53 protein-coding genes and 2 pseudogenes (1 of these 55 cut by a window edge) are annotated in these 57,250 nt (G+C 59.3%); 14 read left to right on the forward strand and 41 right to left on the reverse strand.

What is annotated here, in order from left to right; all coding sequences use genetic code 11:
- Positions 1–195 precede the first annotated feature (195 nt).
- From ACESLM_RS13140 to ACESLM_RS13150, 3 genes are read right to left on the reverse strand one after another with little or no spacing between them, the layout of a single operon-like run.
- On the reverse strand, positions 196–1,380 hold the full coding sequence (locus ACESLM_RS13140; RefSeq protein ID WP_372632017.1) for an acetyl-CoA C-acetyltransferase: 1,185 nt from the start codon (positions 1,378–1,380) through the stop codon (positions 196–198).
- Positions 1,381–1,404: 24 nt separating this feature from the next.
- On the reverse strand, positions 1,405–3,804 hold the full coding sequence (locus tag ACESLM_RS13145; RefSeq protein ID WP_372632018.1) for a 3-hydroxyacyl-CoA dehydrogenase/enoyl-CoA hydratase family protein: 2,400 nt from the start codon (positions 3,802–3,804) through the stop codon (positions 1,405–1,407).
- A gap of 5 nt (positions 3,805–3,809) precedes the next feature.
- On the reverse strand, positions 3,810–6,020 hold the full coding sequence (locus tag ACESLM_RS13150; RefSeq protein ID WP_372632020.1) for a (Fe-S)-binding protein: 2,211 nt from the start codon (positions 6,018–6,020) through the stop codon (positions 3,810–3,812).
- Positions 6,021–6,093: 73 nt separating this feature from the next.
- Between ACESLM_RS13150 and ACESLM_RS13155 the strand changes: the two genes are divergently transcribed.
- The 3 genes from ACESLM_RS13155 to ACESLM_RS13165 all read left to right on the forward strand — a co-directional run bounded on the left by ACESLM_RS13155 (position 6,094) and on the right by ACESLM_RS13165 (position 8,551).
- The gene (locus tag ACESLM_RS13155; RefSeq protein ID WP_372632021.1) at positions 6,094–6,678 is read left to right on the forward strand and encodes a fatty acid metabolism transcriptional regulator FadR; all 585 of its coding nucleotides are present in this window, start codon (positions 6,094–6,096) and stop codon (positions 6,676–6,678) included.
- Between the two features lie 77 nt (positions 6,679–6,755).
- A complete protein-coding gene (locus tag ACESLM_RS13160) occupies positions 6,756–7,532 on the forward strand; it encodes an electron transfer flavoprotein subunit beta/FixA family protein (protein WP_372632022.1) in 777 nt (258 codons plus the stop codon).
- Positions 7,533–7,567: 35 nt separating this feature from the next.
- Complete coding sequence (locus tag ACESLM_RS13165; RefSeq protein WP_372632023.1) at positions 7,568–8,551, forward strand: electron transfer flavoprotein subunit alpha/FixB family protein; 984 nt, start codon at positions 7,568–7,570, stop codon at positions 8,549–8,551.
- Between the two features lie 102 nt (positions 8,552–8,653).
- On the opposite strand, the gene ACESLM_RS13170 is transcribed toward ACESLM_RS13165, so the two are convergent.
- Together ACESLM_RS13170 and ACESLM_RS13175 are read right to left on the reverse strand one after the other, a co-directional pair.
- Positions 8,654–9,217 (reverse strand): winged helix-turn-helix transcriptional regulator, encoded by a 564-nt coding sequence (locus ACESLM_RS13170; RefSeq protein ID WP_372632024.1) that lies wholly within the window; start codon positions 9,215–9,217, stop codon positions 8,654–8,656.
- The gene (locus ACESLM_RS13175; RefSeq protein ID WP_372632025.1) at positions 9,214–9,576 is read right to left on the reverse strand and encodes a VOC family protein; all 363 of its coding nucleotides are present in this window, start codon (positions 9,574–9,576) and stop codon (positions 9,214–9,216) included. Before ACESLM_RS13175 ends, ACESLM_RS13170 begins: the two co-directional genes overlap by 4 nt.
- A 181-nt stretch (positions 9,577–9,757) precedes the next feature.
- On the opposite strand from ACESLM_RS13175, the gene ACESLM_RS13180 reads away from it, so the two are divergent.
- A complete protein-coding gene (locus ACESLM_RS13180) occupies positions 9,758–10,396 on the forward strand; it encodes a hypothetical protein (RefSeq protein WP_372632026.1) in 639 nt (212 codons plus the stop codon).
- Between the two features lie 9 nt (positions 10,397–10,405).
- On the opposite strand, the gene ACESLM_RS13185 is transcribed toward ACESLM_RS13180, so the two are convergent.
- The 5 genes from ACESLM_RS13185 to ACESLM_RS13205 all read right to left on the reverse strand — a co-directional run bounded on the left by ACESLM_RS13185 (position 10,406) and on the right by ACESLM_RS13205 (position 18,093).
- Complete coding sequence (locus tag ACESLM_RS13185) at positions 10,406–12,058, reverse strand: thiamine pyrophosphate-binding protein (protein ID WP_372632027.1); 1,653 nt, start codon at positions 12,056–12,058, stop codon at positions 10,406–10,408.
- A complete protein-coding gene (locus ACESLM_RS13190; protein WP_372632028.1) occupies positions 12,059–14,866 on the reverse strand; it encodes a bifunctional diguanylate cyclase/phosphodiesterase in 2,808 nt (935 codons plus the stop codon).
- A gap of 293 nt (positions 14,867–15,159) precedes the next feature.
- Positions 15,160–15,477: a nucleotidyltransferase domain-containing protein gene (locus tag ACESLM_RS13195; protein ID WP_372632029.1), complete on the reverse strand. Its 318-nt coding sequence runs from the start codon at positions 15,475–15,477 to the stop codon at positions 15,160–15,162.
- Positions 15,478–15,500: 23 nt separating this feature from the next.
- Positions 15,501–15,707: a nucleotidyltransferase substrate binding protein gene (locus ACESLM_RS13200; RefSeq protein WP_372632030.1), complete on the reverse strand. Its 207-nt coding sequence runs from the start codon at positions 15,705–15,707 to the stop codon at positions 15,501–15,503.
- Between the two features lie 88 nt (positions 15,708–15,795).
- Entirely contained in the window at positions 15,796–18,093 is a 2,298-nt protein-coding gene (locus tag ACESLM_RS13205; protein ID WP_372632077.1) for a type IA DNA topoisomerase, read from the reverse strand.
- A gap of 159 nt (positions 18,094–18,252) precedes the next feature.
- On the opposite strand from ACESLM_RS13205, the gene ACESLM_RS13210 reads away from it, so the two are divergent.
- Positions 18,253–19,497, forward strand: coding sequence for a hypothetical protein (locus ACESLM_RS13210; RefSeq protein ID WP_372632031.1), 1,245 nt, complete (start codon positions 18,253–18,255; stop codon positions 19,495–19,497).
- A gap of 208 nt (positions 19,498–19,705) precedes the next feature.
- Here the strand turns inward: ACESLM_RS13210 and ACESLM_RS13215 are convergent, their stop codons facing one another.
- The 15 genes from ACESLM_RS13215 to ACESLM_RS13285 form a co-directional block, all read right to left on the reverse strand.
- The gene (locus ACESLM_RS13215) at positions 19,706–20,068 is read right to left on the reverse strand and encodes a DUF1304 domain-containing protein (protein ID WP_372632032.1); all 363 of its coding nucleotides are present in this window, start codon (positions 20,066–20,068) and stop codon (positions 19,706–19,708) included.
- 85 nt (positions 20,069–20,153) lie between these two features.
- A complete protein-coding gene (locus tag ACESLM_RS13220) occupies positions 20,154–22,388 on the reverse strand; it encodes an MMPL family transporter (protein WP_372632033.1) in 2,235 nt (744 codons plus the stop codon).
- A 70-nt stretch (positions 22,389–22,458) separates the two neighbouring features.
- Complete coding sequence (locus tag ACESLM_RS13225) at positions 22,459–23,853, reverse strand: sensor histidine kinase (protein WP_372632034.1); 1,395 nt, start codon at positions 23,851–23,853, stop codon at positions 22,459–22,461.
- Entirely contained in the window at positions 23,850–24,530 is a 681-nt protein-coding gene (locus tag ACESLM_RS13230) for a response regulator transcription factor (protein ID WP_372632035.1), read from the reverse strand. Before ACESLM_RS13230 ends, ACESLM_RS13225 begins: the two co-directional genes overlap by 4 nt.
- A 223-nt stretch (positions 24,531–24,753) precedes the next feature.
- The gene (locus ACESLM_RS13235) at positions 24,754–26,175 is read right to left on the reverse strand and encodes a hypothetical protein (RefSeq protein WP_372632036.1); all 1,422 of its coding nucleotides are present in this window, start codon (positions 26,173–26,175) and stop codon (positions 24,754–24,756) included.
- A gap of 12 nt (positions 26,176–26,187) precedes the next feature.
- Positions 26,188–27,039: an alpha/beta hydrolase gene (locus tag ACESLM_RS13240; protein ID WP_372632037.1), complete on the reverse strand. Its 852-nt coding sequence runs from the start codon at positions 27,037–27,039 to the stop codon at positions 26,188–26,190.
- A 139-nt stretch (positions 27,040–27,178) separates the two neighbouring features.
- Complete coding sequence (locus ACESLM_RS13245; protein ID WP_372632039.1) at positions 27,179–27,994, reverse strand: metallophosphoesterase; 816 nt, start codon at positions 27,992–27,994, stop codon at positions 27,179–27,181.
- On the reverse strand, positions 27,991–28,971 hold the full coding sequence (locus ACESLM_RS13250) for an ABC transporter ATP-binding protein (RefSeq protein ID WP_372632040.1): 981 nt from the start codon (positions 28,969–28,971) through the stop codon (positions 27,991–27,993). The genes ACESLM_RS13245 and ACESLM_RS13250 overlap by 4 nt, the downstream gene beginning before the upstream one ends.
- Positions 28,968–29,951: an ABC transporter ATP-binding protein gene (locus tag ACESLM_RS13255; protein ID WP_372632041.1), complete on the reverse strand. Its 984-nt coding sequence runs from the start codon at positions 29,949–29,951 to the stop codon at positions 28,968–28,970. Before ACESLM_RS13255 ends, ACESLM_RS13250 begins: the two co-directional genes overlap by 4 nt.
- Before the next feature lie 12 nt (positions 29,952–29,963).
- Positions 29,964–30,782 (reverse strand): ABC transporter permease, encoded by an 819-nt coding sequence (locus ACESLM_RS13260; RefSeq protein ID WP_372632042.1) that lies wholly within the window; start codon positions 30,780–30,782, stop codon positions 29,964–29,966.
- A 5-nt stretch (positions 30,783–30,787) separates the two neighbouring features.
- Positions 30,788–31,732, reverse strand: coding sequence for an ABC transporter permease (locus tag ACESLM_RS13265; RefSeq protein WP_372632043.1), 945 nt, complete (start codon positions 31,730–31,732; stop codon positions 30,788–30,790).
- Between the two features lie 14 nt (positions 31,733–31,746).
- Positions 31,747–33,348, reverse strand: coding sequence for an ABC transporter substrate-binding protein (locus ACESLM_RS13270; protein WP_372632044.1), 1,602 nt, complete (start codon positions 33,346–33,348; stop codon positions 31,747–31,749).
- 19 nt (positions 33,349–33,367) lie between these two features.
- Entirely contained in the window at positions 33,368–34,102 is a 735-nt protein-coding gene (locus ACESLM_RS13275; protein ID WP_372632045.1) for an MBL fold metallo-hydrolase, read from the reverse strand.
- A gap of 22 nt (positions 34,103–34,124) precedes the next feature.
- Positions 34,125–34,985, reverse strand: coding sequence for a MurR/RpiR family transcriptional regulator (locus tag ACESLM_RS13280; RefSeq protein ID WP_372632046.1), 861 nt, complete (start codon positions 34,983–34,985; stop codon positions 34,125–34,127).
- A gap of 11 nt (positions 34,986–34,996) precedes the next feature.
- Complete coding sequence (locus tag ACESLM_RS13285) at positions 34,997–35,713, reverse strand: HAD family hydrolase (RefSeq protein ID WP_372632047.1); 717 nt, start codon at positions 35,711–35,713, stop codon at positions 34,997–34,999.
- 196 nt (positions 35,714–35,909) lie between these two features.
- On the opposite strand from ACESLM_RS13285, the gene ACESLM_RS13290 reads away from it, so the two are divergent.
- Positions 35,910–36,590 carry an SOS response-associated peptidase gene (locus ACESLM_RS13290; protein WP_372632048.1) on the forward strand — a complete coding sequence of 227 codons (681 nt, stop codon included), beginning with the start codon at positions 35,910–35,912 and terminating at the stop codon, positions 36,588–36,590.
- Between the two features lie 7 nt (positions 36,591–36,597).
- Here the strand turns inward: ACESLM_RS13290 and ACESLM_RS13295 are convergent, their stop codons facing one another.
- Together ACESLM_RS13295 and ACESLM_RS13300 are read right to left on the reverse strand one after the other, a co-directional pair.
- Positions 36,598–37,386 (reverse strand): SDR family oxidoreductase, encoded by a 789-nt coding sequence (locus ACESLM_RS13295; RefSeq protein ID WP_372632049.1) that lies wholly within the window; start codon positions 37,384–37,386, stop codon positions 36,598–36,600.
- A gap of 39 nt (positions 37,387–37,425) precedes the next feature.
- Positions 37,426–38,199: a DODA-type extradiol aromatic ring-opening family dioxygenase gene (locus tag ACESLM_RS13300; RefSeq protein WP_372632050.1), complete on the reverse strand. Its 774-nt coding sequence runs from the start codon at positions 38,197–38,199 to the stop codon at positions 37,426–37,428.
- 67 nt (positions 38,200–38,266) lie between these two features.
- Here ACESLM_RS13300 and ACESLM_RS13305 point away from each other — a divergent pair.
- The 3 genes and pseudogenes from ACESLM_RS13305 to ACESLM_RS13315 form a co-directional block, all read left to right on the forward strand.
- Positions 38,267–38,620 (forward strand): annotated as a pseudogene (locus tag ACESLM_RS13305) (helix-turn-helix domain-containing protein); the annotation flags it as partial.
- Between the two features lie 212 nt (positions 38,621–38,832).
- Positions 38,833–39,654 carry a hypothetical protein gene (locus ACESLM_RS13310; protein WP_372632051.1) on the forward strand — a complete coding sequence of 274 codons (822 nt, stop codon included), beginning with the start codon at positions 38,833–38,835 and terminating at the stop codon, positions 39,652–39,654.
- 87 nt (positions 39,655–39,741) lie between these two features.
- On the forward strand, positions 39,742–39,957 hold the full coding sequence (locus ACESLM_RS13315) for a hypothetical protein (RefSeq protein WP_372632052.1): 216 nt from the start codon (positions 39,742–39,744) through the stop codon (positions 39,955–39,957).
- 43 nt (positions 39,958–40,000) lie between these two features.
- On the opposite strand, the gene ACESLM_RS13320 is transcribed toward ACESLM_RS13315, so the two are convergent.
- A complete protein-coding gene (locus ACESLM_RS13320; protein WP_372632053.1) occupies positions 40,001–40,135 on the reverse strand; it encodes a collagen-binding domain-containing protein in 135 nt (44 codons plus the stop codon).
- Between the two features lie 138 nt (positions 40,136–40,273).
- On the opposite strand from ACESLM_RS13320, the gene ACESLM_RS13325 reads away from it, so the two are divergent.
- Positions 40,274–40,789, forward strand: a complete 516-nt coding sequence (locus tag ACESLM_RS13325; protein ID WP_372632054.1) for a L,D-transpeptidase — start codon at positions 40,274–40,276, stop codon at positions 40,787–40,789.
- A 1-nt stretch (position 40,790) separates the two neighbouring features.
- Here ACESLM_RS13325 and ACESLM_RS13330 read toward each other — a convergent pair whose 3' ends face one another.
- From ACESLM_RS13330 to ACESLM_RS13340, 3 genes are read right to left on the reverse strand one after another with little or no spacing between them, the layout of a single operon-like run.
- A complete protein-coding gene (locus ACESLM_RS13330; protein ID WP_372632055.1) occupies positions 40,791–41,042 on the reverse strand; it encodes a DUF6953 family protein in 252 nt (83 codons plus the stop codon).
- 14 nt (positions 41,043–41,056) lie between these two features.
- On the reverse strand, positions 41,057–42,889 hold the full coding sequence (locus ACESLM_RS13335) for an ABC transporter ATP-binding protein (RefSeq protein ID WP_372632056.1): 1,833 nt from the start codon (positions 42,887–42,889) through the stop codon (positions 41,057–41,059).
- A complete protein-coding gene (locus tag ACESLM_RS13340) occupies positions 42,870–44,624 on the reverse strand; it encodes an ABC transporter ATP-binding protein (RefSeq protein WP_372632057.1) in 1,755 nt (584 codons plus the stop codon). Before ACESLM_RS13340 ends, ACESLM_RS13335 begins: the two co-directional genes overlap by 20 nt.
- 201 nt (positions 44,625–44,825) lie before the next feature.
- Between ACESLM_RS13340 and ACESLM_RS13345 the strand changes: the two genes are divergently transcribed.
- Positions 44,826–45,476 (forward strand): peptidylprolyl isomerase, encoded by a 651-nt coding sequence (locus tag ACESLM_RS13345; RefSeq protein ID WP_372632058.1) that lies wholly within the window; start codon positions 44,826–44,828, stop codon positions 45,474–45,476.
- An 81-nt stretch (positions 45,477–45,557) separates the two neighbouring features.
- On the opposite strand, the gene ACESLM_RS13350 is transcribed toward ACESLM_RS13345, so the two are convergent.
- Positions 45,558–46,208, reverse strand: a complete 651-nt coding sequence (locus ACESLM_RS13350) for a GntR family transcriptional regulator (RefSeq protein WP_372632059.1) — start codon at positions 46,206–46,208, stop codon at positions 45,558–45,560.
- Between the two features lie 69 nt (positions 46,209–46,277).
- Positions 46,278–47,342: a stalk domain-containing protein gene (locus ACESLM_RS13355; protein WP_372632060.1), complete on the reverse strand. Its 1,065-nt coding sequence runs from the start codon at positions 47,340–47,342 to the stop codon at positions 46,278–46,280.
- 166 nt (positions 47,343–47,508) lie between these two features.
- On the opposite strand from ACESLM_RS13355, the gene ACESLM_RS13360 reads away from it, so the two are divergent.
- Entirely contained in the window at positions 47,509–48,468 is a 960-nt protein-coding gene (locus ACESLM_RS13360; RefSeq protein WP_372632061.1) for a DNA-methyltransferase, read from the forward strand.
- Between the two features lie 112 nt (positions 48,469–48,580).
- Here the strand turns inward: ACESLM_RS13360 and ACESLM_RS13365 are convergent, their stop codons facing one another.
- The 8 genes and pseudogenes from ACESLM_RS13365 to ACESLM_RS13400 form a co-directional block, all read right to left on the reverse strand.
- Positions 48,581–49,369: a DeoR/GlpR family DNA-binding transcription regulator gene (locus ACESLM_RS13365; protein WP_372632062.1), complete on the reverse strand. Its 789-nt coding sequence runs from the start codon at positions 49,367–49,369 to the stop codon at positions 48,581–48,583.
- 5 nt (positions 49,370–49,374) lie between these two features.
- On the reverse strand, positions 49,375–50,415 hold the full coding sequence (locus tag ACESLM_RS13370) for an ABC transporter ATP-binding protein (protein ID WP_372632063.1): 1,041 nt from the start codon (positions 50,413–50,415) through the stop codon (positions 49,375–49,377).
- Positions 50,412–51,215, reverse strand: coding sequence for an ABC transporter permease (locus ACESLM_RS13375; protein WP_372632064.1), 804 nt, complete (start codon positions 51,213–51,215; stop codon positions 50,412–50,414). Before ACESLM_RS13375 ends, ACESLM_RS13370 begins: the two co-directional genes overlap by 4 nt.
- The gene (locus ACESLM_RS13380; protein WP_372632065.1) at positions 51,212–52,144 is read right to left on the reverse strand and encodes an ABC transporter permease; all 933 of its coding nucleotides are present in this window, start codon (positions 52,142–52,144) and stop codon (positions 51,212–51,214) included. The genes ACESLM_RS13375 and ACESLM_RS13380 overlap by 4 nt, the downstream gene beginning before the upstream one ends.
- 74 nt (positions 52,145–52,218) lie before the next feature.
- Positions 52,219–53,325, reverse strand: a complete 1,107-nt coding sequence (locus ACESLM_RS13385; RefSeq protein WP_372632066.1) for an ABC transporter substrate-binding protein — start codon at positions 53,323–53,325, stop codon at positions 52,219–52,221.
- A 227-nt stretch (positions 53,326–53,552) separates the two neighbouring features.
- Positions 53,553–54,182, reverse strand: coding sequence for a ribonuclease H (gene rnhA / locus ACESLM_RS13390; protein ID WP_372632067.1), 630 nt, complete (start codon positions 54,180–54,182; stop codon positions 53,553–53,555).
- A gap of 34 nt (positions 54,183–54,216) precedes the next feature.
- Positions 54,217–54,963 (reverse strand): type I methionyl aminopeptidase, encoded by a 747-nt coding sequence (map, locus tag ACESLM_RS13395; protein WP_372632068.1) that lies wholly within the window; start codon positions 54,961–54,963, stop codon positions 54,217–54,219.
- Between the two features lie 53 nt (positions 54,964–55,016).
- Positions 55,017–55,241 (reverse strand): annotated as a pseudogene (locus tag ACESLM_RS13400) (MFS transporter); the annotation flags it as partial.
- A gap of 203 nt (positions 55,242–55,444) precedes the next feature.
- Between ACESLM_RS13400 and ACESLM_RS13405 the strand changes: the two are divergent.
- Entirely contained in the window at positions 55,445–56,620 is a 1,176-nt protein-coding gene (locus ACESLM_RS13405) for a ParB/RepB/Spo0J family partition protein (RefSeq protein WP_372632069.1), read from the forward strand.
- A gap of 84 nt (positions 56,621–56,704) precedes the next feature.
- A protein-coding gene (locus ACESLM_RS13410) for an AraC family transcriptional regulator (protein ID WP_372632070.1) crosses the window boundary here: on the forward strand, positions 56,705–57,250 show its 5' portion. 261 nt of this gene lie beyond the right edge of the window; the window shows 546 of its 807 coding nt (coding positions 1–546); it begins with the start codon at positions 56,705–56,707; its stop codon lies beyond the right edge, outside the window.

Here is a 57,250-nt window from a genome sequence, read left to right on the forward strand (position 1 = left end):
GACCGCAGCTCCGAGGCACTTTTTTGGCCTTGGCAGTCCCTGCTCTCTCCCGACCACCCACCGGCAAGGCACTTTTTTGGCCTTCGCAGAGCCGGGGCCGCTGCTCCAAGGCACCTTCTTGGCCTTAGCAGAGCCGGGACCGCAGCTCCGAGGCACTTTTTTGGCCTTGGCAGTCCCCGCTCACTCGCGCCCTGCCTATCCGGCATGCACCTCGAACACGCCCGCCGCGCCCATGCCGCCACCGATGCACATCGAGACGACGCCGTAGCCGCCGCCCCGTCGGCGGAGCTCATGGAGCAGCGTCGCCGTCAGCTTCGTGCCCGTGCAGCCGAGCGGGTGGCCGAGCGCGATTGCGCCGCCGTTCACATTCACCTTCTCTTCGTCGATGCCCAGCTCTCGGATGATGTGCACGCATTGGGAGGCGAACGCTTCGTTAATCTCGAACAGCTTGACGTCGTCCAGAGAGATGCCGGCCATCTTTAGCGCCTTCGGGATCGCCTTGACCGGGCCGACGCCCATCATGTCGGGATCTACGCCGGCCAGCGCAAACGAGCGAAAGGTAGCGAGCGGTTTCAGTCCGAGCGCGTCCGCCCGCTCCCGGCTCATGACGACAGCCGCCGCGGCCCCGTCGCTCATCTGCGAGGCGTTGCCTGCCGTCACCGTGCCCCCGAGCTTAAACGACGGCTTCAGCTTACCGAGCGTCTCCACGTTCGTATCGGAGCGAACCCCTTCGTCCGTATCGAATATCAGCCGCTCCGGCCGCAGCTTGCCCTTGTCGTCCAAGCTTCTCCGCTCGACTGCGACCGGCACGACCTCATCCTTGAACTTGCCCTCGGCGATCGCCTTCGCCGCCTTCGCATGCGACCTCGCCGCGAATGCGTCCTGGTCCTCCCGCGACACGCCGAACCGCGCGGCGACGTTCTCCGCCGTATGCCCCATGCCGATGTACACCTGCGGCATTTCCTCGACGATGCGCGGATTCGGGGAAACTTTGAACCCGGTCATCGGCACATGGCTCATGCTCTCGACTCCTCCGGCGACGATCGCGTCGGCGTGGCCGAGCATGATCCGTTCGGCGGCGAACGCGATCGCCTGCAGGCCGGAGGAGCAGAAGCGGTTGATCGTCAGCGCGGGCACCTCACTCGGAAAACCCGCGTACAGCGACATGATGCGCGCGAAGTTCAGCCCCTGCTCGCCCTCCGGCATCGCGCAGCCGATGATAATGTCTTCGACGTCTTCCTTCCGCAAACCGGGAGCCCGGTCTACGACCGCCTCCAGCACCGTCTTGCCCAAGTCGTCGGCGCGAGTCTGCGCCAGGCTGCCCTTCTTCGCCTTGCCCACCGCAGTTCGCGCAACGGACACGATTACAGCCTCTCTCATCGCCCAATTCACTCCCCTGCAAAGTTAATTGCGAAGCGGTTTGCCCTTGGTCAACATGTGCTGCATTCGCTGCTGCGTCTTCGGCTCGCCGCACAGGCTGAGGAACGCCTCCCGCTCCAGATCCAGCAGGTACTGTTCCGACACTAGCGTACCCGCCGGAACGTCGCCGCCCGCCAGCACGTGCGCCAGCTTCTTGGCTATCTTCAAATCGTGGTCGCTAATATACCCGCTTTCCCTCATGCCGATCGCGCCGAGCAGCAGCACCGCCTTGCCTTCCGCGCCTGCGACGCGAATCCGTTCCTCGCCGATCGGCTCGTAGCCCGCCCGCGCCATCCGCAGCACGGCTTGCTTCGCCTCATAGATGAGATGGTCCGGATTCGCCAGCACTCGGTCCGTCTCGCGCAAATAGCCGAGACGCTTCGCATCGTGCCCGCTCGAAGACACTTTGGCCATGCCGATCGTCTCGAACGCCCGGTTCAGATAAGGCTGCAAGTCGGCTTCCGGAAGCCCGGCGCTCTTGCTGATCCGCAGGGCGAACTCCTTGCTGCCGCCGCCCGCCGGAATCAAACCCACTCCGGTCTCGACAAGGCCGTAATACGTCTCGGCGGAGGCGATGACCTGATCTGCGGGCATACACGCCTCCACGCCGCCGCCCAGCGTCATCCGGTGAGGCGCGGCCACGACCGGTTTCTCCAGTTTTTTCACCGCGTACATGGCGTTCTGGAACAGGCGGATGATATTGTCCACTTCGTCCCATTCCTCTTCCTGCGCTTCCATGAGCAGCAGCATCAAATTGGCTCCGACGCAAAAGTTGCGGCCCTGATTGGCGATGACCAGTCCTTCGTAATTCCGCCGTACCTCCTCGACGCTCTGCGCGATCATGCTCAGAATGTCGCCGCCGATCGCGTTGTTCGGGGAATGGAACTCCAGGCACGCCACGCCGTCGCCCAGGTCGATCAGGCTGGCTCCACCATTGCCCCGAATCGTGCGCCCGCGCTCCTTTAAGCTTCGCAGGGACACGACCTCCGGCCGCTCCTCCGCCTGCTTGTATTTCCCTTCATGAACGTAGAACAGCGAGCCATTCTCCTTGCGATAAAACGTCTCGTTCCCCTGAGAGATCCAATCTTTCACCCATTGCGGAACCGATGTCCCTTCCCGTTCCATCCGCTCCGCCGAACGGGCGAGCCCGATCGCGTCCCACGTCTCGAACGGTCCAAGCTCCCAGTTAAAGCCCCATTTCATCGCCTTGTCGATTTCTTCGATCGTATCCGCGATTTCGCCGACTTTCTCCGCGGAATAAACGAGCACCTGCTTAAGCAGGCTCCAGGCCAACCCGGAATAGCGGTCGCCCCCGGCCAGCAGCGCCTTGACCTTCTCCCTAGCGCCTTTGGCCAGCTTGGCGGCCTCCAGCGAGCCGGACGTCACCTTCTTCTGCGGCGAATACGTCATCGCGGCCAGATCGAGCGAGGCGATCTCGCTTCGGCCGTCCGGCCCTTTCGTCTTGCGATAGAAGCCTTGCCCGGACTTCTCGCCGAGCCAGCCTCTCTCTACCAACCGCTTTATTGCCTCCGGAGCGATGAAAGCCTCCTTCTCCGCTTCGTCCGGAACATTGTCGTATACGTTGTCCGCCACATGCACGAACGTATCGATACCGACAAGGTCCAGCGTGCGGAACGTCGCGCTTTTCGGCCGGCCTATGGCCGGACCGGTCACCGCATCGATCTCCTCCACCGTAAACCCGCCCGTCTCCATCTCCCGAAGCGTCGCCAGCATCCCGAAAGTGCCGATTCGATTCGCAACGAAGTTCGGCGTGTCCTTGGCGACCACGACGCCCTTACCGAGCGTATTCTCGCAGAACGACTTCATTCGGGCGACCAGCTCCGGACTCGTATCCCGGCCCGGCACGATCTCCAGCAGCTTCATATAACGGGGCGGGTTAAAAAAGTGTGTCCCCATAAAATGCCGCCGGAACGCCTCGCCGCATTGCGCCGACATCGCGTCGATCGAGATTCCCGACGTATTGGACGAGACGATCGTGCCGGGCTTCCAGCAACGCTCGATTCGGGACAGCAGTTCCTTTTTCACCCCTAAATTTTCTACGACGACCTCGATCACCCAATCGACCTCGCCGATCGACGCCAGATGATCGTCCAGATTGCCCGGCGTAATGCGCTCCAAGAACGCCTCGTCGTAGAGCGGGGGCGGGTTCGTCTTCTTCAGCTTGGCGACGGCGGCCGCGGCCAGCCGGTTGCGCACGGCGGGACGCTCCAGCGTCAGCCCCTTGGCGGCTTCTTCCTCAGTGAGCTTGGCGGGCGTCATGTCCAGCAGCAGGCATGGGATGCCGACGTTGGCCAGGTGGGCGGCGATGCCGGAGCCCATAATGCCCGAACCGATGACTGCGGCTTTGCGAATCGGCTTGTTCATCTCGTCTAACCTCCGATCGAATGGTTCTGGCGAAGCGGCGAATCGCCGAACACGGCCTGCTCCAAAATTTCCGCAATGTCCTTGGCCCGCACGTCGTCCGCTTCCTTCATTTTCGTTCCGTCCTCCATCATCGTGAGGCAGTAAGGACAGGCGCTGCCGATGACGGTCGGTTTCACTTCCAGCGCTTGCTCGGCGCGGGCCAGATTGACGCGCTTGCCCGCCGTTTCCTCCATCCACATCATGCCGCCTCCCGCGCCGCAGCACATTCCGTTCTCGCGGCTTCTGGCCATCTCGGCCAGCTCCACTCCGGGAATCGCTTTCAGCACGTTGCGGGGCTCGTCGTACACGTTGTTGTAACGCCCGAGATAGCAGGAGTCGTGGTACGCGATGCGTTCCCTGACCTCGTGGCGGGGATGGAGCTTACCTTCCCGGATCAGCCTGTCGAGCAGCTGCGTATGGTGCAGCACCTCGACGCCTTCGAGGCCGAAGTCGGGGTATTCGTTTTTGAACGTGTTAAAAGTATGCGGGCAGGCGGTGACCATCTTCCGCACGCCGTATTTGCGAAACGTCTCGATGTTGTCCGCCGCGAGCTGCTGGAACAGCATTTCGTTGCCCATCCGGCGCGGCGTGTCGCCCGAGTTGCGCTCCTCGTTGCCGAGGATGGCGAAGCGGACTCCGGCCTCGTTCAGCAGCCGGGCGAGCGCCCGCGATACTTTGCGCGCCCGCAAGTCGTAAGCCCCAATCGAGCCGACGAAAAACAGATAGTCGAAATCCGGATTGTCTTTTACCGTAGGGACGCGTACGCCTTCGATCTCTCCGGTCCATTTGTCGCGGTCGCTGCGGCTCAGTCCCCAGGGATTGCCCTGGCGCTCGATGTTCTGCAGAGCGCGCTGGCCTTCGTGCGGAATACTGCCCTGCATCAGCACGAGGTGGCGGCGGAGATCGACGATCTTGTCGACGTGGCTATTGCCGACCGGACATTGGTCCTCGCAGTTGCGGCATGTCGTGCAGGACCAGATTTCGTCTTCGGTCATGACGCCTCCGATCAGCTCGGTCTGCTCCGGATTCCCGGAGGGCTCTGCCGTCCAAGAGGCTTGCTGCCAGGCGAGCGTCGGACGAATGTCGGTGATTGCGCCTCCCATTCCGTCCCATGCAACCTTGTTGTCCGCCGCACCCGACAGCGAATGCATCTTCGCTGCGCTGCCTCCAAACGCAAACTCCGGTACCCAGGGAGACTTGCCCGTCACGGCGGCCCCTTTTTCCGTCAGGTGATCTCTTAGCTTTGTGATGAGGTGCATCGGCGACAGCGTTTTGCCTGTGTTCGAGGCCGGGCATACGTTCGTGCAGCGACCGCATTCCACGCAGGCGTAAAAGTCGATCATCTGCTTCCGCGTGAAGTCCTCGATTCGGCCGACACCGAACGATTCCGCCTCTTCGTCCTCCAGGTCGAGCTTCTTCAGCTTGCCGGGCGTCTCGGCGCGGCCGAGCCAGAGATTGATCGGGGCGGAAATCAGGTGAAAATGCTTCGACTGCGGAACATAGACGAGAAAAGCGAGCAGCACGAGCAGATGCAGCCACCAGAAGATGTAGAAGAGCGCTTGCGACGCCGCGGCGGGCAGATCTTGGAAGGCTAGCGCGATCGCGGAGGATACCGGCGCGTAGCCCGAATATTCGAGGTCCAACCATAGACGCTCGAAGCCTAGGGACAGCAGCACGGACAGCATGAGCGAGAAAATAAAATAGAGAACGAGGCCAGGCTTCCAGCCGCGCTTCAGCCTGCTCAGCTTCTCCCCGTAGCGCCGGTAAGCGGCGTAGCCCATCGCGACGAGAATGAGCAGAACCGTTATTTCCTGCAGCAGACCGAACAGCTCGTAGGCTGGAAGCGGCAGATGTCCGCCCGCGGTTAACCCTTTTACGATCAGATCGATCGCCCCGAATTGCAAAATAATGAACCCGTAAAACACGACGAAATGCATGAGGCCGCTGCGAAGGTCCTTAAATAGCTTTTTCTGACCGAACACTTGCGCAAGGAACGTCCTCGTCCCTTCTTTTCCCCGCACATGGAGCTCAGCCGCCTGCCCCAGCTTTACGTACAGGTACCGATGATGCACGGCTCTTCCGAACAAATAGCAGCCGTACCCGGTTACCGCCAGAAATAAAAGCGCGTTTATCGTCGGCCACACGGTCGCCCGCCCTCCCCTCCCGCTTTTTCTCATGATATGGCCGGAAGGCGAATAAAATGAATGAGGCTTCATTCAGCAAACGATTTTTTCTACTGGGGTGCGTGCGATGACGGGAAGAAAAAGGAAGAAGTACGGCCTCATTCTCGATGCCGCCGAGAAGGTGATCGCCAGCAGCGGCTATCACGGCGCTCAAGTGTCGCGCATTGCGAGGGAAGCCGGCGTCGCGGACGGCACGGTCTACTTGTATTTCAAAAACAAGGAGGACCTTCTCGTATCTCTGTTTCGGGAACGTCTCGGCTCACTCGTTCAGCGTTTTCACGAGAGCATACGGGAGACGCACACCGCCGGGGAAGCGCTTCGCATCGTATGCGGCATCCACTTCACGATGCTGGAGAAGCACCCGGATCTCGCCCACGTCACCCAGATCGAGCTGCGGCAGAGTTCCCCTGGGCTGCGAAGCGCCATCGGACTTACCGTTAAGCCCTATATCGTGCTGATCGAGAATATCGTAAGAAAGGGGATCGAGGAGAAGACGTTCCGCGCCGATCTGGACACGAAGCTGATCAGGCTGCTTCTGTTCGGGGCGATGGACCAGGTCGTCACCTCGTGGATAATCTCGGGACGGAAATATTCGCTGTCGGGGCAGGTAGACAAAACCGTAGACTTCTTCCTGAGAGGCTTGGAGAGGTAATCCAAAAAGCCGATTTTGATCACGAAGCGGTTCAGGGCTGTGAACTCGGCGTGTCCACAAAGAGAGGAGAGCATGCGATGAACATTTACGTTATTTTGAAGCAGACCTTCGACACCGAGGAGAAAATCGTGCTGCGGGACGGACAGATTGAGGAGGACGGCGTCAAGTTTGTGATTAACCCGTACGACGAGTATGCCGTGGAGGAGGCGATCCGGCTGAAGGAACGGTACGGCGGCACGATCGTGGCCATATCCGTCGGCCCGGATCGCACGGCGGAGGCGCTGCGGACCGCGCTGGCGATGGGGGCCGACGAAGCGGCGCTGATCTCCGACGAGCGTATCGGCCAAGACGAATACTCCGTCTCCAGGACGCTTGCCGCCTATTTGAAAACTCAATCTTCGCAGCCGTATGACCTCATCCTCGGAGGCAACTTCTCGATCGACAACGGAAGCGGGCAGGTGGCCGTCCGGCTTGCGGCGCTGCTGGACATCCCGCATGCCTCATCCGTCACTAAGCTTTCGATTGAAGGGGACCGGGCCACGGTTCTGCGCGACGCCGAAGGGGACGCCGAGACGATCGAGCTGACGCTGCCAGCGCTGATCACGGCGCAGCAAGGGCTGAACGAGCCCCGCTACCCTTCGCTTCCCGGCATCATGAAGGCGAAGAAGAAGCCGCTGCGGACGCTAAGCCTGGAAGACATCGGCCTGACGGAAACGGACATCGCGCCGAAGACGAAGCGGGAGTCGCTGGCGCTGCCTCCGGCTCGCCAAGCCGGAAAGCTGCTGAAGGGCGATCCGGCACAGCAGGCGGCGGAGCTGGTCAAGCTTCTGCGCACGGAAGCGAAAGTCCTGTAACCCATTCAAGTCCAATAGAGAAGGAGGAACGAACGATGAGCCAGACTTATGCGATTATCGCGGAGACGCGTGAAGGCAAGCTGAGGCAGGTGACGTTCGAGGCGATCGAAGCGGCCAGGCAGGCCAAAGGGGAGAACGACCGGATCGCCGCCGTGCTGATCGGGCATCAGGTGTCAGAGCTGGCGGAGGAGTTGGTGCGCTATGTGGATGGCCCGGTGCATGTCGTCGACCGACACGACCTCGCGGTCTATCATGCCGAAGCGACACTCGCGGCGGCGAGCGCAGCGCTGAACGAGCTGAGTCCCAGCGCCGTCTTCCTCGGCCACACGGCGATCGGTCGGGATTTGGCCCCGATGTTCGCCGCCCGCCTGGACGCGGGGCAGATTTCCGACGTCACCGCGATCGAAATCGCCAAAGATGGCAGTCCTCTTTACGTCAGGCCGCTGTATGCCGGCAAAGCCTTTGAACGTAAACGGTTCGTCGAGAACGCCGGCATTCAGATCGTCACCGTCCGGCCCAACAACTTCCCGGCAGCAGAGCCGCTTCCCTCCTCTGGCCCGGTCGTCGTCTCCGGCGCATCGCCGCTCCCGAACCTTCGCTCGGCCGTAAAGGAGGTCGTCCGCAAAACATCCGGCAAGGTCGACCTAACCGAAGCGAAGATCGTCGTCTCCGGCGGCCGCGGCGTGAAGAGCGCCGAAGGCTTCAAGCCGCTGGAGCGGCTAGCCGAGGCGCTAAATGCCGCCGTCGGCGCTTCGCGCGGCGCATGCGACGCCGGCTACTGCGACTACGCGCTGCAGATCGGGCAGACCGGCAAAGTCGTCACCCCCGAAATCTACATCGCCTGCGGCATCAGCGGCGCGATCCAGCATCTGGCCGGCATGAGCCAGTCCCGTGTCATCATCGCCATCAACAAAGATCCGGAAGCGCCGATCTTCAAGGTGGCCGACTACGGCATCGTCGGGGACCTGTTCGAGGTCGTTCCGCTGTTGACGGAGGAGTTCAAGAAGGCGCTCGCTTAACGACGGGAACGGAGACGGCCGCAACGGAACGGCCTCCTGACGAAAAGGCACAGGAACCCCCTCCTCCGGGAGATTCCAGTGCCTTCGTTGTAATCGCCGTCGCTAGACCAAGGAAGACAGATCGGCTGTCAGCGTCTCGATCGGCTTCGCGCTGAGCGAAGACAGCTCGTACACGAACGACGGTCTCGGCTGGTCGGCGATCTCTCTGACGATCAGTTCCTCGCCGTGCAGCTCGTCGAGGCGAGCGGACAGAATACGGGGCGTGACGGGCTGCAGCACGCGACGTATTTCCTGAAATCTGCCGTGCTGGTAATTCAACGCGACGAGCACCGGCACATTCCAGGCTTTGGCGGACAGTGCCCCATGGCCGATCCGCGCCTCGGAACTGCGGATTGCCTGGGCCGCCTCCCGGTAGAGCTTGCCTTTCTCGGTGAGCTTGTACTCCGGCAGCAGAGGATGGCGACGCTCCAGAGGAGTCAGGTGATGGATGAGTTCCGCGTCGCTTAGCTGCTTCAGATTGTCGCTGAGCCTGGCCGGCGCAATGTCCAGCTGCCTCTGCAGCGGGGTAAACCTGCCGCCGCTGTTCTCGAGAGAGAGCAGAATCGGGATGGTCCAGCGGCCGGACAGCCGCTGCGCAAGCTGCAGCACGAATTGCTCTTTGCTCAAAGCTCCGTCAACTGCTCCGAAAGCATGAGCGAGTGACCGTCCGGATCGGCGAAGGTCGCCAGCTTGACGAAATCGTCGATGACTTCGATTTCTCCGGAGAAGCTGACGTCAAGCCGCTTGAGCTTGCTCACGGCATCCTCGATATCCGCCACGTCGAATACGGTAGAAGACGTCGAAGGCTCGACCGTCTCCGCTTCGGAGAAGCCGATCACGCAGCCCTCCGTATTCGTCTTCACCATCGCCATGCCCCACTCCGGATTGTGGAATAGCACCTCGAAGCCCAGCTTTTCGGTATAGAACGCCAGCGTACGCTCAATGCTTTTGACGCTGTACCATACGGTAAATCCCGGAACAAACATCTCATCACCCTCCTTTTACTACCGAAATTATACCAAGTATATTTACGGTAGTAAAGCATCGTTTTTCTGAATGGAAAGAACGTCGGGGAGGAAAAAGCAGGAAAATCGGCGCTCGGAGTCGAATCCGTCGGAATAAGCAGCAGCGACGATATTCCGCTCTGCGCGATAGGAGGCGTACGCATTGACCGAAATGACGAAAAAAGCCTCTCGCTCCGACGATTCAGGCGAAAGACTTTCAAAATCCGCTCGGCTAGACCTGCTGATCGAGAGCCAAGACCGCCTTGGCGCCGATGACATTATCCGTTTCGTAGACCGCATATTCAGCATCAACCTGAAGGAGATGCCCCTTCTGCCCGGCCATAACGACCGCAGCCTCCCCGCGCCCGCAGCGCCAGGAACGGTTCTCGACGCCTGGTTGGAGCGGGTCGAAGGCAAGGCGTCCGCCGCGGATATTCGCGGCATGATCAATCAGGCTTTCGGCATCAACCTGGAGGCCCTTTCCGCGCTGGAGGGAAAAAGGATTGCCTTGTTTTCCAAGCGGCAATGGATGGTTCGGGACGATCGCGACCTGTTCGAGTTGCGGACGGGCGACGGCGACGCGGACGTGACCGTCCGTCCGACGGCGTACTTGCTCGAGCGCATCGGCTCCGGAGAGCTGCCAGCGCTTGAGCCATTAATCGCGCTGGGGTTCGGCCGCAACGTTTCCGAGAACTGCTATTTCTACGCCAGCTCTGACGGAAAAGCCGTTGCCGATGCCTTCAAAGGACGGACGATGGCGGCGATCCTGAATGCTATCCGGGAACATTACGCCCATCTGTAGCGGAACGCCTTACTTCCCGAACGAGGATAGAAACTTGACGCGATCGCCCATCGGAGGAACGTTGTCGTCCTGCAGGACGACCTCCAGGATGGCCGGACCTCCCGCCGACATCAGACCGGCGACGACGTCTTGCCGGAGGTCGTCCATCCCAAGGATTCTGTAGCTGGGGATGCCCATGGCTTCGCCCATCGCGGCGATGTTGACGGCTTCCTGCTCGAACGACGGATGGGTTCTCTTGAACTGAAGCGAATGCCCGTGGTAGACCATTCCCAGCCGAGCGTTGTTCATCACGACGAACAGGATCGGCAAGCCCAGCTCCTTCGCCGTCAAAATTTCCATCCCGTGCATGAAGAAGCAGCCGTCGCCCGTCAAGCATACGACCGGGCGTTCCGGCTCGGCCAGCTTCGACCCGATCGCCGAACCGATGCCGCTGCCCATGGCGCCGAAATGAACATTGATGGCGTAGGAGTCGGATTCCGTTACCTTCATGCAGTGAATGACGTAGGACATGAACTCGCCGATGTCTACCGCGTAGCGGGTGTTGCGGGGCAGACAGCTCTGGAGGCCGAGCAGCACGTTTTTCGTATTGTATTCCCCGTCCGGCTCCGCGAGCGCCGTCGCCGCGGCCGCCGGAACGGGCCCGGCGCTCCCGCGCGCCGCGTTCGGAGCCTGCGCCCTAAGCTCGTCGATCAGCATAAGCAGGCTGAGTCGAATGTCGCCCAATACGGGAATATCGATCTCGTATTTGCGGTTGAACACCGTGGAGTCGAAGTCGAGCTGAATCGTCAGCCTGCCCCTCGTCAAGCCGGGATTATAGTTGTTCGTCGCCGTCTCTCCCAAGCTCGACCCGACGATCAGCAGAGTCGGGAGCGAGTCGTCGGAGACGATGGCCGAAGCGGTCTCATGTCCCGCGAAGCCGAAGATCCCCGCATACAGCGGATGATTGTCCGGTATGTAGCCTTTCGCTTGCGGCGTCGCCATCATCGGCCACTGAAGCAGCTCGGCAAGCTCGACAAGCGCTTCGACCGAGCCTCTGACGCCTTGTCCGGCAAGAATGCAGCCCCTCCCGTTATCCAGCAGCGCCCGGGCCGCCCGTTCGATCGCAGCCGGATCGGGAACCATCGGCCTACGGGACGCGCCCGTGGGAATGTCCGGCATGCCGATCTCGGCATGCTGAACGTCGATCGGCACCGCGATGTGTACGGGACCCGGAACGCCGGAGACGGCAATCCGGTGGGCTTTCGCCACTTCTTCGAGCAGGTGCCCGGCGTCCTTGACCGCGACGCTGTACTTGGTAACGGGACGAAAGACCGGAACGACGTCCAGCTCCTGCGACGCGTTTAATCCCATCGTGCCTACGGGAACGGCACCGGTCAGGAACAGGACGGGAAGATGCTCGCGCATCGCGTTCGCCGCCCCGGTGACCAGGTTCGTAGCGCCCGGTCCGCTGCAGCCGATGCAGACGCCCAGCCCGCCGCCGTATTTCGCGTAAGCCGCCGCCATGTAGGAGGCCGCTCCTTCGTGCTTGGCCACGACCGGCTCGAGCTCCGGCAGCTCGCACAGCTCGTCGAAGAACGCGTTGACCGAGCCTGCCGGAATGCCGAATAGACGTTTGACCCCGCTTCCCTTCAAATACTCCAATACCGCTCGCGCCGCTCTCATTTACTCCACCTCCAAAATATTCCTGTCCATCAAACGGATGAAATCCTCGGCCGGCATCGGGGGACTGAAGTAGTAGCCCTGCATCAGCCGGCAGCCCCGTTCCGACAAAAATTGCACATGCTCTCTCGTCTCCACGCCTTCGGCGATGACGTTAAGGTTCAAATTCCGCGCCAGCGTAATGATCGTTTGGGTTATCGCGGCGTTGTCCTCCTCGCTCGAAATTCCTTGCAGGAAGGACTTGTCGATTTTCAGCGTATCGATCGGCAGGCTTTTCAAATAACCCAGCGACGAATACCCCGTGCCGAAATCGTCTATCGCGATTTTAATTCCCGAGCTTTTCAATTCCTTCATCGTCTTTAACGTCTGTTCCCGATTTTTGATAATCAGATTTTCGGTCAGCTCCAGCTGCAGATGTCCGGGAGTCAGATCGGCCTCCGACAACGCGTTCTTGACCAAGGAGAACAAATTGTTCTGCTCGAATTGCCGCGCCGACAAATTCACCGAAATGCTGTTCAGCGGATACCCCCGCTTCAGCCACTGCTTGATCTGGACGCAAGCCTTTTTCAGCACCCATTCGCCGATCGGAATAATCAAAGCCGTTTCTTCGGCGATCGGAATAAACTGATCGGGCGAGATCATCCCCCTGGCCGGGTGGTTCCATCTCAGCAGCGCTTCTACGCCCACGATCCGTCTCGTCGGATAATCGATCTGGGGCTGGTAATAGATGACGAGCTCCTCTTGATCGAGCGCTTTGTACAGGTCGTTTTCCAATTTAATGCTTTCGATCGTCCGAACGTCCATGCCTGCGCGGAAAAAATGATAGCTGCTGCCGGATATTTCCTTCGACTTGTACATCGCGGCGTCCGCATTCTTGATCAGAGTCTCCGTCGTATCTCCATGATCGGGGTACAGGCTGATGCCGATGCTCGCCTTCATATAAATCTCGTTTTCCATGAGCTGGAACGGCTCCGAGAAGGCATCCACGACTTGATGGACGACCTCCAGCACTTCGTCCTCGGTACGGATATGGGGGAGAAAAATGGTGAATTCGTCGCCGCCCTGCCGGGATACGGTGGCGCCGAGCGGAACGCATGCCGACAACCGTTTCGCAACGTCGCGCAGCAAGAGATCGCCGTAGCTGTGACCCAGCGAGTCGTTGATAAACTTGAAGCGGTCCAGATCCAGATAAAGCACGGCCAATCTCTCGCCCGTAATCTGCGCGTGGGTCAATCCCTGCTGCAGCCTGTCCTTCAGCAGCAGGCGGTTCGGCAGATCGGTCAGACTGTCGAAATAAGCGCGGTACTTGATTTCTTCCTCCATCTGTTTCCGCTGCGTAATGTCTTTGAAGGTGACGACCTCCCCGATGATCTCGTCGCCTTCGCGGATCGCGGAGATGACGTATTCCACCGGAAAGCCGGAGCCGTCTTTTCTGTAAAACTTGTCGTCCTCGTAGAATCTGTCCCTGGCGCCATCCGAAGCGGCCGCCGCCTCATCCGACATTCTCGCCAGCTTCTCTTTGAATACGAGGCAGGCGGGCTGGCCGATCAGCTCGTTCTTCTTGTCGTATCCCAGCATGGCGACGCCAGCCGGATTGCAGAATGTGATCCGGCTGTCGAGATCCAAGCCGAATATCCCTTCTCCCGCGGAGTTGAGAATCAACTCCTTCTCGCGGCTGAGCTGCCGCAATTCGGCGATCACCCGCTCGAGCTCCTCGTTCTTGACCGTAATCTCCGATGTCCGCTCCTGAATGATGTTTTCCTGCTTCTCCATGTACAGCAGGTTGGATAACGTCGACGCGGTCGTGTCTACGATCGATTGCGCCAGCTGCAGCGTCGCTTCCGAATAGACGAAGTCCCCCTCGCCGAGATTGACTACGGCGATGGCGCCCAGCACTTCTCCCATCGCGACCAAGGGAAGCATGAGCAGTCCCTTCATCCCGAATTGGCGGCAGAGCTCGTGATTCGGTCTGCCGTCGGCGAACACGTCCGGGATGAGCACCGCCTTCTTCGTCCGGATCACCTCTTGGAATACCGGATCGTTGCTTTCGTCGATCCGGACCAGACTGTGAGTCCGTATCCAGTCTTCTTCCGACCAGTCGCTGTCCTTGCTCAGCTTGGCGGGCTTGATTTTGTTTTCCGCGATAGGGTCGAGCAGATGTACGCCGATGTTGTAATTCTCCAGCACCTTCCCTAAATAGAAAAAGCACCTGTCCAAGCTTTCTTGCAGCGTCGAGCTCATGGACAGATCGCGCGTAACGTCCAACAGCAGTTGCTTCTCGGCGAGAAGATTTTCTTTATGCGCCAAGTTCCGGGCATTCTGTATCGCTACGGCCGCCATATTCACATAGGCTTCGACCGTCTGGATTTCCGACTCCGTCAAGTTCATCGGTACGCCGTAATCGAACAGAAACACAAGGCCGAACAGCTCCTGTTCGAAGGAAATCGGCAGCACCAGCAGCGACTTGATCTGGAAGCCTTGCACCGCACGGGGGTCCGGCCGGTTGTCCATGGACGTGTCGGGAATATAGACGGTCTTCTTCGTGTCGATCACTTCTTTGGCCAGCAAATCCACTTCCGTATCGATCACGTGCATGTCCAGCGTCCAGCCGTTGATCACTTCCGGTTTGCCGACGTAGCCCCGAAACGTTCCATCCGCCTGCGGCAAATAGATGCCCACGGAATCGCATTGGACGATTTCTTCGGAGATGGCCGTCGTAACGTGCTCCAGCACTTCCCGCAACTCGAGCTTCGTATTGATCAGCTTCGTCAGATGGGCGAGCCGTGAGTACCTCATTTGTTCTTTTAACATGTCCCTAACCCTCGCTCCCGTATAGATCATCTATTATACCGCATCCTTATCGGATTTCTGTCCGATGGCCGTGTTACACACATTTCTACATTTATTCTGGATTTCCTGTTAAAAGCTGCTGCTATTTGAATTTTAGTGGAGGACGGTGCTTTGTCCCGATCCGAAAAAAAGACAGAACGCGGGTTCTCCCGGTTCTGTCGGTTCGCGACATAGCCCTAAGCTGCGAAAAACGAAACAAATCGGCTCCGCATTCTTGCTGGTATTCGCAACGCTCGAAAGCAACGCATTGGAGTTCATCCACGCAGAGAGAGTGTCGCCGATTCTTCCCTGCTGTATAACAATACGCCGTCTCTATCGATGCTTTCGAGCAGAAGTTCATCGTCCAGCTCGTTCATTCTCACGATGTCCAACGAATACAACCCCACGTTCTCGCGCAGCTTAGTATGGAGAGAAAGGGGGATATCGTCGCCGATTAAAGCCAGATCGATATCGGAGTTTGCTCTGGCGTCTCCTCTGGCTCTTGATCCGAATAATAGAGCCTGATCCACTGTTTTTTCTTCCGCCAAAATCGAGACGATTCTATCTTTGATGCTCTCAGGAAGGTTTAACATGATTACGGATCACCTCCGCGATCTTATCGTGAAGATAGCCCCTGATACGACAGAACGGACTTAATCGCTTTCCACGCGGTTTCATAGGTGTATTCGAATCTTTGTATGATAGCGTCTCGAACGTATTCATTAAAGTTCGGTTCGCGAATCGCTGAACCTAATGACTCTAGAGCGCTCCCAAATTGTTTTTCGCTATACAGCACTTTGTTAGCCCTCACTTTTTGGGTCATCGCCGCCGAACCTCCTCTAACCGAATCAATTGTTCGTACGCTTCATTATAACACATTTCCTATGGCCTCAAATCGCAACCCCCACCCGCTACTCCCGCTCCAAAGCCAGCTCCCCCGTCCTGTCGTTCTTCAGCATGATTCTGGCTTCGAACGCTTCTCCGCCGCCCGTCCCCGGGAACTTGAGCTTGCCGGTCCGGCCCTTGCCGATCAACGCCTTGACCATCGCGTCCGTTAACGTTCGACCCAGGCTTTCTTTCCAGATGACGAACTTGCAGCCCGCTTTGTAGTGACTGCACCCGTAGCCTTTGCGCCCCATGAAAATGTTGCCCCCGCACCCCGGGCTCGGGCAGACGCCGATCACGGCCGGCTCCCCGCTCTGCTCCGCGGACGACGACTTGGCCGCCGATGCCCGCTTCGCCGGAGATTTCTTCGCGGCGACGGCGACCGAACCGCCCGTCTCTCCGCCGCCTGACGCCTTCTTGCCGCCTCGCGCCCCTTTCGCCGCCGGTTCCGGTCTGGCGAACGCGTTTCTGGCCGCAGGATGTTGAACGTTAACCTTGTCGATAATCAACCTCGTAAACTTTTTCACGTTGCCCATGAACGCCTCGACCGAAGCTTGTCCGCGCGAAATCTCCGTCAGCCGCCGCTCCCAGTGTCCGGTCATCTCCGGCGACGTCAGCAGCTCGATGCCCGCTCCGCGGATGAGCTCGACCGCCGTTCTTCCTTTGGGCGTAATGACGATCCGCTTGCCCTGCATGTCGATGTAGCCGACCTGCTTCAGCCGTTCGATCGTCGCCGCGCGCGTCGCCGGAGTGCCGAGACCGGAATCCTTCATCGCGTCGCGCAGCTCCTCGTCCTCGATCTGCTTGCCTGCGCTTTCCATCGCCTTCAGCAGCGTTCCTTCGGTGTACGGCTTCGGAGGCTGCGTCTCCTTCTCCTTGACCTCGGCGTCCGCGCAGACGACGGGCTTCTGCGGATCGACCTCGAACGGCGCGTCCGTCTCCTGTTCCTCTTCCTCCGCCGCCCCGTCGTCCTTTTCCTTGCCTTTCTCCTTGCTCCCGCCTTTGGCCGCGGGAACGTCGCCCGCATAGATGATCTTCCAACCGAGAGACAGCAGCTGCTTCACCGTTGTCTTGAACATCTCCTTCTCCACCTCGGTCAGCACGGTATGCACTTTGTACTCCGCCGCCGGGTAGAAGTGGGACAGAAACCTTTTCACGACCAGATCGTACAGCTTGCGCTCGTCCGGGCTCAGCCCCTGCGGTTTTCTCATCGTCGGCATGATCGCATGGTGATCCTCGACCTTGGCCGGATTGCACACGTTCTTGTTGTTCGCGTGGACGAACCGCTTGTTCGCGCCGTTCACGAAATCCCCGTATTCCGGAGAGTTCCGCATCGCGTCCAAAATCTTGTGCATCTCCGGGATGTTCTCCGCATTCACGTAGTTCGAGTTCGTACGCGGGTACGAGATGATCTTGTGCTTCTCGTAGAGCGCCTGCGCGACGTCGAGCGTCTTCTTGGCGGAGAAGCCGAACTTGCCGTTCGCCTCCCGCTGCAGCAGCGTCAGGTCGTACAGCTTGTACGGATACTCCTTCGTATCCTTGACCTCGTAGCTCGCGATCGCTCCCGTCTTGCCCCTCACCTTGTCGGCGATGGCCTTCGCCTTCTCGGGATCGGTCAGCCTGTCGCCCTGCCAATTCCCTCTATACGGAGCGCCGCCGCTCTGCTCGAATGTCGCCGCAATCTCGTAAAATTTCAGAGAATCGAACGATTCGATCTGCCTCTGCCGGTCGTAGATCAGCGCCAGCACCGGCGTCTGCACCCGGCCGACGGACAGCAGCTCGTTATGCTTCGTCGTGAACGCGCGCGAGCCGTTCATCCCGATCAGCCAGTCCGCTTCGCTGCGCGCGCGGGCGGCCTGGGTCAGGTTCGCGTATTCCGCATTGTCCTTCAACTGATCGAACCCTTTGCGAATCGTCTCCGCCGTCAAGTCGGAAATCCACAGCCTTTTCACCGGATGCTGCAAGCCCAGATGTCTGACGATGAGGGAGAAAATATGCTGACCTTCGCGTCCGGCGTCGCACGCGTTGACGAGTTCGCCGCTGCGCGCCGCCAAGTCCGCGATCACCTGGAGCTGGTCCTTCGTCCGAGGATTGGGCAATAGCTTGAAATCGTCCGGAATGATCGGCAGATCGCCGAATCTCCACTTTTTATATTTCTCGTCGTAGAGATCGGGTTCGGCCAATCCGATCAGATGACCGATCGCCCAGGTAATAATATAGCGTTCGCCCTCCAGATAAGAGCGTTTGTTCTGCGCCTTCGGCTCGATCACGGCCGCGATGTTGCGGCCCATGTCGGGTTTCTCCGCGATGACCAACGTCTTCAACACGGCTTCGTCCTCTCCGTTAACAATCCGCGCATCCGCTCCGCGAATCGATCATTATAGGTCGATTATATCACAGGATTTGCTCCTCCTCGCGAAAATGAACCTGCCGCCCTTCTCGGACGTCAGTTACGTATCCATATAAAAAGGCGTGATTTTCCAATGGTCGACTTGAAACTTAACAGAGTGGCAGCGGGGATTCTGATCGGCGCCCTGATGATGACCGCGGCTTGCAGCCCGCGCGAAGACGCGCCCGGGAGCCCGACAATCACCGGGACGACGGAGACGGGAACCGCGAACTCCCCAACCGCAGACGCTTCGGAAGCGGCCTCGCCAGTTGCGGCGCCGCTGGAATCCGCTTCGCCCGATCCCGCAGCCGAATCGGTCATGTCCGATGAATGGCAGCCACTACCGGAACGGCTTCGGTCCGAGTTGGCCCTGGAGTATCCGGAAGAAGACCGATTCGCTGAATGGCTTCGATCTTGGGCCGAACAAGACAACCCGGGCGATTATCCGGTTACCGTCATTCGGGCGGATCTCGACGGGGACGGCTTAGAACGCGAATGGGCTTCCGTCGTCTACGAGAGCCGGATCATGGAAGACGTCGAGTATCGCTACGCCTACGGAATCGTCGCGGCTCTGAACGACGGCGAGTACGAATGGCAAAGCTTCGTTTTCCCTGCGGAAGACTACGGTCGGGCGAAGATCGAACAGATCGGGGATTTGAACGGCGACGGCAAGCCGGAGATCGTCTGGGCTTCGCTGGGAATCGGGGCTCACACCTCTACCTTTACCTATACGGCGTCGGAATGGGAAGACGGCAAGCTGAACAACCTGCCGGGGGCCGCGATCATTCCTAGCGTGACCGAAGCCGGCATTCAGGGCGGAAAGCTGCGCATCTCCGGAGGGCTGATCCATTCCGTGGGGGCAGGCCCCTGGCAGAGAGAATACACCGATACGTATACGGTCGCGGATGGCGCGCTAAAACGGGAAAGCCGCGTTTTCGCCGAAGCTGCGACTCCGTATCATCTGTTGCTGGACGGGTTGTGGGCGGAAGCGGACGGCGACGCGAAGAGGGCGATCCGACAATATAAAGCCGCAGCTTCCTTGAAAGTCGAAAGCTATCTGGATTATGCCTTCGTCTTCGGAGGCGAATGGGTCGAAGGAGGAACGCTGAAGGACGAGGAAAAGAAGTTCGAGGAGATCGTTCGGCGATTCGCGGAGTTTCGGAAGGAACGGCTCGAAGCTCTGTCGCGGGGAGAGATCGAAGAGCGCGCATGCGCGTCCGCCACAAAGAAAAGCGGCTACGATGCGTCGTGGATCGCCTATCTCAACGCGCCGGCCGGCTACGCCAATCCGGTATGGAGCGACGAAACCGTATGCTCGGCAATCGCTGAGCGGATCTGACACTAGGGCGTGTATGCAAACCCGCTCAGGGGCATCTATCACCGCCTTTTCGCCCCCTGCTTCGTCACTTTTGCTTGACGTACCCCCGGTTGACGCGTCCCTTGGACGATCTCTGTACCCTATTCGAATCCTTGTATTTGGTTTGAAAAGAAAATGAAGCCTGCCCTACGGCAAGCTTCCATGCGAATCCCTATCCGGGCGCGGACCGTCACCACACCGAGAGCACGGCGATCCACGCGACCGCGGCCGCGGCTCCCCGAATGTAGTCGAACGATCTCCTACCGTTCCATATTCCGTAGACGGCAGCGATTAAAGCGCATACGAGAAAAAAGGTTTGAATCTGGTATCCGACCGAAGCCGAAGGATAAACCAGGCCCCAGACGAGCCCCGCGGCGAGAAATCCGTTGTGCAGGCCGCTGCTTGCGGCAAGCGGCTTGGAATCCCGCGCGAAGCCGGACGTCATTCCCCGAGATTGGCGATTGCCCGGAGACGTCCACAGCAGCGTTTCCGTCAGCAGCAAAATCACGTGCGCCAAAGCGACAAGCCCTACCAATACCGCTGCGACGATCATCGATGTCCACTTCCTTCCGCGTGCTTCCGTCTTCTTGATGCAGACAACCAACCGGAGCCAGAGCGCTTACGGTGTTGCTACTATATTATTTATTCGCCCTAGGGATCGGCTTATCACTTTGATTTGGCAAGGAAGCCGACGACTTCTTCCCGTCCCTGAAAACGACCGTCAATATCGAAGGAAGCAGCATTCCCCGCACGAGGAACGTATCGATCAGAATGCCGACGGTCATCGCGAATCCGAACAGGTACAGCTCCTGCATCGGTTGGGTGATCAGAACGCCGAACGTGGCCGCCAGAATCAGGCCCGCGGACGAGATGACTCCTCCCGTGGAGGCGACGCCCCGGCTTACCGCTTCTTTCCATGGGTAATGATCGGCCTCCTCCCGGATTCGGGATACGAGCATGATGTTGTAGTCGACGCCCAGGGCGACCATGAACACGAACGTGTATACCGGCATGCGGTAGCTGAACGTCTCGTAACCGAGCATGCCGTGGAAGACGGTCCAGGTCAGGCCGAGCGTCGCCGCGAACGACAGCACGATCGTCGTAAGCATGAGGAGCGACATTTTCCAGGAACGCGTCTGCGCGGTTAGCATGAGCCCGATCAACAGGGAGACGGACGCGAACAGCACGATCGTATCCCGTTCGTTCATGGTCCGGACGTCCGCCTGCTCCGCCGTCTGTCCGGCTATATGGAGCTTGACACTCTCCGAATCGAATCCGCTCCGCTCGAGCAGCGTTCGGCCTTCCTCCCGCCAGCGATCTATCCGGTTCAACGCTTCCGCTTCGTACGGGTTCGAGTTCATAACGGCCCGCAACCGAACCGCTCCTTTGTTCTCCGACCATTCGCCCGCCGAAATCCCGACCGCTCCGCCTCCCTTTTGCAGCTCCTCCGCGAATGCCGCAAGTTTGGATTCAACCTCGGCATCTCCCGCCAAGCTCTCTCCGCCTTCCAGTATGAGCGATACCGGGGCAAGCTCTCCCGGCGGGAACCGCGACTCCAGCAGTTCGAAGCCGACGCGGGAAGGCGTATCCGCGGGAAACGACTTCATCAGGTTAAAAGAGTATTGCAGCGACCCGATGTTCAACGAGGCCAAGGCCAGCAGCGCGAACAGCGTCGTCGCGATCGTCTTCGGCTTCCTCGTCACGAAGCGGCCCGTCCGCTCCCACAGCGGTATTCTTCTCTTGACATTCGCCCGCTCCGCGCCGATATTCGCACCGTTCCCGTTCGGCCCCGTCTTCGGGACGAACGGCCAGAACGCTTTGCGTCCGGCGATCGCGAAGACGGCCGGTATCAGCGTTAATCCCGCCAGCAGAATGACCGCCACGGCGATCGCGAATACCGGAGCGAAGCCGCGATACGGCTGGAAGACCGCCGCGAACAGCGCCAGCATGGACGCGAGAATCGTTCCGCCGCTGAACAGGATCGGTTCCGAGACGCGTGCCATCGCTTCTCCCATCGCTTCGTATTTCGAACCGCCCGCGGTCAGCCGTTCCCGATAGCGGGAGAAGACAAACAAGCAATAATCCGTAACGACGGCGAACAGCAAGATCATCATGATCGACAGAGACTGCTTGTCGATGACGAACCAACCGGCCCGCCCCGCCACTCCGAGCAGCTTGTCCACGACCGAGTAGACGATGCCCGCGATCACGAGCGGAATGACCGCCAGCAGCGGAGACCGGTAGATCGCCACGAGCAGGACGAGAATGAGCGCGACCGTCGCGATCATGAGCACGAAATCCGCGTTGCGGAACAGCGTCAGCGTGTCCGCGGAGATCGCGGCGGGGCCGGTCGTCTCCAGCCGGACTCCTTCCGCCCCGTGCCGCTCCCAATAGGCTTGGATTGCCTCCATCGCCTCCAGCGTCCTGTCGGAATCCAGGTCCGGTTGCAGTTCGGCGCTCAGCAGCAGCGTCGTACCGTCTTGCGATACCAAGCGGCTCCGTTCCGGCTCTGGAAGCGCATAGTACGGAATTGAGCTCTTAACCCCCGAAGATTTGCCCTCCGATTCGAGCCATCTGCTGAAGTCCGCTATTATTCCCAGCTTCTCCCCGTCCAGAGCTCCGTCGCTGTGGAACACGAGCAGAGCCGCCAAGCCGTCGCTTTGCGGGAAGCGCTCTTCGAGCACGCGCTGGGCGACGGCAGCCGGATTGGCGCCGTCCGCGCTCCCTTCCCCGGCGCTGACGGCGTATGGCTTCGCTCCGGGCGAGCTAACGGCAAGCGCGACAAGTAAAAGCAGCCACGCGGAGAGCGTCGTTATCGCTCCACGGCGGCTGCCGAATAAGACAAACCATTTGTTCCATCCTTGCGCATTCATCTCTCCATCCTCCCATCCGTTGTTCTCCCCGATTATCGAATCGGAAGATGAACGGACGGTGAACGGGGCATTACAATTGCGGCAGCCGCACGGTAAAAGTCGTTCCGCGCCCGAGCTCGCTCTCGACGTCGATCGTCCCGGCATGAAGCGCGACGATTTTCCCTGCGATGGATAAGCCCAGCCCGCTTCCGCCGTTCTCCGAGGAACGGCTGCGGGATTTGTCCGCCTTATGGAACCGGTCGAAGATCAAGGGAAGATCCTCTTCGGGAATTCCGCAGCCGGTGTCGCGGACTTTCACCGCGACTTGATTGCCCCGTTCCTCCCGGATGGAGACGGCGATCGTGTCTCCCGGCTCGCAGAAGCGGATGCCGTTGGACAACAGATTCATCCACACCTCGTGCAGCAGGTGAGCGTCAGCGATCACGAACGTCTCCGGAAGCTCAAGCTCCAGATTCAACTCCTTTTCCGACCACTGCCATTCAAGCGTAATCAGCGCTTCGCGAATCTGCTCGTCCAAGCGGAAGCTCTCCGTCTGGAGCCGCACGTCGTCCCGATCGAGCGAGGCCAGCTTCAGCAATTGCCGGCTAAGGGAAGACAGCCGCCGGCTCTCCCGCTCGATGATCCCCAAATATTGCTCGGTCTGTTCCGGCGTCGTTTGCTTGTCGCGCATCGCCTTGGCCAATCCCTGCATCGACGTAAGCGGCGTCTGGAATTCGTGAGATACGTTCGCCACGAAATCGCGGCGCATCCGGTCGAGCCGGCCGATCGAATCGGCCATCAAGGCGAAATGCTCGGCCAGATCTCCGATTTCGTCCTTGCGGCTGCGGGACTTCTCCAGTTCGACGTTGAAGTCGCCTTTGGCGATACGCCGGGTCGCTTCTTTAAGCACGTTGAGCGGCTTGACGATGTAGCGGCTCAAGACCGCGATCAGGACAAGACTCGCGAGGAAGGTCAACCCGATCAGAACGGCCGAGACGATCCGCACTTCTCCGATCTGCGCCTCCAGATCGGGACGGACGAATACGGCATAGCCGCCCTCCGGCGTTCGGACCGGAATGCCGACCGTATTGCGCACGCTGTTCTCGAACAGGGCGAACAGCCTTACCCTCCCGTTCTCTTCCTCCATCCCGTGAAAGACGCCGCCGTCCAGAACGAGACGGATCGCGGAGTCGTCGAGCGTGCCATGCTTGAAAGCCCGCCCGAACGTCTTTCCTTCCAAGCGCTCGTCGACGGCATAAATCTGGAAGCCAAGCTTCGCGACCGCCGCTAAGTATTGTTCGAGGCTCGACTGCATCCCTTGCTCGTATAGCTCCCGGATGCTCTCTGCCATCTCCCAGGCTTTCGTCTCGCTCTCCGATTTCATCCGCTCCTGGTAGTAAGCTCCCGTCAACGCCAGCCCGACGATGCCGCTGACGAAGGCGATGCCGACGAACGTCGCCACGATTCGCACGTATAACGTTCTCACTCGTCCTTCACCTCGAGCTTGTAGCCGAGCCCCCGGATCGTAGCGATGACGAAATCCTCTTTCCGGTCCGAGAATCGTTCCCTTAATCTTTTCACATGGACGTCCACCGTCCTGGCATCCCCTTCGTAGTCCGCTCCCCAGATGAGGCCGATCAGCTGCTCCCGGGTATAGATGCGGCCGGGCTGACTGGCGAGCTGCGCCAGAAGCTCGAATTCCCGCAGCGGGATCGTGACAGGCTCGCCTTCGATCCGAATCTCGTAGCCCTTCCGGTCGATCTCAACGCTGCCGAGCCGGATCGTCTCCGCCGAAACGAGGCGGTATCTGCGCAGCAGCGCCTTGATCCGGAACAGCAGCTCCTTCGGCTCGAACGGCTTCGCTACATAATCGTCCGTTCCCGCCAGATACCCCTGTTCCTTGTCCTCCAACTGGTCTTTGGCCGTCAGGAGAATAATGGGAATATCGTAATGCTCCCGGATCTCGCGGCACAGCTCCAGCCCGTCCTTGCCCGGCATCATTACGTCGACGATCGCCAGATGGACTTGCTCCGTCTCGCAGATCCGCGATGCCTTCTCTCCGTCCTCCGCTTCCAGCACGACGTAGCCTTCCATGCTTAACGTCAGCCTCAGCAGCTCCCGGATCGACGGGTCGTCGTCCGCCGCCAAAACGCGGATTCTCATGCCGGTTCTCTCCTCTGTCCTGGGCAGTCGCAGGCTCTCCGAATATTGGCTCCAGTATAGCACAGATGAACCGGCTTCCCGAACACGGGAGCTCGGCCGGAGCGCGAACAGGAACGGCTCTCCGCGAATCCGAGCCTCCCCTGAAATACGAAAAGCCTTTGGAAGCCGGAGCGGCATTCCAAAAGCTTTTAAATTGCGGCACGCCTTTCGGCTATTTCTTGCCTTACCCTGTTTCTTCCTCTTCGTCCTCCGGTTCGCTCCCGAACTCGAGCTCTTCCTCCAGCTCATCGACTTGAGGCAGGAACTCTTCTTCGTCGACCTCTTCCCCGACGTCGAACGCCTCGTGAGGCACCTTCTCTTCCGCCGACGAAGACGAGCTTGAGGAAGACGACTTCTCCAGCGTGCGAAGCCCGCCTCGCAGAAGTCCCATCTGCGGCAAAGCGTTGCGGCGCAAGCCGGATCTCAGCCGCATCAGCGTCGCCAGCTCGCGATCTTCCCCAACCGGCTCCTGCTGGGCGGAGGAGATGTCCGTCATCTGCAGACGGTCCTGGAACGTAGCGAGCAACGCCTTTTTCTTCTTGACCGCGAAGCCGCGCGCTTCCTCTACCGTACCGGATTCGGGAGCTCTTTTGACCCGTTTTCTGACGGAGTCGTCGGACATTTCCCCCCTCATGATGGAATCTTCCACCGCCTGGAACTGATGCACGGCTCCCGCTCCCGTCGAGCTGATCGACCCGGGGAAGTTGAACGCTTTCGTCTTCGTATCCTCGGAATCCGAGTCCTCGCTCTCCGTCTTCCTCTTACGCTTCTTCTTCGCCTCTCGCTCCTCCGATCTCCCGAAGGCTTCCTCGAACGGTCTGGGCGTTCCGGACGTATGGGCTTGATTGGCGATCTCCATGTTGCTGGCCGCTCCCAAAAGCGGAGATCGCTGCACTTCCGAGAGATTCGTAATGGTCGGAACCGACATCAGCTCCCGTTCGTGGCCTTCGAAGCCTTCCTGAACCTTCTCTCCGCGATTGACGGCATCAAGCGCTTTCCATACGTCTTGCGTGCTCGTGCTTGAGGACGTCATGCCTTGCAGATGCTCGGCCTCTCGCGGATAGGGCGTGAACTTGCCGCCGGCGTCGTAGAAATGCTGTTCCTTCTGCTGCCCGCGCTGGTTTTTGCCCTGCATTCTGCCCAGCCTGTGCTTCTTCCCCCGCACGGAGGGAGAGGTGGCGTCAAGCCGAACGTAACTGTGGGCACGACCTTGATCCCTCGCCTCCTTCACCAAAGCGGCCCGATCGGAAGGATCGCGCAGCTCTGCCGAACGCCTTCCCGACTCCTCCAGGTTCAGATGAGGGAACCGCTCCCGGTCGCTCGCGCTGGGTGCGTGCGAGTATCCGGACAACAGGTCGCGATTGAATTCCTGAATCAGAGGCGCTTGAGGCAGCTGATACTGAAAGCCTTCCGAGCTGACGCTGAACGTATTCGCGGAACGCGTCTCCGTGGAGGGCACCGTGCTAAGCATGCTTAGCGCTTGCTGGTTGCCCCCTGTCTGCTGCATTTCCAGAAGGGCGTCGCTTACGGCAGAAGACGACGAACCGGATGAACCCGATTTTTTGGCCGACGTCTTCGTTTTTTTCTCATCGCTCTTTCCTGGCATCCCGTTCCCCTCTCATTCCCCTAGCGCTTTAAGCCAGTTCTCCACTTCTCTAAGCGCCGCCTTGTCCGACAAAATGCCGTCGTGGTCGCTGTCCCGAATCAGGGCGACTTTCGCGCGGCCGCATTCCGCGAACAGCGGAGCGTACTGTCCCGGCAGGAACAACTCGTCCTTCTCCCCGACCAGCACGAGCGTCGGCTGGGTCATCGCCTGCAAGCACTGGCGATACTTGGCCTTCGGCGTTCTCGACCTTAGCAGCCTGTAACTGAGTTCAAGCGTTTCGCGGCCGTGCCGGCGCTCGGTCGGCTTGTCTCTGCGAAGCACGGTGCAGCCGTTCCAGAAGCGCAGCCCGATCGCGTTAAGCACGGACAGAACCGTAAAGCGGATTTTATTCACCTGGGTATCGCTCCACGGTTCCTTCTTGTGGTTGATCGGAGCGTCGGGATGAACGGAGGGGGCAAGCAGAAGATAACCGCCGATCTCCCCGGAGAGCCGATGCCGGGCCAGACGGATGACGTTGCCGCCTCCTCCCGAGTGTCCCGCCATAATGATCTCGAGCTGCTCAGCCGACCGGTCCCGAAGCCAACGCACCAGATCCTCCAGATCGTGGTCGTGCTGCCCGACGTACTCCACGTCTCCCCTGCGAACCGGATGATATCCGTATCCCCTTAAATCCGGCACGACGACTTGCGCCAGCCCTTTCCCCGATATAAAGTCGGCCAACGGATGCAAATACTGCCCGTCCTCCGAGATACCGTGAAGCAGGATGACGACCCTGTCCGATTGCGCCTCGTAATGGCGATAACATAACGATCTTCCGTCCCTGGCCTCGTAAGTCTGAATGAACGGCAACGCTTTCTCTGGCATGACGATCCCCCGACGGTCAACTCATCCGCGCCGGGTTGCTTCCCGCACGCAAGTGAAAACGCAATTTCGGTTATTGTAACATAATCGAACAGAAATTTCCTTACCGCCGAAGCCTCTGCCCCGACGGTCCCTCTCCATCCTATTCCAACACGATCGTCTGCAAGCAGTCCCGGATTTCTTCGACCGCGGACGGCTGCCGCCACTCCTTGCGGTAGCCGAGACAGGCGCAGATCAGCTCCGTCCCTCCGTCCGTATGTTTCTTACGGTAATGGACATGCCCCATGATCCCGTAACGGACGCCGTAGCGCCGATACAGCTCGGCATATTCCGTACTCCCCAGGAACGCGTTGAAGTACGACCACTGCGGATGAGGCATCGGCACTTTAAAATACGGATGTCCCAGCATATGCGTGATCATCGCGATCGATTTGCCCCGATGCTCTTCAAGCTCCCGCTCCAAACGTTCGTAAAAGTACCTGTGAATCTCGCGATTGCTCATTCCCCACGTCACGTACAGGCTGTCCTGCCACGTCCGGTCCATCGCGCGCATGCGTTCGAATTCCTCGAACGTATAGCCGGGCTCTCCCATCGTGTAGTCGTACCAGCCGGAATTGCCGATGAGAACCCAACCGTTGTCGAGCTGGACGGGTCTCTCGCTCAGACAATCCTCGAACGTCCGATATTGACGGTAAATCTGCCAAGTGTCGCGGATCCCGTTATCCTTGCTCCAATAATCGTGATTGCCCGGAACGAACCATACGGGAATGCCGCAGCGCTCCTTCAGCCCGCGAAGAACGGCAAGGCTGAGGTTCATGTCGTTGGAGACGTCCCCGGCGACGATCAGCCCGTCCAGTCTCCGTTCGCCGGCCGCTTGGGCGAGCGCTTCCTCGATCGGCGGCTCGCCCTCAAGCTCGTTCAGATCGACATGCAAATCGGATATCACGCCTATTCTCACGTTGTGACGTTCGCCTCCTCGTAGTTGTGGCAGCTTACTTCATGCCCGGGGCCGACAGACCGGAGCTCCGGAGCCGTCGTCCGGCATCGGTCCGTCGCCAGCGGGCATCTCGGGTGGAACGCGCAGCCGCTCGGCGGATGGATCGGGCTCGGCACCTCGCCTTGAAGCGTCGTCCGCTCCTTCCTCGCGGACACGTCGGGGACCGACGCGAACAACGCCCTGGTATACGGATGCAGCAGCTCGCTTCCCGTCTCCCCGACCGGGAAAATCTCCGCCATTTTCCCCAAATACATGACGCCTACCCGATCGCTGATATATTCCACGACGTTCAAATCGTGGGAGATGAACAAATAGGTCAAGCCCCGCTTCTGCTGAAGCTCCTTAAGCAGGTTCAAAATTTGCGATTGCACGGATACGTCGAGCGCGGACACCGCCTCGTCGATGACGATGAACTTGGGCGCTAGAATCAGGGCGGCGGCGATGCCGACGCGCTGCCTCTGCCCGCCGCTCAGCTCGTGCGGATACCGGCTCGCGAAATCCGGGTCCAGTCCTACCTGCTCCAGCGTCTCCGCGACGAGTCTCCGCCTGGCCGGCTTGTCGCCGATTCCGTGGACGACGAGCGGCTCTTCGAGCGTCCAGCCGATCGTCTTCTTCGGATTCAAGGACGAGTACGGGTCCTGGAAAACGATCTGGATATCCCGGCGAAGCTCCTTCATCTCTTTGACCGACAGCCCGTTAATGTTGCGACCCCGATAGACGAGCTCTCCTCCGTTCTGCTTCACGAGCTGCACAAGCATTTGGCCCGTCGTCGATTTGCCGCAGCCGCTTTCGCCGACCAAGCCGAAGATTTCTCCTTCCTTGATCCGGAACGATACGCCGTCCACCGCCCGCAGGACGCTCCGCTTCTCCAGCAGCTTCCGCTTCGGAACGGGATAATGCTTGGCCAGAGCTCGGGCCTCGATCAGCGCCTCCGTCATGCCGGCCTCCCGCCGCTTGCGTAGAGATGGCAGCGGACCCGATGGCCGGGCGACGTCTCCGTCAACTCGGGAGTAACCGCCCCGCACTGCTCCGTCGCGCTCGGACAGCGGCCCGCGAACGGACAGCCCGTCCCGCGGTCGGCCAGGGACGGAACCCGGCCGGGAATCGTATACAGCGGACGCCCTCTCTTGCCGATGCCGGGCAGCGCCTGAAGCAAGCCCGTCGTATACGGATGCCTGGGACGCTCCAGAATGTCCGCGACGGGGGCCTCCTCCACGATATATCCGGCATACATGACGATAACCCGGTCGCAAACCTCGCGAATGACGCCAAGGTCGTGAGAGATGAGTAGAATCGCCGTTCCCAGCGAGCGATTCATTTCGCGCAGCAGATCGAGAATTTGCGCCTGGATCGTCACGTCGAGCGCCGTCGTCGGCTCGTCGGCGATCAACAGCTTCGGGTCGCAGATCAGCGCCGTCGCGATCATGATTCGCTGCATCATTCCTCCCGAGAGCTGATGCGGGTAATCGTCATACAGACGCTCCGCCCGGGACAGACCGACCCGGGCCATCATTTCCAGCGCGAGCCGCTTCGCTTCCCGCTTGGAGATGGCCAGATGGGTTCGGGCCATCTCGGCGATCTGCTTCCCGACGGGCATCAGCGGATTCAGCGCGGACATCGGATTTTGGAAGATCATCGACACCCGCTTGCCCCGAATCCCGCTCCATTCCTCCCCGGAAGCGGGTCCCAAGGGCTTGCCCTCCAGCAGCATCCCGCCCTTGGTCATCTCCGCCGTCTCGGGCAGCAGCCCCATGACGGACAGAGAGGTCAAGCTTTTGCCGCAGCCGGATTCCCCGACGATGCCCACCGTTTCCTTCTCCCCGACCTTAAACGAGATCTGCTGCAGCGCCGGATACGTCTTTTTCCCGATCCTGAACGCCACTTCCATGTCCCTGATCTCCAGCAAGGCGCTTGCCATGGCAGTCTCCTCCTATCCCTTGTTGTCGTAAAGGTCCCGTATTCCGTCTCCGAGCAAATTAAAGCCGAGCACCATCGCCGTAATGACGGCTCCCGTGATCAGGACGTACCAGGGAGCGTTCGCGATGAACGGCTGAGCCTCGCTCAGCATGCGCCCCCAGCTCGGATCGGGCGGCTGCACGCCGAGGCCCAAATAGCTGAGTCCCGCTTCGGCGAGGATCGCTCCGGAGAAACGCAAGGAGGCGGTCACGATAAGCGGCGAAGAGACGTTGGGCAGGATGTGCAGAAAAACGATGCGCAGCGGTCCCGCTCCCCGCGCTTTCGCGGCTTTGACGAAGGTAAACTCCTTGTACTGGATAAACCCGCCGCGGGCGATTCTGGCGAATGCCGGAATGCTCATGACGCCGAGCGCGACGATCGTATTTCCCAATCCGGGACCGAATACGGTCACGAGCATAATCGCCAGCAAAATGCCGGGAAACGCCAGCTTCGCGTCGATGACGCGCATCAAGAGCTCGTCCAGCCAGCCCCCCGCGTAACCGGCAAGCGCGCCGACCGCCAAACCGAAGCTCAGGCCGATCGCCACCGAGGAGAAGCCGATCAGAAAAGCCGTCTGAGCTCCTTCCATGATCCGGCTGAAAATATCCCGTCCGAAATTGTCCGTTCCCCACCAATAATCCGCCTGAGGAGGGGCGAGGCGCATTTCCGTGTTCATCTCGTTGGGTCCGTAAGGGGTGTAGAACAGGCTTGTCGCCATAAGCGCGAAAAGCAAGGCGATCAAGCCTCCGCCGATCATCATCGGTTTGTTGCGGACCAGCCGTTTCCATTTCATCTCGTTCACCTTTTCAGCCGAATGCGCGGATCTATGACTCTATACAACATGTCGACGATAAAGTTGATGCAGACGACGATAACCGCGATATACAGCACCATCGTTTGCAGCAGCGGCAGGTCGCGCGTGCCGATCGAGGTGATCAGCAGATTGCCGAGTCCCGGCAGGGCAAATACGTTTTCCACGACGATGCTGCCTCCCAGCGTGTCGGCGATCAGCAGGCCGACGATCGTCAGCACCGGAACGAGCGAGTTGCGCAGAATATGCCGGTACAGGACGATTCGTTCGCGCAGCCCTTTGCTTCTTGCCGTACGCACGTAGTCCATGCGGAATTGATCGAGCAGCGTATTGCGCAAATACCGGATGACGACGGCGATGCCGGGCACCGCGAGAGCGAGCGATGGCAGAAACAGCGATTGGAGCGCCTTCGCCGGATTCTCGCTCCAGGGCGCATAGCCGTAGGTCGGAAACCATTTGAACGTCACGGAAAAGACCAGGATCAAAATAAACGCGAGCCAAAACGACGGTACCGCGAGACCGAGCTGAGTGAATGCCGACAGCAGCAAAGCCGGGAGCTTGCCGTCCCTGCGCGCGATGTAGACGCCGAGAGGAACCCCGATGAGCAGGGTAAGCCCCAGGGAAAGGATCGCGAGCGACGCCGTCACCGGCAAGCGCTCGGCCACGATATCCGCCACCGGGCGGTGGTAGCGGAGAGACTGGCCCAAATCGCCGGCAGCCGCATCCTTCACCCAGGACCAGTAGCGTTCCGCCGCCGGACGATCGAGCCCCATCGTCTTCCGAAGCTCGGCGAGCTGGTGCGGATCGGCGTCGACGCCAAGCACGATCTCGGCCGGATCGCCCGGCAGCACCTGAAAGACCAGAAACGTAATGACCGATACGAGCAGGACGGTCGAACCCAATGCAGCCAGCTTCCGGATGTAAAATCTCACCGCGTTCTCCTTCGTTACTTCGTGTAATACAGGGCGGCAAAGTCGTATTTCTGGATCGGGTACATCTTAAAGCCTTCCAAGCCGTCCTTCATCGCAACCGAGCGGCTCGGGTCCATGATATACACCGCGACGGCCTGTTCGGTCAGCATCGTCTGCGCTTGCTTGTACAGCTCGGCCCGCTTTTCCGGGTCGATTTCCAGACGCCCTTGGCCTACGAGCTCGTCGTACTCGGGGCTGCTGAATTTGAAGAAGTTTTTGGCGTATTTCGAGTCGTAACGTCCGAGCACCTCGTGCGGATCGAGCTTGCCCGTCAATCCGACGATCGTCGCTTCGTATTTGGCCTTGTTGTACACGTCCTCCAGCCAGCTGCTCCATTCGATCTGCTTGATCGTCGCTTCGATGCCGACGGCCTTCAGCTGTTCGGCGATGACCTGGGCCGTATCGACGTGGAACTTGTAGTTGGACGGAACGGTAATCGTCAGCTTGAAGCCCTGCTCGTAACCCGCTTCCTTGAGCAACTGCTTCGCCTGTTCGGCATTCGTCTCGTAACGCTTCTCCAAGCCTTCCTGATAGTACATTTTCATCGCCGGGCTCATGTTGGAGCCCAGCTTGACCCCGTTGCCTTCCGCCACCGTGCGGATGATGACGTCCTTGTCGATCGCGAAGTTGATCGCCTGGCGAATCTTGACGTCGTTAAGCGGCTCGACGGAGTTGTTGAGCGCCATCAGCTGCACCATGTTCTGCGGACCGGATACGATTCGGAAACCGTCTCCCAGCTGCAGCGCGCCCTGCGAAGAGATGCCCGGCACCATGTCGATGTCGCCGGATTTCAGGGCAAGCACGGAGGCGTTCGCGTCCGGCATGAACTTGAATTCGACGCGGTCGAGCGTCGGGGCTTGCTCTTTGTTGTAGAAGCTTTCGTTTTTCTCCAGGACGAGCTGTTGGCCCGGCGCGTACGCCGAAAATTTGAACGGACCCGCGCCGATCGGCTTGGCGCTTTGTTCCTCGTAGTCCTTCGGGACGATGGCGACGATATTGGCCGCCAGGAACGCCGCGTCCTTCTCCTTCAGCTTCACGACCACGGTATAGTCGTCCGGGGCGTCGATGCTCTCGATCGCGGCGAACTTGGAGGACAGCGGCTCCTTCCCGTTCAGCCCGGACAATTTGGCATAGGAGTAATACACGTCCTCAGAGGTCAGATCGGAGCCGTCATGGAACTTGACGCCCTGCCTCAGCGCGAACGTGTAGGTCAATCCGTCCTCGGACACGGTGTGCGATTCCGCAATCGCCGGAACCAGCTCGCTGTTCTCGCCGCCCTCGAACAAGCCGTCGAAGACGTTGTCCATCATCGAGCCGGTATCGGTCGCCGCGGACAGATAAGGATCGAGATTGTCCGGCTCGGTCGCCATCGCGACCCGTACGGTGCCGCCTTCGATTTTCCCGCCGCTTGCCGCGGCGGACGGAGCCGGAGAGGCGGTCGCACCGCTTGCCGGAGCTCCCGTGCTGCCGCTGCCGGAGCCTTCCTTGTTCCCGTTCCCTCCGCAGCCGGACAACGCGAGCGATGCCGCCAACAATGCGGAACCGCCAAGCACCAACGATCTTTTCAGCTTCAACAAGAGAAAAACCCCTTTCGACTCATAGGTTGATTTTCATATCGCAATAAGCGAGCCGGATCGGCCCCTTATAATGCCTTGAAGCTTCCGCAATCAATTGATTCAATTGCCCGTAATGGGGCAGATGCGTCAAAATCGTCTGCCCCGCCCCGGCCAGCGCCGCGATTTTGCCCGCTTCGCCGGCCGTCAGATGACCTTTCATCCTGCCCGCTTGAATGTCGTAAAAGCTGCTTTCGACGATCAGAACGTCGGCGGAGCGAGACAGCTCGACCAGCGCCTCGCAGTAGCCGGTATCTCCGGAATAGACGAGCGTTTTGCTATCCGGCGATGTCAGCTTAACGGCCAGACAGGGAATTTCGTGCACGTTCTCGGAGAACTCCAGTCTCGCGTCTCCGATCGTCGTTTCCTTACCTGCGCGAACGGGATGCACGCGGACGCAATTCGGATATTCGAAGACGAATTTGTCGATGTCCGCTTCGTTGACGTACACGTCGAGCGGTTTGGCGCGCTCGCCGATCTGCATCAATACGAGAATGGCGAACTCCAGGCTGTACACGTCCGCCATATGGTCCGCGTGCGTATGCGTAAGCACGACCGCGTCCAACTCTTCGAGCGCGCAGTGGTTTTGCAGGCGGGAGAGCACGCCGCTGCCGCAATCCAGCAAGATGCGGCTCTCCCCGCATTCCACCAGATAGCCGGAGGTCGCTTCGTTTTTCTCGGGGTACGCCCCCCAACAGCCGATTACCGTAATTTCCATCGAGTATCCTTTCCTGCCGCGATTATGTCTTCGACCGGTTGGCCCATTCGAAGCTGTCCTGGAACTGCTTGAACATGACTTCCATCTTTTCGATGTTCAGCTTGACTCTTTCTTTCTCCAAATGAGAGATTTCGTTAATCAAAGCGTTGACTACGGACAAGGCCGCCGTATACGAATCGAGAAATCCGGTCGACTTGCATGCCGCCAGCAGCGTCGTATCGGCCAGCTTCGCGAACGGGGACAGACCGGAGTCGGTCAGCGCGATCACCTTCGTCCCCTGTTCCTTGGCCAGCGCCGCCACCTTAAGCGTTCGCGAGCAGTATCTGGGAAAGCCGCACGCGAAAACGAGGTCTCCAGGCTTAATGTAGGATGCGTATTCCGCAACACCTCCTTGAGGGATCAGCTCGCAATTGCCGAGCATGTATTTCAGAACAAAGCTGAAGAACGAGGTGACCGACAGTCCCATCCGCCATCCCGCGATCCATATTCGGTCCGCGTCCAGCAGCATCCGGGCCGCCTGACGGATTTGCGCTTTGTCCGTCCAAGCCATCGTCTCCCGAAGATTGTCGATCTCCCGGGCAAAATGCTTCTCGATCCAGGATTCCTCCTGGCGGCTCGTCGTGTGGACGAAATTGCGAACCGCTCGCTGGTCGTTCAACACCTGTCCGCGCAGATCCTGAAGCATGCCCGTGAAGCTCGCATACCCCAAGGATTGCGCCAGACGGTGCACCGTCGCCTCGCTGACGCCGGACTTGCTCGCGATCTTCTGCGCGGAAGACATCACCGCATCCTGCATGTTGGACTGAATGTAGTGCGCCGCTCTTTTCTGTGCGACGCTTAACGCGTCGAATTGCTCCCGAATCTTCTCCGTAATCGTGGACATCCGCCAAGCTCCTATCCCGTAATCTCCAGCGGCAGCCCGGGGTGCCCGAGATAGGCCGCCACATCCCGAATGCCCGATATGACCGGGCGGTAAGACAGCTCCTCGATACCGAGGCTTCCGAAGGCGTTGATAAGCAAGCAGTGCATGCCGACCTTCTGGCTGCCGACGACGTCGTCGTAATAGTTGTCGCCGATATACAGCGATTCGCTCGCCGATACGCCGCCCCTGTCCAAGGCCATCCGGAAGATGTCCGGATCCGGCTTCTCGACGCCGATCTCCGAGGAGACGAGAATTTCCTCCAATTCCTCGTCCAAGCCGTTGCGGGCGAGCACCTCCCTTGCCGAATCGTCCCAGTTCGAGATCAGCCCAAGACGGTAGCCCAGGCCCCGCAAATAGCGCAGCGTCCGCTTGGCTCCCTCGTAAGCCTGCCATTGCAGCGGACACTCCCCGGCGACGGCCCGGTGGGCTTGCAGCGCTTCCTCGATCGGCAGCGAAAGCCGCAAGTTGTAGTTGAGCGTCCCGACATACCAGGGAAGGAAAGCGCGGCTGTCCTTGCCCAGCACCCCCGGATACTCCCGCATGAACAGCTTGTCCGAACGGTGGTAGGCGACGGCGATTTCCTCCCTGCCGCGGTAGACGCCCAAGCGCTCCAGCGCCTTCTGATAGACTTCCTCCCGGTTCGTTCTCACCAGCGTATACCCCAAGTCAAACCATAAAAAACGAATCATGCGCTCAGCAGCTCCCGGTTGTAGGATTTCCTTCACCTTTCTCGAAATGTCGTCTTTCCTTCACACCTCCATCATAAAAAGCGAGTATTCGTGGGGCGTTAATTCCGTTTAGAGATTTCGTAAAAGTTGCGGAAGCCCGAAGAACTTGAACGGCGCTCGCCGCTATGCTTCAATGGGATTAAAAGGAGGGACGGGCATGTGCGGGCGATTCACGATCCTTGTTACGATGGAAGAGTTGATCAGTCGATATTTGATCGAACAGCCGATGGCCAGATACCATACGCCTCGCTACAACGTAGCCCCTACCCAGCAGGTGTGGGCGATCGTTCACGACGGCAGGAGGAACAGGCTCGGCGAGCTTCGTTGGGGGCTTGTGCCCTCTTGGGCTTCGGACGACAAGATCGGCGGCAAGATGATTAACGCGAGGGCCGAGACGCTGCTGGAGAGGCCTTCTTTCAAGAAGCTCGTGGGGAGGAAAAGAGCGATCATTCCGGCGGACGGCTTTTACGAGTGGAGAAAAGACAGCAGCCGCAAGCAGCCGATGCGCATTACGATGAATGACGGCGCTTTGTTCTCGATGGCGGGGCTGTACGATACGTGGCAGGCTCCGGACGGACGCATGCTCAGCACGTGCACGATCATCACGACGGCTCCGAACCGACTGATGGCCGACATTCACGATCGAATGCCGGCCATCCTGAATCCGGAGGACGAAGCGTTATGGCTGGACAGGAGCAACGGCGACATCGGAGCGCTCATGGCCCTGCTGCGGCCGTATCCGGCGGAAAAGATGCGCGCTTACCCGGTATCTCCGGTCGTCGGCAACGTGAAGAACGATACCGAGGAGTGCATTGCGGAGCAGCCGGCCTTGTTCTGATTCAGACTTACAGTCCCCTGACCATGCCGCCGTCGACGAGCAAAGCTTGTCCGGTGACGTAGGTGTTGGCGAACGAGCCGTAAAAAACGGCATGCCGCGCGAACTCTTCCGGAGTCCCGGTTCGGCCGAGCGGAATCGACCTGGCGGCCTCCGCCGCAATCTCCTCGACCGTCCGCCCTTGACTTGCCGCCTTCTTGGCGTCGAGCTCGGCGATCCGGTCGGTGCCGATCCGTCCCGGAGCGACGGTGTTGACCAGAATGCCGTCCTTCGCCAGCTCCGTCGCCAAGCTCTTCGTCAGAGCGTTGACGCCCGCGCGGAACACGTTCGACAGAATCAAGCCGTCGATCGGCTGCTTGATGGAGATGGACGTCAGATTGACGATCCGTCCCCCGCCCGCCGACTTCATGAACGGCAGCGCCTCGCGAATCATGCGGATCGTGCTCAGCAGGCTCAGCTCGAAGCCCTGCGCCCAATCGGCGTCCTCCATGTCCGCGAAGAAGCCTCCGCGCGGACCGCCCGCGTTCGTGACGAGCACGTCCAGACCGTCCGCCGCAGCGGCCGCGGTGCGGATCGCGTGGCTAATATCCTCGCCCTTGGACGCGTCCATCTCGATCATGGATACCTCGACCCCGGTCTGTTCCCGGATATCGTTGCGCGCTTCGACCAATCGTTCCAGGCTCCGGCTCGCGATCGTCACCTTGGCGCCTTCCTTCGCGTATTGCAGCGCCACGGCTTTGCCCAAACCTTTGCTCGCCGCCGCCACGAACACCGACTTCCCCGACAGCATCAAATCCATGCTCCGTTACACCCTTTCTTCCTCTTTCGCTTGCCGCGTTTATTCGAACTTCCAACAGCTTAAGCTAAGAGTGCCATATTGGTAACCGCGATGCAACAAGCTCGCTTTCCGGGTTTGGTCTCCGGAGCCCATGGCGAGCAGAAGCGGAATGAAATGCTCGGTCGTCGGCACCGCTTCGACCGCATAGGGTGCGACGGCCCGATACTGGAAGAGCGACTCCGTATCCCATGCGAGCAGCTTCTCCTCCAGCCAGCCGTCGAATTCCGCCGCCCAACCTGCCGGCTCCCCGGCTCTCCAATCGATTCTGCGCAAATTGTGGACGGTGCCTCCGCTGCCGACGATCATCACGTCCTTTTCCCTCAGCTCCGCCAGCGCTTGTCCGATCCGGTACTGCTCCTCGTTCGACAGCAGCCGGTTAACCGACAGCGCCACGACGGGAATGTCCGCATCGGGGTACATCAGCTTCAGGACCGCCCATGCCCCATGGTCCAGTCCTCTTTCCACGTCGACGGCGCTTTCGATGCCGCGCTCCTTGAGCAGCTTGCCGATCTCGTCGCTTAATCCGGCATCTCCCCGGGCGGGATAGGTGATTCGATACAGCTCATCCTGAAAGCCTCCGAAATCGTAGATCGTCTCGTAGACGTCCGGAACCGCGCTGATCGTCTGCGTCCGGCTCTCCCAATGGGCGGAAAAGAGCACGATCGCCTTCGGTTTAGGCTGGGTACGCGGGAAGCTTTTCAGAAAATCGGTATAATTATGCTCCTCCAAAACAAGGGAAGGAGCTCCGTGGGCAACAAAATAAGCGGGCATCATCGCGTTCACTCTCCTTTTTATAGTTTATTTTTAATCGCTCCGGCTGGAATGTCAATGAGAGTCCCCGATGGACATCGGCACCACGATCCGAACGATCCGCAAGCGCAAGCAAATCACGATCGCCCGACTATGCGCCGAAACCGGCCTGTCCCAAGGCTTCATGAGCCAAGTCGAGACCAACAAAACCTCTCCCTCCATCGCCACTCTCGACCATATCGCGAACGCGCTCGGCGTTCCTCTGACCTATCTGCTGATGAAGAAGGAGGAACGCATGAGCGTTGTCCGCAAGGAGGAACGCAAGACGACGACAAGCGGCAGCCACAACTTGAAGGTGGAGCACCTCTGCGCCGCGAGGGGGCTGAAGCTCAGGCTCGTCGAAATTCCTCCCGGAGCTTCGACCGGCGAAGTCCCCCATGCCCATCAGGACGCTTGGTGACCGCAGCGCGGAACGAGTGAAAAAGCCCGTTATTAGGCCGCTTAGGAGCGCTTGACACTCCTGCCGGAGTCCGGTATATTGGACGAACAATACGATATTTTTCCCCACTTACGACGGAAGCACCCGTAAGCAAGGCTGAGCTCAGCCTTCTTGCGGGTGCTTTTTGCGTCTATATTAATTCCAAGGAGGAACCTTTCATGCCGTCAACAAGCTCGCTTCGCCTCGTTTCGTGCATCGCTTTCCTGGTTTTCTCGATCGTCGCCCTGCCCTTCAGCGCCTCCGCCGCAGCCATCGAACTGACGTCGTCGCTCAAAGCCTCCCTCGACAAGACCGCGGTTGCCGCGGACTCGAAGACCGGCGCCGCGCTGAGGGAGCTGTACGCGGAGCTTGGCGCCCAGCTCAAAGCGGACAAAGACGCGGCGGCCAATATCAAGTCGCTGCAGCACCGCAACGAGGAAGCCGCCATTCTCCTCCGCAAGCAGATCCGCGACATCGACGCTTCCCGGGTCGGCCGGCTGGCCGCCGAGGTCCAACAAGCAAAGACCCGATACAAGCCGCTATTCGACGGCTATACGGCGCTCAACAAGCAGCTTGCGCTAGCCAAATCCTTGAAGAACAAAACGTTAAGCAGCGTTCTGGGCATCCAAGCCCAGGCGATGAAGCTGTCCGTTCAGCTCGCCCGGGAAGACATCAAGAATAAGGACGCCGCGCACAAGGCGGCCAAGACCGCCGCATCCGCCAAGATCAAAGCCGCGCGCGACTCCCTCGCGGCCATCGATCCGCTTAAGGTTCAGATCAAGGCGCTGCGCAGCGGTCTAAGCTCGACTCGCAGCAGCCTGTCTCCCGTATGGGCCAACTTCAAATACGCCCTGAAGAAGAACGACGCCGGCAGCGCCCGCCAAGCGCTGGCCTCGCTCGTCGCGGGCGTCAAGACGATCGTCTCCCAGCAGAACAAGATTTACGCTCTGGAGAAGAGAATATCGGATGTGATCTCCGGCACGAAGACCCGATACCTGTAGCCAAACCCCAATACGAGGTATAATAGATTCCACGATCATCGCGAGAGGGACGCCCCCTTCGCGATGATCGGGAAGGAGGTGTCCCTCGTGGCCTTAAATATTCGTTTGATTACCGATCAAGATTATCAAGAGGCATTGGAGAGACAGGCCCGCATCCGGGTGTTCAAGAACGATCATATTATCGATTCCGGCGGCGTCATCGTCCGGTTCGACTCCCGCACCGTCGTCGTTCAGACCGGCATCGGCGATCTCGCCTACCACGACCGCGCGGCTTGCGAAATATTCGAGCTTCGAAACCGATAAGCCGAATAGGTGATGACGGCCGATTGCCCGGTTGCCAGGCTTCTCAGCCCAACGCCTGCAGCCGGGTCCTCCTGCCTCCAACGGCGACAAGCCCTCCCGCTTGCGAATTCCTCTGCGTGTGATCTCCCAGCAGAAATACGTTATAAGCGTTAGCCGTTCCAAAATTCGTGCACGCCATCCGCCGTCCTCCTCTCGACAGTCCATGTGTATGCCCCCGCAAATTGTCCTATTCCCGCCTAAAAACCGAGAAATAAACCATTTTTCCCGAGCTGCCGCATATATAGAGTAGACAGATCATCTCGGGAGGCCGATACGCATGAAGACCGCTTTGTGGTGGCGCGTCCTGCTGTTCCTGTCCGTCCTGCTGCTCGTTCCGGCCGTCGCTTCGGCCCAGGCGCAATCGGTGCAATTGGCGAAGAAATACGCGGAATACGAACAATTCATCCTCATCGACAAATCGACGAACAAACTGCATTTCTTCGAGAAGGGCAAGCTGGTCAAGTCGTTTTCCGTCGCAACGGGAAAGAAGCCTTCCTATACGCCGGAAGGCCTGTTCACGATTCGCGAGAAAATCAAAAACCGTCCCTATTACAAAGAGAATATTAAGGGAGGCGATCCCAAAAACCCTCTGGGAGACCGATGGCTCGGCCTGAAGGTCACCCTTAACGGCAAAACCTCGTATGCTTACGGAATTCACGGCAACAACGACGAGAAATCGATCGGCAAATACGTATCCGCCGGCTGCATCCGCATGCATAACAAGGAGGTTCGCTGGCTGTACGACCGGATCGAAACTTCCACGCCGGTATTAATCGTCAAGAAGCTCGCCTGACTCAAGCTTTGATAGCCGAAGTCCAGCCCCAGTAAAACGCGTCCCGATCCCATGCGGCTTTTCCGCCGTGAAGCTTCTTGAACGCCTTCTTGACCTCCTTGTCGATCGAAGCGTTCCCGTTCTCGTTGACGTAGACGAATCGCTCCCCGAAATGGACTTTAATATGCTCGATCGCCGCGGCCTGGTACAGCACTCCGGCATTTCGGAGCTCGCCGAACATCCAGGCCGCGACGTCTTCCGCGGAAAATTCCATCGTCTTCCCCCCTCTTATGCAAGTTGTACGTGCCCGCGAATCATTTCGCTGTACAGTCCCGGCTGGGCCAGCAGTTCTTCGTGGGAGCCCCGCTCCAGCAGCCTGCCGTCCTTCAGCACGAGGATCTGATCCGCGCGCCGGATCGTGTTCAGCCGGTGGGCGATGACGAAGCTCGTTCTGCCTTCCATCAGCCGCTGCAAGCCTTCCTGAATTTTAATCTCCGTGACCGTGTCGATGCTGCTCGTCGCCTCGTCGAGCACGAGAATGGCGGGGTCGGCCAGAATCGCCCTGGCGATCGCAAGCAGTTGCTTCTGGCCTTGGCTGATCCCGCCGCCGTCGCCGTGCAGCACTTTCCCGTAACCGCCGGGCAGACGCGCGATGAAGGAATGGGCGTTCGCCAGCTTGGCGGCTCGTTCCACTTCCTCGTCGGTCGCTTCGGGCTTGCCGTAGCGGATATTGTCGCGGATCGTTCCTTCGAACAGAAACGAATCCTGCAGCACGAAGGCCATATGAGACCGGAGGCTCTCCCGCCGGATCGATCGAATATCGCGGCCATCCACCGTTATCGTTCCCGAATCGGCTTCGTAGAACCGCGAGAGCAGCTGAATAAGCGACGTTTTGCCCGCGCCGGTCGGTCCGATGATCGCGATCGTCTCTCCCGGCTTTGCCTCGAAGCTGATTCCCTTCAGCATCGGCTCCCCGGGATTGTAAGAGAAGCAGACGTCGGCGAACGCTACCGCGCCGAGCACCGCTTCAATCGGACGGGCTTCCCCCTCGTCCTTCGCCTCCTCTTCCTCGTCCAAAACCTCGAATACCCGCTCCGCTCCCGCGATAGCCGAGAGCAGCGTATTCCACTGGTTGGCCAGATCGTTAAGCGGACGAGTGAATTGCCTGGCGTACTCGACGAACACGACGATCACGCCGATCGTAATCGTTCCGCGAATCGCCAGCAACCCCCCCACTCCGACGATAACGGCATAGCTCAAGTTGTTCAAGCCGTTCATCAGCTTCGGAATGAACCCGGAAATCGTCTGCGCCCAGAAGCCGGACTGCTTGATCCGGTCGTTCCGCCGCCCGAACTCCTCGATTACCGTCCCTTCCTGGGAAAAGGCTTTGACGATGCGCTGACCGGACAGCGTCTCTTCGATGTAACCGTTCAGATCGCCCAGATTGCGCTGCCGTTCCTTGAACAGGACCCCCGTTCTGTTCGTGATCCATTTCATGCCCGCCGACATCAGCGGCACGACGAGAAAGGTAAGCAGCGTAAGCAAAGGACTTAAAATAAGCATCACGACGACGGTCCCGACGAGAATGAGCGCGCTGGAGAAAATCTGGATCGCCGAGCTGTTCAGCGTCGAGCTGACGTTGTCCATGTCGTTGGTCATCCGACTCATCAGCTCTCCGCGCTGCCGCTTGGCGAAGAACGGAATCGGCAGCCGATGCAGATGCTTGAACAGATCCAGCCGCATCCGGTACACCGTTTCCTGAGCGATCGCGATCATCCATACGTTCTGAAGCCACCCGGCGACGGAGCCGAGGATATATACCGCGGCAAGCGCCGCAAGGAACAGCAGCCACGGAGTTCCGCCGCTTCCTTCCAAATAGCGGTCGATGGCCACGCCGATCATATAGGGGCCGAGCAGCGACAGTCCCGAGCTGATCAGCACCATGAACAGCACAAGGCTCAGCATCCCTTTGCGGCGAGCCAGGTAGCCCCATATTCGTTTTAACGTCGCCTGCCAGTTTTTCGCCTTGCGCTTCGGATGCTTGGCGTTCTGCGCCGCCGTCCGCTCGTCCAACGCCTGCGACTTCGGATACTGAAGAGGATCACTTAGCGCTTTCCACATGGGACTCCTCCTCCCCGTATTGCGATTCGTAGATGCGGCGGTACAAAGAGTTGCCGGACAGCAGCCGGCTGTGACTGCCCTGGGCGATCAGACGGCCGTCGTCAAGCAGCAGGATCAGATCGGCGTTCACGGCGGAGCTGATCTTCTGCGTGATCAGGAACGTCGTGCAGGCCATGCCGCCCAGCGCCTCCAGCAGGGCAGCTTCCGTGCGCACGTCCAGCGCGCTCGTGCTGTCGTCCAATATCAGGATTGACGGCTTGCGCACGAGCGCCCGGGCGATTGAGATGCGCTGCTTCTGTCCACCGGACAGATTGACGCCGCGTTGGCCGAGCATCGTATCGTAGCCTTGCGGCAGTCCGGCGATCGTCTCGTGAATCTGCGCCCGCTTGGCCGCTTCCGCGACCTCCTCGTCGCTCGCCGCCGGGGCGCCCCAAGCGATATTGTCGCGAATGGAGCCGGTGAACAGCACGACCTCCTGCGGCACGTAACCGATCGAATCGCGCAGCTGACGCACATCCCATTCGCGGGCGTTCCTGCCTCCGATGCGAATCGTGCCCCGATCCTCCTCGTACAGCCTGAGAATCAGCTGCACCAGCGAAGACTTGCCCGCTCCGGTTGCGCCGAGAATCGCTGCCGTATGGCCGGCTTCGGCCCGGAACGTAACGTCCTCCAGAGCGTAACATTCCGAATCCGGGTACCGGAAGGCCACTCGGTCGAATTCGACGCTCCCGGCTCCGAGGCCGGACTTTCTCCCGCGAGGAGATAAGCTCCTTGCCGCATCGTCCGTTCCCCCGTCCTCCGTAAGCAGCGTCTCTTCGATGCGTCCGGCCGAAGCCCGCGCCCTAGAGAATGCGGACACCAGCATCGACAGCGCCGACAGCGCTCCCGCCGTCCGCAGCGAATAGTTTACGATCGCGACCACTTCCCCGGTCGTGGCGCTCCCGGCTTGAATGTCCAGGTGCCCGAACCAGAGCACTGCGATGATGCCCGCGTTCATGATCAGAACGATGAACGGCTGAGTGATCTCGGTCAGCCGCTGCGCCGACGTCGAGCTCTGCATCAGCTCGCCGCTATGTTTGGTGAAGCGCTCGGCCTCCCTGTCCCCTCGCACGAACACGCGAATGAGCCGCATGCCCGTCAAATTCTCCTGCATGACGCCGTTGACGGCATCGAGGCGCTGCTGGACTCTGCCGAATAGCTCGGCGGCTTTTTTCACCATCCATAAAATAAACAGAACGAGAATCGGCACGGTCAGCAGCAGCAGAAACCCGAGCTCCCGATGCACGACCAGCGCCATGATCATGCTGCCGATGACGACGAGCGGAACGCGAAGCATGAATCTGAGCCCCATGAATACCGTATCCTGCACTTGCGTCACGTCGTTCGTCAACCGGGTAATGAGCGAAGAAGGGGCGAAACGGTTAAACACCGCATAAGAGAACGCTTGCACTTTGCCGTACAGCTTCTCTCGGATGTCGTAGCCCAAGCTCTGGCTCGCGTGCGCCGCGTAGAACGAGCTTAAGATTCCGGCGCCGAACGCCAGCAGCGTCCCTCCGACCAGCACCGCTCCCCACCAGATGACGACTTGCGCGTCGCGTGGACCGATGCCGTCGTCGATGATTTTCGAGATCAGAAGCGGCTGGACCAGTTCGACCGCAAGCTCGACCAGCATCAGGGCAATCGCCATAAACGCGGCTGCCCGGTATTTGCCCAGCACCCGAAAAATAGATTTCATGTGGTTTTATCCTCCGACCAAGCGTAAACGGCTGGCGCCGTTCCAACGAACCGTCGGGACCCGGTCGTCCCGATCGATCCTATGTCATCCTATACATATGCTTCCTCTTTTCTATTCTACCCCTTATCGCCGCCGGAGGACAGTGGATTCCTGTCCGCGCAGATGATATGATACGAATGGATATAGTTGGACAAGGAGGACATGAATTTGAAATCCGCAAGTCGACGATTGTCCGTATCTCTAATTGCGTTATTCGCGCTTCTGTTGATCGCTACGGGATGCGGAGGCAAACAAAAGGAGGATTCCACATTGGGCGGACCAGACACATCCGGCGACAATCCGATCGTCACGATCGAGATGGATAGCGGCAAAACGATCAAAGTCGAGCTCTATCCGAAAATCGCGCCGAACACGGTAAACAACTTCATTTCTCTCGTAAACAAAGGCTTCTACGACGGAACGATCTTCCATCGCGTCATTCCCGGCTTCATGATCCAGGGCGGAGACCCGGACGGAACGGGCATGGGCGGTCCCGGATATTCGATCGAAGGGGAATTCACGCAGAACAACTTCCAGAACGACTTGAAGCATACGACCGGCGTTCTCTCGATGGCCCGCGCGCAAAATCCGAACAGCGCCGGCTCCCAGTTCTTCATCATGGTCGCCGACTCTCCGCATCTGGACGGAGCGTACGCGTCCTTCGGCAAACTGATCGAGGGCATTGAAGTCGCCCAGGAGATCGTGGGCACGCCAAGAGACGCCAACGATCGCCCGAAGACGCCTCAGGTCATGAAGAAGGTAACCGTGGACACTCGCGGCGCCGCCATTCCGGAGCCGGAGATCATTCAGTAATCGCCTTCGAAAAATAAACAAGAGCCATGCCCGCCGCGAAGACCGGTCGTCTTCATGGCGGACATGGCTCTTTGTCATCCGTTAATAATCCCCGCTGCCTCTTAGCAATTCGTCCCTTACATGCCACTTGGAGTTCCGAAGCGTCGTTCGCGCCCCGCGAACGTCCCCGTCCGTCAAGCACCGATACATCTCCGAATAGACCGCTCTTCCCGTGTACGGCCGGTTCGGCCTCTTGTAAGAACGATGAGCGACGACGAAAAACAATACTTTATCCTTGTAAGCGTCGAAGGTTTGCAGAATGTGCCGGTTGTGGGTCGCCTCCAGCAGCGTTCGCATGAACAGCAGCCCGTTCTCGTAATATTCGCGGTAACGCTTACGATCGCTCGCTTCGATCAGCCTGTCCAGATACGTTCCCATCTTGAGCAGGTCGATCTCGTCGTGATACTGCTCGACGACGTCCAGCGCATACAGGTACAGGGCGTTCAACAGGTCGAAAATGTCGAACAGCTCCTGAACCTCGATTGCGTTCACGCGGATTCCGCGCTTGGACAGCGTCTGCACGAAGCCTTCTTTCTCCAGCAGCCGAATGGCGTCGCGCACGGGCGTCCGGCTCATATTCAATTGCGCCGCCAGCTCGCTCTCGGACAGCAGCACCCCGGGAGCGTAATCCGCATTCAGCAGATTGTGGCGTATTTTCTCATAAGCGATATCAACCAGCGGTGAACCGGACATGCGCTTGCTCCCTTTAATCGTTATCCCATTCATTATACCCGTGAATGTTATCGGAGGATTAACTCCCGGTTATTCGAACGCGGAAAACGGAACTTCGAACTCCGGCATGCCCGCCGCGTAAGGCGTATATTCGTACTGGGTGAAGTAGACGACTACGCCGTTGTGCTTCAGGAAGAAGTCGCGGTCCGGCTCGATCGTCCTGAACGGATTCAGCAGGCCGATGCCGCGCGCCTTGATCTGGTTCTGAATGTGGCCGTTAATGATCGAGACGTACTTCGAATTGCCTCCGGTGACGTCTGTCAAGGTCAGCTGTTTGCCCGTCTTCAGATCGAACGTGTACGTCACGCGTGCGGTCGTGCCGTGAGCTCCGCCCGTGTAGATGTGATAGTCCACGTACAGGCTCAGCTTGTCCTGCTCGTTGTACGTGACCGTATAAGTCCCTTTGAAGGAAACCTCATAGGACTCGCTCCCCTCTCCGAGAGCGCCGTCAAGCGACTGACGCGCAAGATCGACGTTCAGCTCGGCGTCCTTCTTCAACGTCTCGTTGATTTTCTTCTGCACTTCCTCGTTGGCGTAGCCCGTTATCCGCGGATAATGCACGGCGATCGACTTGCGCTTCCCGTCTTCCTTGATTGCCTCCGTCTCGATTTTCAGCGCGTTCTCCTGAATCGTCTCGATTCCGATCGCCTTCGTTGCGGGATCGTACGAGACGCCGTAGCCCATGCGTTCAAGCAGGAATCGGAACGGCACGTACGTCGTATTGCTCTGCACGATAGCCGGCAGGCCGTAAATGCTCTGGCCGTTCAGCGTCGCGCCGCCGTCGCCCAGATTGAGCACGAGCTCCCGGTCCCGGCCGGTCACGGTCACCGTATGGCTTGTCTTGTCCCAACGCGTATTCAAGCCGAGCTCGTTGTTCAAGCCGCGCAGAGCGACGTAAGTCGTGCTGCCCGTATTGATCGCCGGCAGAGTGACCGACATGCCGTTCGCGTCGATCGCCTGCTCGATGATCTTGTACCGGCTTGCCGCCGCGCTTGCCGCATCTCCGGACGGGAGCAGGGGAGCAACCGCGATCGCCGCGGCGACGGCCAATGCCAGCATCGCTTTCGTTCTTTTTGTTCCGTTCGATGTATTCATCTTAATCTTCCTCTCTATTTAAGAAGCCTTCCCTATTTTATAGACGCAATTCCTGTCGAAAGGGTTCATTCCTTCCCGAAAAATAAACGACCCTGTTGATAACCCGCTTCCGTATCTTATATGATAGGGGAACAAAGATTACCAACCGATTAGGCGGTGCTGCTCCTTGTCCGACGGCGAAAGAGAACGGGCGAAGCGCAACAAAACGATCACGCTCAGCGAGAATGAGAGAACGGAATACCGTTCCAGGCTCATTTCGCTAGACGCGCCGACGAAGGCGGAACAGCTGCTGGACCGAACGATCTGCCAGAATCTGTTCGAAGCGATCGATTACTTGCCGGACGCTTTCGTCGATTTGCTGTTCATCGACCCTCCGTACAACCTGACGAAAAATTTCAACGGCAAAACCTTCAACCGCATGAACCATCGGGAATACGCCGAATGGCTGGACGGCTGGTTCGCCAAGCTCATGCGCATCCTGAAGCCCGACGCGACCGTATACGTGTGCGGCGATTGGCGTTCGAGCCATTCGATCTTCGAAGTCGCCTCGAACTACTTAAACGTCATTAATCGAATTACATGGGAACGGGAAAAAGGCCGCGGCGCGCTCTCCAACTGGAAGAACGCCTCGGAAGATATTTGGCACTGCACGAAATCCGCGGACTACAAGTTTTACGTCGACCGCGTCAAGCTCAAGCGCAAAGTGATCGCCCCGTACCGGACGGCCCAGGGCGCGCCGAAGGATTGGAACGAAGCCTCGGACGGCAAGTATCGCCTGACGCATCCGTCCAACCTGTGGACCGATCTGACGGTTCCCTTCTGGTCGATGCCCGAGAATACGGACCATCCGACGCAGAAGCCGGAGAAGCTGCTGGCCAAAATCATTCTCGCCAGCTCCGACGAGCGCGACGTCGTATTCGACCCGTTCGGCGGGGCGGGCACGACGGCCGTCGTCGCCAAGAAGCTGAACCGGCGGTACGTCTCCGTCGAGATCGACGAGACATACTGCTGCCTGGCGGAGAAAAGGTTGCGGATGGCCGAGCGGGACGCCTCGATCCAAGGCTATTCGAACGGCGTATTCTGGGAACGGAATACTTTCCCGCGCATCGGGCAGGATCGCCGTTAATACGCGCGGCGGACGTGCCCGGCAGAACGCGAATCCCCCGAATCGAGCGGCCAGACCTGATCGTCTGCTCCGCCCGACCGGGGGATTTTGCCGTATCGCTGTCTCTTCCCGTCTACCCCTTCGCTTCGATCCATTGAATGCGATGCTGCTTAAGCGCCGGCAGCCACTCCTTCGGAGGAGCCCCGTTGCAGACGATCGCGTCGACGTCGCGAATGGGCGCGATCTCGACGAAAGCCTCCTTGCCGAACTTCGAGTCGTCCGTCAGCACGATCGTCTGGGCTGCCGACTCGACCATTCGCCGCGACCTCATCGTCTCGTCCAGATCGTAATCGCTGATGCCTCGTTCCATTGAAATGCCGCCGATGGAGATGAACGCCTTGTCCACGCGGAATTGGGCCAGCTCCCGCTCTCCCGAGGCTCCCGTCAACGATTGCTGCTCGGGATTCAGCTGCCCGCCGATCACGATGATCTTGCCGGAGAAGCGTCCCTCGTTCAACGACTCCATCAGATGATACGCCACGGCGATGGAATTCGTCAGCACGGTAAGCCGTTCCCTGTCCTTGATCGCCTTGGCCATCTCCAGCGTCGTCGTCCCGACGTCGATGACGATCGTGTCTCCCGACGCGATCAGTTCGGCCGCCCTCGTCCCGATTCGGGCCTTCTCCTCGGCTTTGACCTTCTGCCGGTGCAAGTACGGAGGCTCGAAGCCCGCCGGCTTCGTCAGCACCGCTCCGCCGTACACCCGCCGAGCCTGCCCTTCCCGCTCCAGCAGCATCAAGTCCCTGCGCACGGTTTCCTCCGATACCGCGCAGCGCAGCGCCAGATCGGGCACCTTGACCTGGCCGTCCAGCCGAAGCCGCTCCATAATGATTCGTTTCCGCTGTTCCGACGATACCGACATGCCGGCTACGCCCCTTCCTTCTCCAAGGCCAGCAACTGGGAGGGATCGAGCTCCAGAGCAACCGTCGCGCCTTCTTCTCCGCGATGGGACTGACCGTCGTTAAGCGCGTCGACGGTGAGCTTGACGCCGGAGGACACGACGGAATAACGAACGATGTTGCCGAGCACGCTGATCGACTCGATCGTGCCGTCGGCGACGCGCCGGTCGCGGCGCGCTTCGCCGGCCGATGCGGGAAGCAGCCTGACCGATTCCGGCCGGAGCGCGTAGCTGGCCGCGGAGCCGCCCGCGACGCCGAACAGCCGGCCGGCCTCCTCGCGGGAAAGCACGTTGTAGCTGCCCATGAAGCGCGCCACGAACTCGGTGCGCGGCTTCGCGTACAGCTCTTCGGGAGAGCCGTTCTGGACGATGTTCCCGTTGTTCATGATGCAGATGCGGTCGGACACCGTCAGCGCTTCCTCCTGGTCGTGGGTGACGAAGATCGTCGTCATCTTCAGCCGCCTCTGGATGTCGCGGATTTCCGTTCTCAGGCTTTTGCGGATTTTCGCGTCCAGCGCGCTCAGCGGCTCGTCCAGCAGCAGCACCTTCGGCTGCACGGCGAGCGATCTCGCCAATGCGACCCGCTGCTGCTGTCCTCCCGAGAGCTGCTGCGGATAGGCATCCTTCTTGTTCTCCAGATCGACGAGCGCAAGCAGTTCCTCGCACCGACTCTGCCGCTCCTTCTTGTCCGCTCCCCGCATTTTCAGCCCGTACTCGATGTTCTCGTATACGGTCAAGTTCGGGAATAGCGCATACGACTGGAACACCATGCCGACCTCGCGCCTGCGCGGCGGAAGCTCGCCGATATTGGTCGGTCCGAGCATGATGCTGCCGCCGTCCGGCTCGGTCAACCCGGCGATGCAGCGCAGCAGCGTGCTTTTGCCGCAGCCCGACGGTCCCAGCAGCGTCACCAATTCTCCTTCGTTGATCGTCAGGTCGACATCGTTCAGCACCGTCGAATCTCCGAACATTTTGCGAATTCCTCTCAGTTCCAAGTAAGACGCGCTCATTTTTCCGCCACCCCGTTCATTTTTTTGCCCAGCTTCATCAAGACGGTCGACAACGCGAGGATAAACAGGAAATACGTAATGGCAATCGCGCTCGCCAGATGCCCGCTCTCCCCGACGCGCCGGTACAGATACACTTGAATCGTCTGAATGTGTCCGCCGACCAGCATGTTCGTCAGCACGAATTCCCCGAACAGGACCGAGAAGCTCAGCAGCGTGGAAATGATGACGCCGGGCCAGATGTTCGGCAGAATGACCGTAGCGAACGCCCGCTTGCGGGACGCTCCGAGCAGCTCCGCGGAATGAAGCAGCTCGACGGCGGATACGGTGATCAGGCTGTTGCGGATGCCCTGGTACATATAAGGAAGGACGACGATGAAGTAGGCGCCGATCAAAATGTAAGCCGTGCCGGCGATGTCGATCGGCCCGCCGGAATAGGCGCGGATCAGTCCGACCGCGGCGACCACTCCCGGGACGGCGTACGGCAGGACGACGATGCCCTTCATGAACGTCTCCCACTTCGGCAGGTAGACGGTGATGACGAACACCGCGGGCAGCATTACCGCAAGGCTGAGCGCCACGCTGATCGCGCACAGATAGAGAGACGTCCACAGCGCCTCCAGAAACCGCAAATCCCGGAACATCTCGCCGAACCATTCGAGCGTCCAGCTCTCGGGCAGCACTGTCGTCTGCCACTGCTTGGCGAAGCCGTACAGGAGCGTCGCCGCCAGCGGCAGCAGCAAGTAGACCATGAGCAGCAGCATCAAGGCCCGATGGGACCAGCCCGCTCTCGATTTGATCATGCTCCGGCCTCCTTCTTGACGGCGCGCCACGGCTTCGCGCGGCCAGCCCGGCTCGGCTTGGACGCTTGGCCGGAAGAAGCGGCCGAAGCGGTAAACCGCTGGGAGCGCTTGGACATCCAATGATTCAGAATGACGGCCACGATCGTCGACACGGCCAGCAGCACGGCGAGCGCGCTGCCCAGCTCCGGCTGGTTGACGACATCGCCCGCGACGAGCGAGCCAATGCGAATCGCCAGCAGATTGTAATTGCCGCCGACCAGCGCGTATGCCGTCGCGTAGGCCCCCATCGCGTTGGCGAACAGAATGCCGAGCGTGCCGAAGATCGCCGGCGTCAGCATCGGCAGGCCGACGGTGCGCCAGAACTGCCACGGCCTGGCGCCGAGCAGCATCGCCGCTTCCTTCCACTGGTCGCGAATGCCGTAGAAGGAAGGGTAGAGCAGCAGCAGGGCCAGCGGCACCTGAAAATACACGTAGACGAGCACGAGCCCCGTCCAGCTGTACAGATTAAAGCCGGCGAATACATCCCAGCCCCATTCCTTGAACAGCAGCGTAAAGATGCCGTTGTTGCCGAGCAAAATAATATAAGCGAAGGCGAGCGGTACGCCTGCGAAATTCGCGGTCATGTTGGACAGCATCAGCAGCCTGTCCCTGATCTTCGGCGTGAACCGCGTAATCGAGTACGCGCACGCCAGTCCGACGACAATGCCGATCAAGCTGGAATAGAATGAGATCAACAGGCTGTTCTTGATCGCTTTTAAGTAATACGCGCTTTCGAATATTTTCACGTAATGCCCGAACGTAATCCCCGACCCTCCGGGTCCCCGCACGCTTCCCGCGAGCATGGACGCGATCGGCGCCAGCTGGAATGCCAGCACCATGACGACGAAGGGAACGAGACCGAGCAGCATCCAGCGGTTTCTATGCTTCATGCCTTCCACTCTCCCGAGACGGAATACGGCGGGCGCCCGCGCAGGGCAGGCATCCGCCGTCAAAACGGGTCAAGCTAGTTCATGTGGACAAGAACGCGATCCTGCCATTGCAGCGGAATGTCCTTCGACGTCTGCTCCCACACCTTGTAGTCGCCGACCGGCTTCGCGCTCGCATACTCTTCCTTCGGCAGCAGCTTCGCCGCGACGTCGTCCGGCAGCTTAACGCTGTCGCGAATCGGACGGGCGTAGCCCTTGGCCAGATTGATCTGCCCCGCGTCGCTCAAAATATATTCCCTCGTCAGCTTGGCCGCGTTCGGATGCGGAGCGTACTTGTTAATGATTGTGGCGTAGCCGCTCACGACGCTACCTTCCTTCGGAATGGAGACGTCGTATTGATCCTTGCCGAGCTGGTCGCGGTAGTTCAGCGCATTGAAGTCCCACAGCAGCGTCACTTCGACTTCGCCCTTCTCGATGTTGGCCAGAGACGCGTCCACGTTGGAGAGGCGTCCGTTTCTGGCCAAATCTTCGAAAAACGCCAGCCCCGGCTCAATGTTCGTTTCGTCTCCTCCAAACGCGATGGACGCGGCAAGCAGCGCCATCTGAGCCTGGGCTGCTTTGGTCACGTCGCCCGTAACGATTTTGTAGTTGCCGTTCTTCAGGTCTTCCCAGCTCTTCGGCGGGTTCGCCACCAGCTTCTTGTTCGTCAGAAACGCGATCGTGCCCTGGTAGCCTAGCAGCCAGTGACCGTCCTCGTCCTTGGCCCAGTCGGGGATTTCGTCCCAATAGGAGGTTTTGTAGGGCTGGGTGACGCCTTTCTCGACGGCCACCGGACCGAATGCGATGCCGACGTCTCCGATGTCGGCCGTAGGCTTATCCTTCTCGGCCTCGAACTTGGCGATCTCCTCAGCGCTGGACATATCGGTGTCGGTGTGGGAAAGGCCGTACTTCGACTGCATGTCCTCCCAAGTGTCCTTCCAGTTCGCCCACGAATCCGGCATGCCCACGCTAACGACGGAGCCTTCCTCCTTCGCCTTGGCCTCCATCTCGCTTAACGACAGCTCCGGCGATCCGGCAGCGTTGTCGTTCCCTTTATCGTTCGCACCTCCGCAAGCCGCCAACAACCCGGCGAGCAACACAAGAACAAGTCCGCCAGACAATCTGCTCCTCAGTCCGCTTCTCATGATTCCCTTTTCCTCCTATGTGGTGTTTTGTGGGGTGTCTCTATATTCTTGTTGTATTCTGCCCACATTCACTATAGGGCCGGTCTATTTCCGAGAGATTAAGCGCGATGATTGGGTTTGTAAAAACCGCTTGTTGTCGGCGCATGAAACGCAAATAGCGCCCCGGAGAAGGGCGCTATCCGTATCTATATTCGTAATCCTATTCCCTATTTCCTATTTCCTATTTCCTATTTCCGTCCGTAGTCCGCCTTGATCTCTCCCCATTCCTTCGTCTGCCACTTCAGCACTTTGTTGGGGTAGTCGTTCGTTTTCAGCCAGCGGACGGCCCGGTCGGTCAGATCCCAGATTTCCCGGGTCGATTCGTCGCGGACGAGCGTGGACGACACTTCCTTCTGCTTCACCCATTTGAGCGCGTTGACGGAATCGCTGTATACCGTTTTGGAGCTTCCGATCTTCTTCAGATAGGCCAGCGCGTGAACGATGGCGAGAAACTCGCCCAGGTTATTCGTCCCTTTCTTGACCGGTCCGACCGAGAAAATCACTTCTCCCGTCCGCGTATCGACGCCCTTGTACTCGACCGGTCCCGGATTGCCCTGCGTCCCCACGTCCACGGAGATGCTGTCGTAATCGATCTTCCCGGGCACGGCGGCCGGAGCTTTTTTCGCCCCGGAAGATTTTCCGCTTCCCCAATGCTTCTTCCAGCCTTCTCGGTACGCTTGCTCCGCGGCGGCCTTGGATTCGTACGATTTGTATTTCGCCTCGTCGAACTGATTGATCTGCTTCTGACATTCCGCCCAACTGGCGTATACCCCCGGCTGGCGGCCGACCCACACGACATAATGCTTCGTCTTCGTCATCTATCGTTACTCTCCCGTTCCCGCAGTCGCTCTTCTAGCACACGGTCGTAATGATCGGATTGCCGTTCGTAATAATAATCGTATGCTCGAACTGCGCGACGCGGCTGCTGTCGGGTACTTTAAGCGTCCATCCGTCCGACTGCTGGTCGACGTAGGTCGCTCCTGTCGAGACGAACGGCTCGATCGTAATGACTTGCCCGGCTTTCAGCACTCTCCGGTCGCGAGGCTCGAAGTAGGGCAATATCTCGAAGGGCTCCTCGTGCAGACCTTTGCCCACGCCGTGGCTGCACAGATTTTCAATAATCCGGTAGCCGCCCCGCTTCGCTTCCTCCTGCATCGTTTTGCCGATCTGGTTCAGCTTCACTCCGGCCTTCAGACCGGAGATCACTTTCATCATTGTGTCGTACGCATGCCGGCACAGACGATCCACCTCGGTCGCCACGGGAGCCACCTGGAACGACCGGCCCGCATCGGCGTAATAGCCTTCCAGCTCCGCGGATACGTCAATGTTTACCAGATCGCCCGCCTGAATGATCCGTTCACCCGGAATGCCGTGCGCCACCTCTTCGTTCACGCTGATGCACGTATAGCCCGGAAATCGAACATCCTTCATCGGAGCGGACGACGCCCCGTACGCGGCCAACACGTCTCTGCCGATCAGATCGAGCTCCCTCGTCGTCATTCCCGGTCTTGTGCGGTTTTTCATTTCTTCTATTGTTAACGCCACGATTTTGCCGATCTTCATCAGCTGTTCGATATCGTATGGAGATTGTATCGTCATCCGCCGTTCCTTCTTTCCGTTCGCGATTCGTCGCTCGCTTCGCTATTCTTACCTTACAACTTTTGGGCCTTTTGCTCAACTTTACGAACCATGAAAATGTAGCAGGCCACTGCGCCAATATTCGCCGCAGCGATCAGGATGCCCATGGGCAGCGCGTTCGCGCTTCCCGCGATGCCGACGAGCGGCGCCAGCGCCGCCCCGAACAGGAACGCCAGCAGCCCGAGCAGCGCCGAAGCGCTCCCCGCCGCATGCCCGTGCTTGCTCAACGCCAGCGTAAAAATGACAAGCTCCTTGTGTTTCCAAATAGGTTGAATCAAGTTGAACCCCTGCCAAGGAATCCCATTGCATTCCGCATTCTTCCTATCATAGTACGAGCCGTTTTGAAACTTCAAGCTTTATTCCCATCGCCGCGCTGCTGAGCTATAATACAGATGTTCCCACTGGCTCGTCCTAATAAGAAATTATAGACAGGAGACCAAGCATGGACATTATTCCGATCCCTGCGCATTTGATAGATGAAGATAAAGAGCAGCCGCGCTACCAGTTCGACGACGAAGCGCTCCAGGAGCTGATGAACAGCATCGGGGAGCTGGGGCTGCTGTCGCCCATCAAAGTCCGCAGGACCGAGGGTGGCCGCTACAAAATCATTTACGGCAACCGCCGTTACAAAGCCTGCACGGCGCTGAATCTGCCGACGATTCCGTGCATCGTGTCCGAAGCGACGGACGAGATGGAAATCTATCTGGAGCAGATCGCCGAGAATCTGACCCGCCAAGGGTTCTCTCCGATCGAGGAAGCCGAAGCCTTCAACAAGCTGCTGACCGATCCGAAATTCAGCAGCTCGATCAAATATTTGTCCAGCAAGCTGGGCAAGCCGGAAAACTACATCAAGAACAAGCTGGATCTGCTGAAGTTCAGCCCCTCCGTCCGCCAGTTGATCTCCGCCGGCACCGAAATCAAGAAGGGCAGGCTGACGGAAGACCAGCTGATGCCGCTCAAGGATTTGCCTATGGAGTACCGCGACTCTCTGGCGCTCATCATGGCCGAAGACGAGATGGCTGTCACCGACGTGAAGCGGATCGCGCGTCTGTTCAAGGACAAGGAAATTTCCGACGCGACGAAGGGCAAGCTGCTGTTCAAGACGGGCTATCAACTGCTCGAAACGTGGTCGACCTACGAGCACAATCGCAAGGAAAGGGCCAAAAACGCGGTGCCCAAAGAGGAGCCTTACATCGCGCCGGAAAGTACGGCGGCGGGGAGCGGCGGTTCGGCGATCGAGCCCGCCACTGCGGCGAACGTCCCGGACGAAAGCGACAGCCCGACCCGGAGCGCCGAACCGCCTAAGCCACGGGCCAAGGCAAGCCCTGAAGCGATCCAGCTTGCCCTGTCCGGGCTCGCCGGCCTGGCGGAATCAACGCCGGAACCGGAAGATGAGGAGCTTTCGTCCGGCAGCTACGTCGAGGACATGCTGAACCTGCTGCTGGCCACCCTGCCCGCTCCGAGCCATCTGTCTCCGTCCGATCTGCCGGAGCTGGAGGGCGTGGAGCTGCAGCAGTTCGCCCGGGACGTGGACACGCTGATCGCGGATTTGGAGAAGCATCTGGCGGAATGGCGTTCCGTGAAGGATAATTTGACGGTCAGGAGCACGCGGGCATAAGCGCCTTGATGCCGGAGAAGCTTTGCGGCGACGGTGCAGGTCATGACAAGGAAACCGGACTGGACAAGAAGGAGGGCTCAGGAGATGATGAGCGATTATCGCCCGATTCAACCCCCTCAATTGCAGCAGCAACTGCAGCGTCCTGGTTACAGATACCGGGAATATGCTCCCTGTGAAAACTTAGCCTCTCATGTCGCCTGTTATTGGACGATGGACTTTCATGCAGACGGCGGGAATCAATTGCATCGGATCATCCCGGATGGCTGCGTGGATATTATCGTTAACCGTCGGGCCCCTTCCTGTGGCAAGGCCGCTTTTATCGAAGGATTGATGACTCAATTCGAAATCTTGAATCTTTCCCAAACCCAGTCTTTGTTCGGCATTCGCTTTTATTCGGAATCGGCGCAGTCTATATTACAGTCCCCCGTCTCTGCATTTAACGGACAACATGTTTATCTGGAGGATATATGGGGGACTGCTGGGCTGTTCATGGTTGAGGAGATCTTAACGGCCGATGCAGCCTCAGAGATTATTGAAATCGTTGAACGTCAGCTGACCCGATTATTGTCTTGCAAAGACGCTCCGTCCCCTTCCTTATTGCGCACGAGTATGCAGTATATGTATGCCTGC

Origin of the sequence: Cohnella sp. (genome assembly GCF_041641335.1) — a bacterium.
GTDB lineage: Bacteria > Bacillota > Bacilli > Paenibacillales > Paenibacillaceae > Cohnella.

Coding starts and splice junctions, on each gene's coding strand:
- ACESLM_RS13140 (WP_372632017.1), bottom strand. CDS start 1,380: ATGAGAGAGGCTGTAATCGTGTCCGTTGCGCGAACTGCGGTGGGCAAG.
- ACESLM_RS13145 (WP_372632018.1), bottom strand. CDS start 3,804: ATGAACAAGCCGATTCGCAAAGCCGCAGTCATCGGTTCGGGCATTATG.
- ACESLM_RS13150 (WP_372632020.1), bottom strand. CDS start 6,020: ATGAGAAAAAGCGGGAGGGGAGGGCGGGCGACCGTGTGGCCGACGATA.
- ACESLM_RS13155 (WP_372632021.1), top strand. CDS start 6,094: ATGACGGGAAGAAAAAGGAAGAAGTACGGCCTCATTCTCGATGCCGCC.
- ACESLM_RS13160 (WP_372632022.1), top strand. CDS start 6,756: ATGAACATTTACGTTATTTTGAAGCAGACCTTCGACACCGAGGAGAAA.
- ACESLM_RS13165 (WP_372632023.1), top strand. CDS start 7,568: ATGAGCCAGACTTATGCGATTATCGCGGAGACGCGTGAAGGCAAGCTG.
- ACESLM_RS13175 (WP_372632025.1), bottom strand. CDS start 9,576: ATGTTTGTTCCGGGATTTACCGTATGGTACAGCGTCAAAAGCATTGAG.
- ACESLM_RS13185 (WP_372632027.1), bottom strand. CDS start 12,058: ATGAGAGCGGCGCGAGCGGTATTGGAGTATTTGAAGGGAAGCGGGGTC.
- ACESLM_RS13190 (WP_372632028.1), bottom strand. CDS start 14,866: ATGTTAAAAGAACAAATGAGGTACTCACGGCTCGCCCATCTGACGAAG.
- ACESLM_RS13195 (WP_372632029.1), bottom strand. CDS start 15,477: ATGTTAAACCTTCCTGAGAGCATCAAAGATAGAATCGTCTCGATTTTG.
- ACESLM_RS13200 (WP_372632030.1), bottom strand. CDS start 15,707: ATGACCCAAAAAGTGAGGGCTAACAAAGTGCTGTATAGCGAAAAACAA.
- ACESLM_RS13210 (WP_372632031.1), top strand. CDS start 18,253: ATGGTCGACTTGAAACTTAACAGAGTGGCAGCGGGGATTCTGATCGGC.
- ACESLM_RS13215 (WP_372632032.1), bottom strand. CDS start 20,068: ATGATCGTCGCAGCGGTATTGGTAGGGCTTGTCGCTTTGGCGCACGTG.
- ACESLM_RS13220 (WP_372632033.1), bottom strand. CDS start 22,388: ATGAATGCGCAAGGATGGAACAAATGGTTTGTCTTATTCGGCAGCCGC.
- ACESLM_RS13230 (WP_372632035.1), bottom strand. CDS start 24,530: ATGAGAATCCGCGTTTTGGCGGCGGACGACGACCCGTCGATCCGGGAG.
- ACESLM_RS13235 (WP_372632036.1), bottom strand. CDS start 26,175: ATGCCAGGAAAGAGCGATGAGAAAAAAACGAAGACGTCGGCCAAAAAA.
- ACESLM_RS13240 (WP_372632037.1), bottom strand. CDS start 27,039: ATGCCAGAGAAAGCGTTGCCGTTCATTCAGACTTACGAGGCCAGGGAC.
- ACESLM_RS13250 (WP_372632040.1), bottom strand. CDS start 28,971: ATGACGGAGGCGCTGATCGAGGCCCGAGCTCTGGCCAAGCATTATCCC.
- ACESLM_RS13255 (WP_372632041.1), bottom strand. CDS start 29,951: ATGGCAAGCGCCTTGCTGGAGATCAGGGACATGGAAGTGGCGTTCAGG.
- ACESLM_RS13260 (WP_372632042.1), bottom strand. CDS start 30,782: ATGAAATGGAAACGGCTGGTCCGCAACAAACCGATGATGATCGGCGGA.
- ACESLM_RS13275 (WP_372632045.1), bottom strand. CDS start 34,102: ATGGAAATTACGGTAATCGGCTGTTGGGGGGCGTACCCCGAGAAAAAC.
- ACESLM_RS13280 (WP_372632046.1), bottom strand. CDS start 34,985: ATGTCCACGATTACGGAGAAGATTCGGGAGCAATTCGACGCGTTAAGC.
- ACESLM_RS13285 (WP_372632047.1), bottom strand. CDS start 35,713: ATGATTCGTTTTTTATGGTTTGACTTGGGGTATACGCTGGTGAGAACG.
- ACESLM_RS13290 (WP_372632048.1), top strand. CDS start 35,910: ATGTGCGGGCGATTCACGATCCTTGTTACGATGGAAGAGTTGATCAGT.
- ACESLM_RS13295 (WP_372632049.1), bottom strand. CDS start 37,386: ATGGATTTGATGCTGTCGGGGAAGTCGGTGTTCGTGGCGGCGGCGAGC.
- ACESLM_RS13300 (WP_372632050.1), bottom strand. CDS start 38,199: ATGATGCCCGCTTATTTTGTTGCCCACGGAGCTCCTTCCCTTGTTTTG.
- ACESLM_RS13310 (WP_372632051.1), top strand. CDS start 38,833: ATGCCGTCAACAAGCTCGCTTCGCCTCGTTTCGTGCATCGCTTTCCTG.
- ACESLM_RS13320 (WP_372632053.1), bottom strand. CDS start 40,135: ATGGCGTGCACGAATTTTGGAACGGCTAACGCTTATAACGTATTTCTG.
- ACESLM_RS13325 (WP_372632054.1), top strand. CDS start 40,274: ATGAAGACCGCTTTGTGGTGGCGCGTCCTGCTGTTCCTGTCCGTCCTG.
- ACESLM_RS13330 (WP_372632055.1), bottom strand. CDS start 41,042: ATGGAATTTTCCGCGGAAGACGTCGCGGCCTGGATGTTCGGCGAGCTC.
- ACESLM_RS13335 (WP_372632056.1), bottom strand. CDS start 42,889: ATGTGGAAAGCGCTAAGTGATCCTCTTCAGTATCCGAAGTCGCAGGCG.
- ACESLM_RS13340 (WP_372632057.1), bottom strand. CDS start 44,624: ATGAAATCTATTTTTCGGGTGCTGGGCAAATACCGGGCAGCCGCGTTT.
- ACESLM_RS13345 (WP_372632058.1), top strand. CDS start 44,826: ATGAATTTGAAATCCGCAAGTCGACGATTGTCCGTATCTCTAATTGCG.
- ACESLM_RS13350 (WP_372632059.1), bottom strand. CDS start 46,208: ATGTCCGGTTCACCGCTGGTTGATATCGCTTATGAGAAAATACGCCAC.
- ACESLM_RS13355 (WP_372632060.1), bottom strand. CDS start 47,342: ATGAATACATCGAACGGAACAAAAAGAACGAAAGCGATGCTGGCATTG.
- ACESLM_RS13365 (WP_372632062.1), bottom strand. CDS start 49,369: ATGTCGGTATCGTCGGAACAGCGGAAACGAATCATTATGGAGCGGCTT.
- ACESLM_RS13370 (WP_372632063.1), bottom strand. CDS start 50,415: ATGAGCGCGTCTTACTTGGAACTGAGAGGAATTCGCAAAATGTTCGGA.
- ACESLM_RS13375 (WP_372632064.1), bottom strand. CDS start 51,215: ATGATCAAATCGAGAGCGGGCTGGTCCCATCGGGCCTTGATGCTGCTG.
- ACESLM_RS13380 (WP_372632065.1), bottom strand. CDS start 52,144: ATGAAGCATAGAAACCGCTGGATGCTGCTCGGTCTCGTTCCCTTCGTC.
- ACESLM_RS13385 (WP_372632066.1), bottom strand. CDS start 53,325: ATGAGAAGCGGACTGAGGAGCAGATTGTCTGGCGGACTTGTTCTTGTG.
- rnhA (WP_372632067.1), bottom strand. CDS start 54,182: ATGACGAAGACGAAGCATTATGTCGTGTGGGTCGGCCGCCAGCCGGGG.
- map (WP_372632068.1), bottom strand. CDS start 54,963: ATGACGATACAATCTCCATACGATATCGAACAGCTGATGAAGATCGGC.
- ACESLM_RS13405 (WP_372632069.1), top strand. CDS start 55,445: ATGGACATTATTCCGATCCCTGCGCATTTGATAGATGAAGATAAAGAG.